50 protein-coding genes and 1 tRNA gene are annotated in these 55,927 nt (G+C 73.2%); 24 read left to right on the forward strand and 27 right to left on the reverse strand.

Annotation, left to right across the window (positions count from 1 at the left end):
* Positions 1–2,168, reverse strand: a 2,168-nt coding sequence (locus tag AC07FY_RS25840; RefSeq protein ID WP_479010399.1) for a homocysteine S-methyltransferase family protein, incomplete at its 3' end; no start/stop codon positions are given.
* A 266-nt stretch (positions 2,169–2,434) separates the two neighbouring features.
* Here AC07FY_RS25840 and AC07FY_RS25845 point away from each other — a divergent pair.
* The 5 genes from AC07FY_RS25845 to AC07FY_RS25865 all read left to right on the forward strand — a co-directional run bounded on the left by AC07FY_RS25845 (position 2,435) and on the right by AC07FY_RS25865 (position 8,635).
* Positions 2,435–3,202 (forward strand): IclR family transcriptional regulator, encoded by a 768-nt coding sequence (locus tag AC07FY_RS25845; protein WP_479010402.1) that lies wholly within the window; start codon positions 2,435–2,437, stop codon positions 3,200–3,202.
* A 317-nt stretch (positions 3,203–3,519) separates the two neighbouring features.
* Positions 3,520–4,308 carry an MIP/aquaporin family protein gene (locus AC07FY_RS25850; RefSeq protein ID WP_479010405.1) on the forward strand — a complete coding sequence of 263 codons (789 nt, stop codon included), beginning with the start codon at positions 3,520–3,522 and terminating at the stop codon, positions 4,306–4,308.
* A gap of 36 nt (positions 4,309–4,344) precedes the next feature.
* Positions 4,345–5,871: a glycerol kinase GlpK gene (gene glpK / locus AC07FY_RS25855; RefSeq protein WP_479010408.1), complete on the forward strand. Its 1,527-nt coding sequence runs from the start codon at positions 4,345–4,347 to the stop codon at positions 5,869–5,871.
* Positions 5,872–5,913: 42 nt separating this feature from the next.
* Positions 5,914–7,521 (forward strand): glycerol-3-phosphate dehydrogenase/oxidase, encoded by a 1,608-nt coding sequence (locus AC07FY_RS25860; protein WP_479010411.1) that lies wholly within the window; start codon positions 5,914–5,916, stop codon positions 7,519–7,521.
* Between the two features lie 127 nt (positions 7,522–7,648).
* Complete coding sequence (locus AC07FY_RS25865) at positions 7,649–8,635, forward strand: PAC2 family protein (protein WP_479010414.1); 987 nt, start codon at positions 7,649–7,651, stop codon at positions 8,633–8,635.
* A 217-nt stretch (positions 8,636–8,852) separates the two neighbouring features.
* Here the strand turns inward: AC07FY_RS25865 and mshC are convergent, their stop codons facing one another.
* The 4 genes from mshC to AC07FY_RS25885 all read right to left on the reverse strand — a co-directional run bounded on the left by mshC (position 8,853) and on the right by AC07FY_RS25885 (position 12,369).
* Positions 8,853–10,082, reverse strand: a complete 1,230-nt coding sequence (gene mshC, locus AC07FY_RS25870; protein WP_479010417.1) for a cysteine--1-D-myo-inosityl 2-amino-2-deoxy-alpha-D-glucopyranoside ligase — start codon at positions 10,080–10,082, stop codon at positions 8,853–8,855.
* A 110-nt stretch (positions 10,083–10,192) separates the two neighbouring features.
* On the reverse strand, positions 10,193–11,002 hold the full coding sequence (locus tag AC07FY_RS25875) for an SCO1664 family protein (protein WP_479010420.1): 810 nt from the start codon (positions 11,000–11,002) through the stop codon (positions 10,193–10,195).
* A 5-nt stretch (positions 11,003–11,007) separates the two neighbouring features.
* Positions 11,008–11,598: a DUF3090 domain-containing protein gene (locus AC07FY_RS25880; RefSeq protein WP_479010423.1), complete on the reverse strand. Its 591-nt coding sequence runs from the start codon at positions 11,596–11,598 to the stop codon at positions 11,008–11,010.
* 66 nt (positions 11,599–11,664) lie between these two features.
* On the reverse strand, positions 11,665–12,369 hold the full coding sequence (locus AC07FY_RS25885) for a histidine phosphatase family protein (RefSeq protein WP_479010425.1): 705 nt from the start codon (positions 12,367–12,369) through the stop codon (positions 11,665–11,667).
* A 54-nt stretch (positions 12,370–12,423) separates the two neighbouring features.
* Between AC07FY_RS25885 and AC07FY_RS25890 the strand changes: the two genes are divergently transcribed.
* On the forward strand, positions 12,424–13,416 hold the full coding sequence (locus tag AC07FY_RS25890) for a magnesium and cobalt transport protein CorA (RefSeq protein WP_479010428.1): 993 nt from the start codon (positions 12,424–12,426) through the stop codon (positions 13,414–13,416).
* Between the two features lie 481 nt (positions 13,417–13,897).
* Here the strand turns inward: AC07FY_RS25890 and AC07FY_RS25895 are convergent, their stop codons facing one another.
* Positions 13,898–14,947, reverse strand: a complete 1,050-nt coding sequence (locus AC07FY_RS25895; RefSeq protein WP_479010431.1) for an LLM class F420-dependent oxidoreductase — start codon at positions 14,945–14,947, stop codon at positions 13,898–13,900.
* Positions 14,948–15,049: 102 nt separating this feature from the next.
* Between AC07FY_RS25895 and AC07FY_RS25900 the strand changes: the two genes are divergently transcribed.
* Both AC07FY_RS25900 and AC07FY_RS25905 read left to right on the forward strand, forming a co-directional pair.
* Positions 15,050–16,033 (forward strand): aldo/keto reductase, encoded by a 984-nt coding sequence (locus AC07FY_RS25900; protein WP_479010433.1) that lies wholly within the window; start codon positions 15,050–15,052, stop codon positions 16,031–16,033.
* Positions 16,030–18,333 (forward strand): helix-hairpin-helix domain-containing protein, encoded by a 2,304-nt coding sequence (locus AC07FY_RS25905; RefSeq protein ID WP_479010434.1) that lies wholly within the window; start codon positions 16,030–16,032, stop codon positions 18,331–18,333. Before AC07FY_RS25900 ends, AC07FY_RS25905 begins: the two co-directional genes overlap by 4 nt.
* 65 nt (positions 18,334–18,398) lie before the next feature.
* On the opposite strand, the gene AC07FY_RS25910 is transcribed toward AC07FY_RS25905, so the two are convergent.
* A complete protein-coding gene (locus AC07FY_RS25910; protein ID WP_479010437.1) occupies positions 18,399–19,073 on the reverse strand; it encodes a hypothetical protein in 675 nt (224 codons plus the stop codon).
* Between the two features lie 47 nt (positions 19,074–19,120).
* Between AC07FY_RS25910 and AC07FY_RS25915 the strand changes: the two genes are divergently transcribed.
* The gene (locus tag AC07FY_RS25915) at positions 19,121–19,309 is read left to right on the forward strand and encodes a DUF5703 family protein (protein WP_031146791.1); all 189 of its coding nucleotides are present in this window, start codon (positions 19,121–19,123) and stop codon (positions 19,307–19,309) included.
* Between the two features lie 39 nt (positions 19,310–19,348).
* On the opposite strand, the gene AC07FY_RS25920 is transcribed toward AC07FY_RS25915, so the two are convergent.
* From AC07FY_RS25920 to AC07FY_RS25930, 3 genes are all read right to left on the reverse strand, one after another.
* The gene (locus AC07FY_RS25920) at positions 19,349–20,098 is read right to left on the reverse strand and encodes a chaplin (protein WP_479010440.1); all 750 of its coding nucleotides are present in this window, start codon (positions 20,096–20,098) and stop codon (positions 19,349–19,351) included.
* Between the two features lie 130 nt (positions 20,099–20,228).
* Entirely contained in the window at positions 20,229–20,462 is a 234-nt protein-coding gene (gene chpH, locus AC07FY_RS25925) for a chaplin ChpH (RefSeq protein WP_479010443.1), read from the reverse strand.
* Positions 20,463–20,592: 130 nt separating this feature from the next.
* Entirely contained in the window at positions 20,593–21,918 is a 1,326-nt protein-coding gene (locus AC07FY_RS25930; protein WP_479010446.1) for a M20/M25/M40 family metallo-hydrolase, read from the reverse strand.
* 168 nt (positions 21,919–22,086) lie between these two features.
* On the opposite strand from AC07FY_RS25930, the gene AC07FY_RS25935 reads away from it, so the two are divergent.
* Positions 22,087–22,171, forward strand: a tRNA-Leu gene (locus AC07FY_RS25935).
* Between the two features lie 128 nt (positions 22,172–22,299).
* On the opposite strand, the gene AC07FY_RS25940 is transcribed toward AC07FY_RS25935, so the two are convergent.
* The 3 genes from AC07FY_RS25940 to AC07FY_RS25950 form a co-directional block, all read right to left on the reverse strand.
* A complete protein-coding gene (locus AC07FY_RS25940; RefSeq protein ID WP_479010449.1) occupies positions 22,300–23,739 on the reverse strand; it encodes an amino acid permease in 1,440 nt (479 codons plus the stop codon).
* A 217-nt stretch (positions 23,740–23,956) separates the two neighbouring features.
* The gene (locus AC07FY_RS25945; protein WP_479010452.1) at positions 23,957–25,501 is read right to left on the reverse strand and encodes an APC family permease; all 1,545 of its coding nucleotides are present in this window, start codon (positions 25,499–25,501) and stop codon (positions 23,957–23,959) included.
* Positions 25,502–25,577: 76 nt separating this feature from the next.
* A complete protein-coding gene (locus AC07FY_RS25950) occupies positions 25,578–26,525 on the reverse strand; it encodes a hypothetical protein (RefSeq protein ID WP_479010455.1) in 948 nt (315 codons plus the stop codon).
* Between the two features lie 273 nt (positions 26,526–26,798).
* Between AC07FY_RS25950 and AC07FY_RS25955 the strand changes: the two genes are divergently transcribed.
* On the forward strand, positions 26,799–27,224 hold the full coding sequence (locus tag AC07FY_RS25955) for an ASCH domain-containing protein (RefSeq protein ID WP_479010458.1): 426 nt from the start codon (positions 26,799–26,801) through the stop codon (positions 27,222–27,224).
* Between the two features lie 176 nt (positions 27,225–27,400).
* Here AC07FY_RS25955 and AC07FY_RS25960 read toward each other — a convergent pair whose 3' ends face one another.
* Positions 27,401–29,056, reverse strand: coding sequence for an FAD-binding dehydrogenase (locus tag AC07FY_RS25960; protein ID WP_479010461.1), 1,656 nt, complete (start codon positions 29,054–29,056; stop codon positions 27,401–27,403).
* Between the two features lie 76 nt (positions 29,057–29,132).
* Here AC07FY_RS25960 and AC07FY_RS25965 point away from each other — a divergent pair, with 76 nt between their 5' ends.
* From AC07FY_RS25965 to AC07FY_RS25995, 7 genes are all read left to right on the forward strand, one after another.
* Complete coding sequence (locus tag AC07FY_RS25965; RefSeq protein ID WP_479010463.1) at positions 29,133–29,666, forward strand: NUDIX domain-containing protein; 534 nt, start codon at positions 29,133–29,135, stop codon at positions 29,664–29,666.
* Positions 29,663–30,061, forward strand: coding sequence for a YidH family protein (locus AC07FY_RS25970; protein WP_479010466.1), 399 nt, complete (start codon positions 29,663–29,665; stop codon positions 30,059–30,061). Before AC07FY_RS25965 ends, AC07FY_RS25970 begins: the two co-directional genes overlap by 4 nt.
* Positions 30,058–30,381, forward strand: coding sequence for a DUF202 domain-containing protein (locus AC07FY_RS25975; protein WP_479010469.1), 324 nt, complete (start codon positions 30,058–30,060; stop codon positions 30,379–30,381). Before AC07FY_RS25970 ends, AC07FY_RS25975 begins: the two co-directional genes overlap by 4 nt.
* A gap of 128 nt (positions 30,382–30,509) precedes the next feature.
* Entirely contained in the window at positions 30,510–30,806 is a 297-nt protein-coding gene (locus AC07FY_RS25980) for a hypothetical protein (RefSeq protein WP_479010472.1), read from the forward strand.
* Positions 30,807–30,898: 92 nt separating this feature from the next.
* Entirely contained in the window at positions 30,899–31,810 is a 912-nt protein-coding gene (locus AC07FY_RS25985) for an MBL fold metallo-hydrolase (protein WP_479010475.1), read from the forward strand.
* 135 nt (positions 31,811–31,945) lie between these two features.
* Positions 31,946–32,986, forward strand: coding sequence for a phosphotransferase family protein (locus tag AC07FY_RS25990; RefSeq protein WP_479010478.1), 1,041 nt, complete (start codon positions 31,946–31,948; stop codon positions 32,984–32,986).
* Between the two features lie 12 nt (positions 32,987–32,998).
* Positions 32,999–34,213 carry an acyl-CoA dehydrogenase family protein gene (locus AC07FY_RS25995; protein WP_479010481.1) on the forward strand — a complete coding sequence of 405 codons (1,215 nt, stop codon included), beginning with the start codon at positions 32,999–33,001 and terminating at the stop codon, positions 34,211–34,213.
* Positions 34,214–34,368: 155 nt separating this feature from the next.
* On the opposite strand, the gene AC07FY_RS26000 is transcribed toward AC07FY_RS25995, so the two are convergent.
* The 3 genes from AC07FY_RS26000 to AC07FY_RS26010 are packed head-to-tail and all read right to left on the reverse strand — an operon-like array spanning position 34,369 to position 37,583.
* On the reverse strand, positions 34,369–34,974 hold the full coding sequence (locus AC07FY_RS26000; protein WP_479010484.1) for a TetR/AcrR family transcriptional regulator: 606 nt from the start codon (positions 34,972–34,974) through the stop codon (positions 34,369–34,371).
* A gap of 48 nt (positions 34,975–35,022) precedes the next feature.
* Complete coding sequence (locus tag AC07FY_RS26005) at positions 35,023–36,816, reverse strand: class I adenylate-forming enzyme family protein (RefSeq protein ID WP_479010487.1); 1,794 nt, start codon at positions 36,814–36,816, stop codon at positions 35,023–35,025.
* Positions 36,813–37,583, reverse strand: coding sequence for an SDR family NAD(P)-dependent oxidoreductase (locus AC07FY_RS26010; protein WP_479010490.1), 771 nt, complete (start codon positions 37,581–37,583; stop codon positions 36,813–36,815). The genes AC07FY_RS26005 and AC07FY_RS26010 overlap by 4 nt, the downstream gene beginning before the upstream one ends.
* A 99-nt stretch (positions 37,584–37,682) precedes the next feature.
* Here AC07FY_RS26010 and AC07FY_RS26015 point away from each other — a divergent pair, with 99 nt between their 5' ends.
* The 4 genes from AC07FY_RS26015 to AC07FY_RS26030 all read left to right on the forward strand — a co-directional run bounded on the left by AC07FY_RS26015 (position 37,683) and on the right by AC07FY_RS26030 (position 42,016).
* Positions 37,683–39,023 carry an exo-beta-N-acetylmuramidase NamZ family protein gene (locus AC07FY_RS26015; RefSeq protein WP_479010493.1) on the forward strand — a complete coding sequence of 447 codons (1,341 nt, stop codon included), beginning with the start codon at positions 37,683–37,685 and terminating at the stop codon, positions 39,021–39,023.
* Positions 39,024–39,108: 85 nt separating this feature from the next.
* Positions 39,109–40,542, forward strand: coding sequence for a serine-threonine protein kinase (locus AC07FY_RS26020; RefSeq protein WP_479010496.1), 1,434 nt, complete (start codon positions 39,109–39,111; stop codon positions 40,540–40,542).
* Between the two features lie 101 nt (positions 40,543–40,643).
* Complete coding sequence (locus AC07FY_RS26025; protein WP_479010498.1) at positions 40,644–41,225, forward strand: hypothetical protein; 582 nt, start codon at positions 40,644–40,646, stop codon at positions 41,223–41,225.
* 113 nt (positions 41,226–41,338) lie between these two features.
* Entirely contained in the window at positions 41,339–42,016 is a 678-nt protein-coding gene (locus tag AC07FY_RS26030; protein WP_479010501.1) for a 3-keto-5-aminohexanoate cleavage protein, read from the forward strand.
* On the opposite strand, the gene soxR is transcribed toward AC07FY_RS26030, so the two are convergent.
* Entirely contained in the window at positions 41,997–42,440 is a 444-nt protein-coding gene (gene soxR, locus AC07FY_RS26035; protein WP_479010504.1) for a redox-sensitive transcriptional activator SoxR, read from the reverse strand. The genes AC07FY_RS26030 and soxR overlap by 20 nt on opposite strands.
* A 217-nt stretch (positions 42,441–42,657) precedes the next feature.
* Between soxR and AC07FY_RS26040 the strand changes: the two genes are divergently transcribed.
* Entirely contained in the window at positions 42,658–43,119 is a 462-nt protein-coding gene (locus AC07FY_RS26040; RefSeq protein WP_479010506.1) for a MaoC family dehydratase, read from the forward strand.
* Between the two features lies 1 nt (position 43,120).
* Here AC07FY_RS26040 and AC07FY_RS26045 read toward each other — a convergent pair whose 3' ends face one another.
* Together AC07FY_RS26045 and AC07FY_RS26050 are read right to left on the reverse strand one after the other, a co-directional pair.
* Positions 43,121–43,750 (reverse strand): TetR/AcrR family transcriptional regulator, encoded by a 630-nt coding sequence (locus AC07FY_RS26045; protein ID WP_479010509.1) that lies wholly within the window; start codon positions 43,748–43,750, stop codon positions 43,121–43,123.
* Positions 43,751–43,838: 88 nt separating this feature from the next.
* Positions 43,839–44,990 (reverse strand): acyl-CoA dehydrogenase family protein, encoded by a 1,152-nt coding sequence (locus AC07FY_RS26050; protein ID WP_479010512.1) that lies wholly within the window; start codon positions 44,988–44,990, stop codon positions 43,839–43,841.
* Positions 44,991–45,067: 77 nt separating this feature from the next.
* Between AC07FY_RS26050 and AC07FY_RS26055 the strand changes: the two genes are divergently transcribed.
* Positions 45,068–45,712 (forward strand): TetR/AcrR family transcriptional regulator, encoded by a 645-nt coding sequence (locus tag AC07FY_RS26055; protein WP_479010515.1) that lies wholly within the window; start codon positions 45,068–45,070, stop codon positions 45,710–45,712.
* Between the two features lie 167 nt (positions 45,713–45,879).
* On the opposite strand, the gene AC07FY_RS26060 is transcribed toward AC07FY_RS26055, so the two are convergent.
* The 7 genes from AC07FY_RS26060 to AC07FY_RS26090 all read right to left on the reverse strand — a co-directional run bounded on the left by AC07FY_RS26060 (position 45,880) and on the right by AC07FY_RS26090 (position 55,835).
* The gene (locus AC07FY_RS26060) at positions 45,880–46,959 is read right to left on the reverse strand and encodes a Zn-dependent alcohol dehydrogenase (protein ID WP_479010518.1); all 1,080 of its coding nucleotides are present in this window, start codon (positions 46,957–46,959) and stop codon (positions 45,880–45,882) included.
* 84 nt (positions 46,960–47,043) lie between these two features.
* On the reverse strand, positions 47,044–48,456 hold the full coding sequence (locus AC07FY_RS26065; RefSeq protein WP_479010520.1) for an aldehyde dehydrogenase family protein: 1,413 nt from the start codon (positions 48,454–48,456) through the stop codon (positions 47,044–47,046).
* A 99-nt stretch (positions 48,457–48,555) separates the two neighbouring features.
* Positions 48,556–50,070: a CitMHS family transporter gene (locus AC07FY_RS26070; RefSeq protein WP_479010523.1), complete on the reverse strand. Its 1,515-nt coding sequence runs from the start codon at positions 50,068–50,070 to the stop codon at positions 48,556–48,558.
* A gap of 73 nt (positions 50,071–50,143) precedes the next feature.
* Entirely contained in the window at positions 50,144–52,420 is a 2,277-nt protein-coding gene (locus AC07FY_RS26075; protein WP_479010526.1) for a molybdopterin oxidoreductase family protein, read from the reverse strand.
* A 125-nt stretch (positions 52,421–52,545) separates the two neighbouring features.
* Positions 52,546–53,166, reverse strand: coding sequence for a TetR/AcrR family transcriptional regulator (locus AC07FY_RS26080; RefSeq protein ID WP_479010699.1), 621 nt, complete (start codon positions 53,164–53,166; stop codon positions 52,546–52,548).
* A 34-nt stretch (positions 53,167–53,200) separates the two neighbouring features.
* Entirely contained in the window at positions 53,201–54,586 is a 1,386-nt protein-coding gene (locus AC07FY_RS26085) for a hypothetical protein (protein WP_479010702.1), read from the reverse strand.
* A gap of 415 nt (positions 54,587–55,001) precedes the next feature.
* Positions 55,002–55,835, reverse strand: coding sequence for a cupredoxin domain-containing protein (locus AC07FY_RS26090; RefSeq protein WP_479010529.1), 834 nt, complete (start codon positions 55,833–55,835; stop codon positions 55,002–55,004).
* Positions 55,836–55,927: the final 92 nt, after the last annotated feature.

A 55,927-nucleotide genomic window follows, 5' to 3' on the forward strand; every position in this document is an offset into this window, starting at 1 on the left:
TCCAGATACGCCACCGCCGTCTTCATCACCTCGGCCGACTGCAGCACGAACGGCAGCTGCATCTGACCGGACCCGAACAGCTCACCGACGACCTTCATCCCCTCCAGCAGGGTGTCGTTGACGATGTCCAGCGCGGGCCGAGCCGTCAGCGCCTCATCGAGGTCCGCCTCCAGCCCGTTCTTCTCCCCGTCGATGATCCGCCGCTGCAACCGCTCGTCCAACGGCAGCGCCAGCAACTCCTCCGCACGCCCCGCCTTCAACGACTTGGTGTTGACACCCTCGAACAGCGCCATCAGCTTCTGCAGCGGGTCATAGCCCTCCGCCCGCCGGTCGTAGATCAGATCCAGCGCCGTGGTGACCTGCTCCTCATCGAAACGGGCGATCGGCAGGATCTTCGAGGCGTGCACGATCGCCGAATCCAGGCCGGCCTTGACGCACTCGTCGAGGAACACCGAGTTCAGCAGCACCCGCGCCGCCGGGTTCAGACCGAAGGAGATGTTCGACAGCCCCAACGTCGTCTGCACCTGCGGACGGCGGCGCTTGAGCTCGCGGATCGCCTCGATCGTCGCGATCCCGTCCTTGCGGGACTCCTCCTGCCCCGTGCAGATCGTGAAGGTCAGGGTGTCGATGAGGATGTCGCACTCCTGGATCCCCCAATTCCCCGTCAGGTCCTCGATCAGCCGCTCGGCGATGGCGACCTTGTGCTCGACCGTCCGGGCCTGACCCTCCTCATCGATGGTCAACGCGATCAACGCAGCCCCGTGCTCCTGGGCCAGTCGGGTGACCTTCGCGAAACGGGACTCCGGCCCGTCACCGTCCTCGTAGTTCACCGAGTTGATGACGGCGCGACCGCCCAGCTTCTCCAGGCCGGCCTGGATGACGGGGACCTCGGTGGAGTCCAACACGATCGGCAGGGTGGAGGCGGTGGCGAAGCGGCCGGCGAGCTCCTGCATGTCCGCCACACCGTCACGGCCCACGTAGTCCACACACAGGTCCAGCATGTGCGCGCCCTCACGGATCTGATCGCGCGCCATCTCCACACAGTCGTCCCAGCGGGCCTCCAGCATCGCCTCACGGAACTTCTTCGACCCGTTGGCGTTCGTCCGCTCACCGATCGCCATGTAAGAGGTGTCCTGCCGGAACGGCACCGTCTGGTAGAGCGAGGCCGCGCCCGGCTCGGGCTGGGGGGTGCGCTCGGTGACAGCGGCGCCGCGCACCCGCTCCACGACCTGCCGCAGGTGCTCGGGGGTGGTGCCGCAGCAACCGCCCACCAGGGAGAGCCCGTACTCGCGGACGAAGGTCTCCTGCGCGTCGGCGAGCTCCGCCGCGCTGAGCGGGTAGTGCGCGCCGTCCTTGGTCAGGACGGGCAGGCCGGCGTTGGGCATGCAGGACAGCGGGATGCGGGCGTGGCGGGCGAGGTAGCGCAGGTGCTCGCTCATCTCGGCCGGGCCGGTGGCGCAGTTCAAGCCGATCATGTCGATGCCCAGCGGCTCCAGCGCCGTCAGCGCCGCACCGATCTCCGAACCCAGCAGCATCGTGCCGGTCGTCTCCACCGTCACCGAGCAGATCAGCGGAACCGAGACACCCAAAGCCTGCATCGCCCGCCGGGCACCGATGATCGAGGACTTCGTCTGCAGCAGGTCCTGCGTGGTCTCCACCAGCAGCGCGTCCGCGCCACCCGACAGCAGACCCTCCGCGTTCACCTGATAGGCGTCCCGGATCGTGGCATAGGCGATGTGGCCCAGCGTCGGCAGCTTCGTACCCGGACCCATCGAACCCAGCACCCAGCGCTGCTGCCCCGTGGAGGCGGTGAACTCATCCGCCACCTCACGCGCGATCCGGGCGCCCGCCTGCGACAATTCGAAGTTCCGCTCGGCGATGTCGTACTCCGCCAGCGCCGCGTAGTTCGCACCGAAGGTGTTCGTCTCGACGCAGTCCACACCCACCGAGAAGTACGCCTCGTGCACCGTGCGCACGATGTCCGGACGCGTCGCGTTCAGGACCTCGTTGCACCCCTCCAACTGCTGGAAGTCCTCCATCGAGGGATCCTGCGCCTGGAGCATCGTCCCCATCGCCCCGTCGGCCACGACCACACGGGACGCGAGCGCCTCACGCAGGGCATCGGCCCGGGTCTGGGTGTCTGCGGGCGGGTTCGGCAACGAGGCCATGGTTGAGCTCCCTGGGATGCGACGGCTGTCGGCTTTGCACCCCCTCTGTGTCAGGGGTGCACGCGGCCAGGGTAACCGCGTGGCACCTGACCCGGTGCGGGCGTCCCACGTGGCGGACTGCATTCTGTGCGCGGGACGTCCGGTCGGGTGTGTTCGCGTGGGAGTGGCGGTCCGAACGGGGGTACGCCGACCCCACACCATGCAGAAAGTCGGCATCGACCGATAGTGTTCAGCATTGTCGAACTACGTCAGCAGGAGGCTGCGCCATGGCACGGAACATCCAGTCGCTCGAGCGAGCCGCTGCGATGCTGCGACTCCTGGCGGGCGGTGAGCGCCGGCTGGGCCTGTCGGACGTGGCGTCCTCGCTGGGTCTGGCCAAGGGCACGGCGCACGGCATCCTGCGCACCCTCCAGGCGGAGGGCTTCGTGGAGCAGGACCCGGCCTCCGGCCGCTACCAGCTGGGCGCGGAGCTGCTGCGCCTGGGCAACAGCTACCTCGACGTGCACGAGCTGCGCGCCCGCGCCCTGGTGTGGACGGACGACCTGGCCAGGGCGAGCGGCGAGAGCGTCTACGTGGGCGTGCTACACAAGAGCGGCGTGCTGATCATGCACCACGTGTTCCGGCCCGACGACAGCCGCCAGGTGCTGGAGGTGGGGGCCATGCAGCCGCTGCACTCCACCGCCCTGGGCAAGGTGCTGTCCGCGTACGACCCGGTGGCGCACACCCAGGCCCTGGAGGTGGAGCGCGAGGCGTTCACCCCGCGGACGGTCACGGACCCGGCCGGGTTCGAGGAGGTCCTCGGGCTCACGCGGGCGCGCGGCTGGGCCGCGGACGTGGAGGAGACCTGGGAGGGCCTCGCCTCGGTGGCGGCGCCCATCCACGACCGGCGCAGGATGCCCGTCGGCGCGGTGGCCGTGGCAGGGGCGGTGGAGCGGGTGTGCGCGGAGTCCGGTGAGCCCCGGGCGGCTCTGGTGGCCTCCGTACGGGACTGCGCCCGGTCGGTTTCACGCGACCTCGGCGCAGGCCGGTTCTGAGCTTGACCTGACACATCCAGCCCACCCGAGGCGGCTTCCGGCTGCACTTGGGTGGGGTTTGTCATTTACTGATCATGGATTGGCCTGATTTGGGCGATCGTACCTACTGGTAACGATCCGGTTCTTTGACCTGGCCAGGCCTTGACGGGTTCTTCACACAGGCGGAAAACTGCCGTTCATCGGTCGGCAATGTCGAACACCTACCGGCAATACGCGTTAGGGTGGGCAAGGCCAAGGACCGGTGCAGCACTCACCGAGTGCGCGGAACCACCGGAGGGACCCGGTGTCCGCCCACCCCTGGACGTAAGGAGTCGCGGGTGTCCAGCTCCGACATCTTCATCGGCGAGACCATCGGTACCGCCGTCCTCATCCTGCTCGGCGCCGGCGTGGTCGCCGCCGTCGTACTCAAGCGCTCGAAGGCGCAGAACGCGGGCTGGCTGGCGATCACCTTCGGGTGGGGTTTCGCGGTCATGACGGCCGTCTACATGACCGGCACCCTGTCCGGCGCCCACCTCAACCCCGCCGTCACGGTCGGCATCGCGATCAAGGACGGCGACTGGGGCAACGTCCCGGTCTACTTCGCCGGCCAGCTGCTCGGCGCCATGATCGGTGCCGCGCTGGCCTGGGTCGCGTACTACGGCCAGTTCCGGGCCCACCTCACCGACCCCGAGATCGTCGCCGCCAAGTCCGAGCACGCCGGCATGGTCGACCAGAAGACGGAGCCCAACGCCGGCCCGGTGCTCGGCGTCTTCGCCACCGGCCCCGAGGTCCGCAACGTCTGGCAGAACCTCGCGACCGAGATCATCGGCACGCTCGTGCTCGTGCTCGCGGTGCTCGCTTTCGGCCTCAACGACGACGGCAAGGGCCTCGGCACCCTCGGCGGCCTCATCGTCGCCCTGACCGTCGTCAGCATCGGCCTCTCGCTCGGCGGCCCGACCGGCTACGCCATCAACCCGGCGCGCGACCTGGGTCCGCGCATCGTCCACGCACTGCTGCCGCTGCCGAACAAGGGCGGCTCCGACTGGGGGTACGCCTGGATCCCCGTCGTCGGCCCGCTGATCGGCGGCGCCCTCGCCGCGGGTATCTACAACCTCGCGTTCGTCTAAGCCGTTCGCCCACCGGACTTCCCAGGAGCAGCCATCATGACCACGAGCACCGGCCCCTTCATCGCCGCGATCGACCAGGGCACCACCTCCTCCCGCTGCATCGTCTTCGACCGCGACGGCCGCATCGTCGCCGTCGACCAGAAGGAGCACGAGCAGATCTTCCCCAAGCCGGGCTGGGTCGAGCACGACGCCACGGAGATCTGGACCAACGTCCAGGAAGTCGTCGCCGGGGCCATCGCCAAGGCGGAGATCACGGCCGCCGACGTCAAGGCCGTCGGCATCACCAACCAGCGCGAGACCACGCTGCTGTGGGACAGGCACACCGGCGAGCCGGTGCACAACGCGCTGGTCTGGCAGGACACCCGCACCGACGCCCTGTGCAAGGAGCTCGGCCGCAACGTCGGCCAGGACCGCTTCCGCCGGGAGACCGGCCTGCCCCTGGCGAGCTACTTCGCCGGGCCGAAGGTCCGCTGGCTGCTCGACAACGTCGAGGGCCTGCGCGAGCGCGCCGAGGCCGGGGACATCCTCTTCGGCACCATGGACTCGTGGGTCATCTGGAACCTCACGGGCGGCGCCCAGGGCGGCGTGCACGTCACCGACGTCACCAACGCCTCGCGCACCATGCTGATGAACCTGCACACCCTCGCCTGGGACGAGAGGATCGCCGAGTCCATGGGCGTCCCGCTCAACGTCCTGCCGGAGATCAGGTCCTCCGCCGAGGTCTACGGCCACGTCAAGGACGGCGTCCTCGCCGGTGTCCCGGTCGCCTCGGCGCTCGGTGACCAGCAGGCCGCCCTGTTCGGCCAGACGTGCTTCGCCGAGGGCGAGGCGAAGTCCACGTACGGCACCGGCACGTTCATGCTGATGAACACCAGCGACAAGATCATCAACTCCTACAGCGGCCTGCTGACCACGGTCGGCTACCAGATCGGCGACCAGAAGCCGGTCTACGCGCTGGAGGGCTCCATCGCCGTCACCGGCTCGCTCGTCCAGTGGATGCGCGACCAGATGGGCCTGATCAAGTCCGCGGCCGAGATCGAGACCCTGGCCTCCTCCGTCGAGGACAACGGCGGCGCCTACTTCGTACCGGCCTTCTCCGGCCTGTTCGCCCCGTACTGGCGCTCCGACGCCCGCGGTGTGATCGCCGGCCTGACCCGCTACGTCACCAAGGCGCACATCGCCCGTGCCGTCCTGGAGGCCACCGCCTGGCAGACCCGCGAGATCACCGACGCCATGACCAAGGACTCCGGCGTCGAGCTCACCGCACTCAAGGTCGACGGCGGCATGACCTCCAACAACCTGCTGATGCAGACGCTCTCGGACTTCCTGGACGCCCCCGTGGTCCGTCCGATGGTCGCCGAGACCACCTGCCTCGGCGCCGCCTACGCCGCCGGCCTGGCCGTCGGCTTCTGGCCCGACACCGACGCCCTGCGCGCCAACTGGCGCCGTGCGGCGGAGTGGACCCCGCGGATGCCCGCCGAGCAGCGGGAGCGCGAGTACAAGAGCTGGCTCAAGGCCGTGGAGCGGTCCATGGGCTGGGTCGACGACGAAGACGCCAGCTGACCGCACACCGGCTGAGTCAATCGACGAGGAGCTAAGAGAGATATGAGCAGCCTGCAGAGCGTTCCCGCACTGGGCACGCACCCGACCGCCGGCTCGAACCCGAGCCGCGCCGAGACCCGTGAGCAGCTGGCGAAGGCCACGTACGACCTGCTGGTCATCGGCGGTGGAATCCTGGGCACCTCGGTGGCCTGGCACGCCGCGCAGTCGGGGCTGCGGGTCGCCATGGTGGACGCCGGCGACTTCGCCGGCGCCACCTCCTCCGCCTCCTCCAAGCTCGTCCACGGCGGCCTGCGCTACCTGCAGACCGGCGCGGTCAAGCTGGTCGCCGAGAACCACCACGAGCGCCGGGTGCTGGCCAAGGACGTGGCCCCGCACCTGGTCAACCCGCTCACCTTCTACCTGCCCGTCTACAAGGGCGGGCCGGTCGGCGCGGCGAAGCTGGGCGCGGGCGTGTTCGCGTACTCGGCGCTCTCGGCCTTCGGCGACGGCATCGGCAAGGTCATCTCGCCGGCCCGCGCCGTCGCCGACAACCCGGGCCTGAAGACGGACAACCTCAAGGCCGTCGCCGTCTACTACGACCACCAGATGAACGACTCGCGCGTCGCGGTCATGACGGTCCGCGCGGCCGTCGACTCGGGCGCGGTCGTGCTGAACCACGCCGAGGTCACCGGGCTGCGCATGACGCGCGGCCGGGTCGCCGGGGCCGAGCTCAGGGACCGTCTGGACGGGACGGAGTTCGGGGTGGACGCACGGGTCGTGCTCAACGCCACCGGCCCGTGGGTGGACCACCTGCGGCGCATGGAGGACAAGCACGCGCTGCCCTCCATCCGCCTGTCCAAGGGCGCGCACATCGTGATGAAGCGCAAGTCGCCGTGGAAGGCCGCGATGGCCACCCCGATCGACAAGTACCGCATCACGTTCGCCCTGCCCTGGGAGGACCAGCTGCTGCTGGGCACCACCGACGAGGTGTACGAGGGCGACCCGGCGGACGTGCACGCCACCGAGGCCGACATCCAGCAGATCCTGGACGAGGCGGCCTTCTCGGTGAACGACGCGGATCTGGACCGCTCGCTGATGACCTACGCCTTCGCGGGCCTGCGGGTGCTGCCCGGCGGCCCCGGCGGTGTCGAGAAGGCCAAGCGCGAGACGGTGGTCTCCGAGGGCGCGGGCGGCATGCTGTCGGTGGCCGGCGGCAAGTGGACCACCTACCGCCACATCGGCCGCGTGGTGATGGACAAGCTGGCCAAGCTCCCGGGCAGCCCGCTGACCGAGGACATGGAGCCGGTGAAGTCCCTGGTGCGCCGGGTGCCGCTGCCCGGTGTCGCCAACCCCAACGCGGTCGCGCACCGACTGCTGGTGGACCGCGACCCCGGGACGCGGATGGACCCGCTCACCGCCCGGCACCTGGCCTCGCACTACGGCTCGCTGGCCTTCGACATCGCGCGCCTGGCTAACGAGGACCCGGCGCTGGCCGAGCGCATCCACCCGGACGGTCCGGAGATCTGGGCGCAGGTCGCCTACGCCCGGGACAACGAGTGGGCGCAGACGGTGGACGACGTGCTGCGCCGGCGTACGACGGTGACGGTCCGCGGCCTGGACGACGCCTCCGTGCGCGCCCGGGTCGAGGAGATGCTGAGCCGCAAGGCATAGCCGCGCCGCAGGTGGGGAAGAGGGGCGGTTCCGAGGGGAACCGCCCCTCTGTCGTGGGCTGTGGCCGGTGCCTCATCAAGGCTTAGGCTGACCCACGTACACAAGGGAACTTCGGAAGGAGACCTGGGTGATCGAGCTTGAGGGCGTGCCCGAGCTGATCGACCCGGTCATGGTGGCCGCGTTCGAGGGCTGGAACGACGCGGGTGACGCGGCCTCCGGTGCGGTCGCACACCTGGACCGGGAGTGGAAGGGCGAGGTGTTCGCGGCGCTCGACGCCGAGGACTACTACGACTTCCAGGTCAACCGCCCGACGGTGTGGCTGGACAACGGGGTACGGAAGATCACCTGGCCGACGACGCGGCTGTCGGTGGTCCGGATCGGCGGCGCCAAGCCGCGCGACCTGGTCCTGGTGCGCGGGATCGAACCGTCCATGCGGTGGCGGTCGTTCTGCAACGAGATCCTCGGCTTCGCACACGAGCTGGGCGTGGAGATGGTCGTCATCCTGGGTGCGCTCCTGGGGGACACCCCGCACACGCGGCCGGTCCCGGTCAGCGGGGTCACCTCCGACGCGGACCTGGCGCGGACGATGGACCTGGAGGAGACGAAGTACGAGGGCCCGACCGGCATCGTGGGGATCCTCCAGGAGGCTTGCACGCACGCGGGCGTTCCGGCGGTGTCGCTGTGGGCGGCCGTTCCGCACTACGTCTCCCAACCGCCCAACCCCAAGGCCACGCTGGCCCTGCTGAACCGGCTGGAGGACCTGATCGACATCAGGATCCCGCTGGGCGAACTCCCCGAGGACGCGCGGGCGTGGCAGCTGGGCGTGGACCAACTCGCGGCGGAGGACAGCGAGGTGGCGGAGTACGTCCAGACGCTGGAGGAGGCGCGGGACACGGCGGACCTGCCGGAGGCGTCGGGGGACGCCATCGCCCGGGAGTTCGAGCGGTACCTGCGCCGGCGCGACCCGTCCGCGGAGCCGGGCGACAGCTCCTACCTGCGGGACCCGTCCAGCGGGCTCCCGCGGGGTTCGAAGCGGCGCCCCGACACCTCCGGGGAGGATCCCCAGCCCCCCGTCGCGGGTCCGCCGGAGGACGACGCCCCGCCGGAGGCGTAGCCTGCCGGGGCGGCCCCGCTTTGGGGAGCGGGTGCGCCGCCGCCGCGCAAGCGTCCCCGGGCTTCGCGGGGCTCCGCCCCACACCCCGCTCCGCAAACGCCGGGGGCTGGAATCGCGCTTCGCGCGACCCGGCCCCGGGCGGGACGGAACGCAGCCCCGCCGGCGGGCGAGGCGCGGCGGGCCGGGGGCGGCGCCCCAGTGCACGGCCCCCAGACGACTACAGCGCCACGCCCAGGAGGGCGTCCACGGTGCGGGAGACCAGGCCCGGGGCCGACTCGTCGTCGCCGTCGGAGGCGTTCTGCGCGTCCACCCAGCGGTCCACGGCGGCCAGCGCCGCGGGAGCGTCCAGGTCGTTCGCCAGGGCCTCGCGTACCTCCTCGACCAGCGCGTCCGCCGGCAGCCCGTCCGGGCGGGACACGGCGGCGCGCCAGCGCCCCAGCCGGGCCTCGGCCTCGGCGAGCACCTCGTCCGTCCACTCCCAGTCGGCCCGGTAGTGGTGCGAGAGCAGCGCCAGGCGGATCGCCGCCGGGTCGACCCCGGCCCGCCGCAGCGCGGACACGAAGACGAGGTTGCCCTTGGACTTCGACATCTTCTCGCCGTTCAGGGCGACCATCCCGGCGTGGACGTACGCCTTGGCCATCGGGAAGTCGCCCGTCAGGGCTTGCGCGTGCGAGGCGCCCATCTCGTGGTGCGGGAAGACCAGGTCGGACCCGCCGCCCTGGATGTCGAAGCCCATGCCCAGGTGGTCCAGGGCGATGGCCACGCACTCGATGTGCCAGCCGGGCCGGCCGCGGCCCAGCGAGCCGCCGTCCCAGCTCGGCTCGCCCGGACGCGCGGCCATCCACAGCATCGGGTCGAGCGGGTTCTTCTTGCCGGGCCGGTCCGGGTCGCCGCCCCGCTCCGCCGAGAGCAGCCGCATCGCCTCGGCGTCGAGGTGGGAGACCTCGCCGAAGTGCGGGTCGGACTCGACCGAGAAGTAGGTGTCGCCGTCCAGCTCGTAGGCCGCGCCGGCGTCCCGCAGGCGCTCGACCAGCGGCACGATGCCGGGTATGGCCTCGACGGCCCCGATGTACTGCTGCGGCGGCAGCATGCGCAGGGCGGTCATGTCCTCGCGGAAGAGGGCCGTCTCGCGCTCGGCGAGTTCGGTCCAGTCGTGGCCGTCGCGCTGGGCCCGTTCCAGGAGGGGATCATCCACGTCCGTGACGTTCTGGACGTAGTGGACCTGCCGCTTGGTGTCGAGCCACACGCGCTGTACGAGGTCGAACGCGTTGTAGGTCGCCGCGTGACCGATGTGGGTCGCGTCGTACGGGGTGATGCCGCAGACGTAGATGCGGGCGACGGGACCGGGGGCGAGGGTGATCGTCCCCTGGGTCGCGGTGTCGTGGATCTCGAGGTCGCGGCCCTTGCCAGGAAGGGCGGGGACCTCGGAAGCGGGCCAGGCATGCATGCGTCGAGCCTAACCGGACGGATGTTCTTGATACGAACCGGACCTGCGGTGTTGTCCGGAAGGGCGTCCTTGCGATCTGGCCGGAACTGTGCCTGCCGCCCTTGGCCGGTTCACACCGGCGGCCACGGGATGGACGGCCACTGACCGGAGGGCTCCGGGTGCGTTCCCGTGCGCAGCAGCTGGGCCACCCGGCCCCGTACGGCGGCCAGCTCGGCCCCCGTGATCAGTTCGGCCAGCCGGGTGGCCAGCGGGGCACCGTCCGCCAGCCCGGCGGCCAGGGAGGCCAGCACCTCGCGCGCCTCGTCCGTCAGCGGCTCCCCCGCCCACCCCCACAGGAGGGTGCGCAGTTTGTCCTCCGCGTGGAAGGTGACGCCGTGGTCGATCCCGTAGAGCCGCCCGTCGGCGCCGGGCAGCAGGTGGCCGCCCTTGCGGTCGCCGTTGTTGATCACCGCGTCCAGGACGGCGAGCCGGCGCAGCCGGGCGTCGTCGGCGTGCACGAGCAGGGCGGTCCGGCCCTCGCCCACTTCGGCGAAGCCCACCGGCTTCCAGCCCTCACCCGGCTCCTCGCCCTCCACCAGCGCGAGCAGTCCGGTGCCGGGCGTCCCGTTCTCGGGGGATGCGATCCAGCGCTGGACCATGCCCTCGCCGTAGGGTCCCTCGCGCAGCACGGTGGCGGGCACCAGGCCCCAGCCGGTGGCCTCGGAGACCAGGTAGGAGGCGACCTCGCGCTGGGCCAGGTTGCCGTCGGGGAAGTCCCACAGCGGGCGCTCGCCCTTCACCGGCTTGTACACGCAGTCGGCGCTCACGCCCTGGTACGCGACGGTGCAGAGCAGCACGGCGTTGGACGCCTCGCGGATCCGGCCGACGACGGTCAGCTCACCCCTGGTGAGCAGTTCCTCGAACTCCTCCCGCTCCCCCATGGCGGTCACACCTGGCGCCGGTAGCCGTTCTGGCGGGGGCAGACGTGCCCCTCCGGGTCCAGCGGCAGGCTGCACAGCGGGCACGGCGGCCGGCCCGCGTTGACCACATCCAGGGCCCGCTTGGCGAAGGCCCGGGCCTGGGCGCCGGTCAGACGGACCCGCAGCATCGGCGGGCCGTTCTCCTCGTCCTGGAGCAGCCGTTCCTCCGCCTCGGCGAGGTCCTCGTCCGAATCGGCGTCGAGTTCGACCAGGGCCTGCGCCTCGACGATCATGCGCTGCTCCTCGCCGTCCCAGGCGAGGGCCATGGTGCCGACGCGGAACTCCTCGTCGACCGGCACGTCCAGCGGCGCGGTGTCGGCGGCCTCGGCCGGGGCCATGGCCGGGACGGGGGCGTTGCCGCCGGTGCGCCGCACGACCTCGTCCAGCAGCTCGTCCATGCGCTCGGCCAGCGCCGCGACCTGGGTCTTCTCCAGGGAGACACTGGTGACGCGGGGGCCGGACGAAGCCTGCAGGAAGAACGTACGGCGTCCCGGCAGACCGACCGTGCCGGCGACGAAGCGGTCCGGCGGGTCGTAGAGGAACACCTGACGGGGCACGTCCAGTCTCCAAGTCTCGGCGGCAGCCCTCATGCACGGGCCAGTCCACCCTACTGCGCCGTTCGATCACACCGCGCCCGCACCGCCTCCGACGACGGCGTTGCCCCCGTCTTCCACCGCTTTGTCCGGCGCCGCCGCGCGCGGGGCGAGCGAGCCGAGGTCCCCGGTGTCACCGAGCCGGAACACGAACGGCCGCGTGGGGGTGTACCGGACGGCGGTCACGGAGCAGGGGTCGACGTGGATGCGCTGGAAGAGGTCCAGGTGCATGCCCAGGGCGTCCGCCACGAGCGATTTGATGATGTCGCCGTGGGAGCACATCAGGAAGACGGCGTCACCGCCGTGTTCCTCCTCGACCCGCGCGTTCCAGTCCCGTACGGCTTCCACGGCGCGCGCCTGCATGGCGCGCATGGACTCGCCGCCGGGAAAGGCGGCGGCCGAGGGGTGCTGCTGGACGATCTTCATCAGGGGCTCGTCGGCCAGTTCGGCGAGTTTGCGGCCCGACCAGTCGCCGTAGTGGCATTCGCCGATCCGCTCGTCGGTGTGCACCGGGAGCTCCGGCCGGGCGGCCAGCAGCGGGGCCAGGGTCTCCCGGCAGCGTTGCAGCGGGCTGGTGACGACGGCGGCGAGCGGTACGCCGGCCAGCCTGCCGGGCAGCGCGGCGGCCTGCTCGGCGCCCCGCTCGTCCAGCGCCACTCCCGGGGTCCATCCGGCGAGCAGCCCGGCGGTGTTGGCGGTGGACCGCCCGTGTCGTACGAGGATCAGCGTGGCCATGCCGCCAGCCTAAGCCGTGCCGGCGACGTGCGGGGCGGGCGTGCGCGGGGGAGAATGCGCCGCGTGATCGTGGACTGCGCGCTTTACCGCAACGGCCGCCGCACCGAGGCCCCCGCGGACTTCCCGGACGCCCTCCGGGCGGCGCGGGCCTCGGAGGACGCCTTCCTCTGGGTGGGCGTGCACGAACCGACCGGCGGCGAGTTCGAACGCGTCCGCACCGAGCTCGGGCTGCACCCGCTGGCGGTCGAGGACGCCCTGACCGCGCACCAGCGCCCGAAGCTGGAGGTGTACGACGACTCGCTGTTCGTTGTCCTCAAGCCGGTGCTCTACGACGACCACACCGACATCGTCACCACCGGCGAGCTGATGGTCTTCATCGGCGACTCGTTCGTGGTCACCGTCCGGCACGGCGAGGGCGCGGCGCTGGCCGCCGTACGGCGCCGGCTGGAGCAGGAGCCGGACGTCCTGCGGCACGGCCCCACCGCCGTGCTGTACGCGGTCTCCGACGCGGTGGTGGACCACTACATCGACGTGGCGGCCGAACTCCAGGTGGACCTGGAGGAGCTGGAGGCCGACGTCTTCGCCCCGAACGCCTCGGACACCAAGAACACCGCCTCGCGGATTTACGGCTTCAAGCGGCAGGTGCTGGAGTTCCGGCGGGCGACGAGCCCGCTCGCGCAGCCGATGGACCGGCTCGCCTTCGGAACGGTGCCCTTCGTCCACGAGCAGGCACGGCCGTTCTTCCGTGACGTGGCCGACCACCTGTCCAAGGCCAACGAGTACGTCGAGGGCCTGGACCGGCTGCTGTCGGACGCCCTCGCCGCGCATCTGGCGCAGATGGGCGTGCGGCAGAACGACGACATGCGCAAGATCTCCGCCTGGGCGGCGATGGCGGCCGTGCCGACGATGGTCGCGGGCATCTACGGGATGAACTTCGAGCACATGCCCGAGCTGGCGTGGGGCCTGGGGTATCCGGCCGTGGTGCTGCTGATGGTCGGCGCGTGCGTGGGTTTGCACCGGCTGTTCAAGCGCCGGGGCTGGCTGTAGCCGGGTCGCTGCCGGTCCCGGCGGTGGCGCCGGGGCGGGGCGGGCGGGGGCAGGCGAACTCGGGCGCGGTGACCGGCGCGCCGCGCCCAGGGCGCCTGCGCCCGTCGGGCACGCGCAGGCGGACCCTCCGGTGCCAGCCGCTGAACCGCTCGTACGCGTAACACCGCCCGGAGCCCGGCGGCGAGCGCGGCCGCTTTGAAGGAGCCGTCGATGTCGGCGATCTCCCGGAACAGGCCGCGGGCGGAGAGCATGCACCGAGTCGAACTCCGGCCGCGGGGGGCGGCGACCGAGGGGCTGGGCCACTCGCCCGAATGAACGAAACCGGCGGTCGGGCGGTGGTGCGTAACCCGGCGGGCGCCCCGCGCGTTGAAGGCGGTGTCGGCCGTGGCGGGGAAGACCCCCGAGCCCCCACCACGGCCGCGGATTTCCCGGCGCCGCCCCGCACCACCCGCGGGCGCCGGGCGGACGGCGTCGGTGACGGTCAGGCGAGGCCCGCGCGCTCCATGGCCTCGGTGCCGGCCCGCAGGGCGGCGATCCGCTCGTCGAGCGTGAAGCCGGCCGGGGCCAGGGTGAGGGTAGTGACCCCGGCCTCGGCGTAGGCCCGCATCCCGTCCGCGATCCGCTCGACCGGGCCGAGCAGCGTGGTGGAGTCGATCAGGGAGTGCGGGACGGCCGCGGCGGCGCCCGCCTTGTCGCCGGCCAGGTACTTGTCCTGGATCTCGGCGGCTTCCTTCTCGTATCCCATGCGCTGGGCGAGCTGGTTGTAGAAGTTCTGCTTGCGGCTGCCCATGCCGCCCACGTACAGGGCGGTGTACGGGCGGAAGGTGTCGGCGAGCGCGGTCACGTCCTCGCCGAGGGCCAGCGGCACCGTCGGGCAGACGTCGAAGCCGTCCATGGTCAGCCCGGCCTTCTCGCGGCCCGCCCGGATGTGGGTGAGCGCGGTGGCCTCCAGGTGCTCGGCGGCCGGGAAGATCAGCAGCGCGCCGTCGGCGATCTCGCCGGTCTGCTGGAGGTTCTTGGGTCCGATCGCCGCGATGTAGAGCGGGATGTGCTCGCGCTCCGGGTGCACGGTCAGCTTGATCGGCTTGCCCGGGCCGCCGGGGAGGGGCAGCGTCCAGTGCTCCCCCTCGTAGGTCAGGCGCTCGCGGCTCATCGCCTTGCGGACGATCTCCACGTACTCCCGGGTCCGTGCGAGCGGCTTGTCGAACGTGACGCCGTACCAGCCTTCGGAGACCTGGGGGCCGGAGACGCCGAGGCCCAGCCGGAAGCGGCCCTTGGTGAGGGAGTCCAGGGTCGCGGCGGTCATGGCCGTCATGGCGGGCTGGCGGGCCGGGATCTGCAGGATCGCCGAGCCGACGTCGATCCGCTCGGTCTGGGCGGCGACCCAGGCGAGGACGGTCGGGGCGTCGGAGCCGTAGGCCTCGGCGGCCCAGCAGACGTCGTAGCCGAGGCGGTCGGCCTCCTGTGCGACGGCGAGGTTGTCGGCGTCCATGCCCGCACCCCAGTAGCCGAGATTGATGCCGAGCCGCATGTGTCGTCCCCTTACCGAATGTACCGATCAGTAACGTGCGTGTGCGCCGGACTCTAGCGCGCCCGGAGCCCCTGCGTCAGGGCCCCAGTAGTCTCAGCGCCCATGGAGCAGAGGCATCTCGGCCGCACCGGACTGCGCGTCTCCCGGATCGGCCTCGGCACCCTCACCTGGGGCCGCGACACCGGCGAGGAAGCCGCCGCCGAGCAGGTGAAGTCCTTCTGGCAGGCGGGCGGCACGCTCGTCGACACGGCCGACGTGTACGGCGGCGGGGAGGCGGAGTACCTCCTCGGCCGGCTGCTGGCGGGGCTCGTCCCGCGCCGGGACCTGGTGATCGCCACCAAGGCGGGCAGCGTGCCCGATCCGGACCGGCGGTTCGACGGCTCGCGCGGGCACCTGCTGGCCGCGCTGGACGCCTCGCTCGACCGGTTGGGCACCGACCACGTCGACCTCTGGCAGGTGCACGCCTTCGATCCGGTGACCCCGCTGGAGGAAACCATGCAGGCGCTGGACCTGGCCGTGGCCAGCGGCCGGGCCCGGTACGCGGGAGTGGCGGGATTCTGCGGCTGGCAGCTGGCGAAGGCGGCGACCTGGCAGCTCGCGGCGCCGGGAGCGCGGACCCGGCTGGCCTCGACCCAGATGGAGTACTCGCTGCTCCAGCGGGGGGTCGAGCGCGAGGTGCTGCCGGCCGCCCTGGACCTGGGTGTGGGCCTGCTGCCCTCATCCCCGCTGGGGCGCGGGGTCCTGACGGCCAAGTACCGGGACGGTACCCCGCCGGGCTCGCGGGGGGCTTCGCAGTCGCTGGCCGCTCTGGTGGACCCGTACCTGGACGAGGCGTCGGGCCGGATCGTGGAGGCGGTGGTGACGGCGGCCCAGGGCCTGGCGGTGACCCCGCTCCAGGTGGCGCTGGCCTGGATCCGGGACCGGCCGGGGGTGGTCGCGCCGATCGTGGGCGCGCGGACCTCGGCCCAGCTCGATGAGGCCCTGTCAGTGGAGGCCCTTAGTCTTCCCGAGGAGATCTGCCGGGCGCTGGACGATGTGTCGGCGCCGGTGCACCGCTATCCCGATCAGGACTGGAGCACGCTGTGAGTACGGACCGCTCGGCCGAGCCCGCTGCCGCGCAGGAACCGCAGGCGCCGCCCGTCCGGCCCGCTGCCGCGCAGGAGCCGGCCGTTCCGGTGCCCGACGGGGGCGACGCCCCGGACACGGCCACGGCCGACGACACGGATGAGGGAATCCGCGCCGAGGAGGCCGGGGAGGACGACGGAGCCGAGACGGACAAGGGAGCCGGGGCCGGGGAGGCCGACGGAGCCGGGGCCGAGGAGGCCGACGGAGCCGGGGCCGAGACGGACGACGGAGCCGGGGCCGGGGAGGACGACGGAGCCGAGGCCGGGGAGGCCGGGGCGCAGGACGTCGCGCCCGCTGAGCCCGCCGGGGGTGACGCGGCGGCGGCCGCGGCCGAGCTGAGCGAGGCCCAGGCCGAGCTGGCGGCGCAGCGGATCGAGCGGGAGCGGATCGCCCGGCGCAAGGCCGAGCGCGAGGGCCCCGTCGAGGCCGGGGCCAAGCTCAGCGGGCAGGCCGCCGACCTGCTCGCAGCCGTACGGGCCGTGGAGAGCGGTGCGAAGCCCCCTTCCGTGTACTTCGACGAGGCTCCGGCCGCGCCGCGCAGGGCCGCCCCCGCTCCCCCGGCGCCGGCCCGCACACCGGCTCCGGCTCCGGCCGCCGCCCCCACGGCGGACACCGTCGACGCCGTTCGGGCCGTCCTGGCCCGCGGCGGCGCCCCCGAGGCTCTGGCCGCCCCGGTCGCGGCGGCGCTCGGCGACGGCGCGGCCGAGCGCCTCGCCGGGAACCCCTGGCTGCTGCTCTCGGTCGCCGCCGTCCGCCCGGCCCAGGCGGACGGCTTCGCCCGGGCCCTGCTGGGCGCCGGAGCCGGACCGGGCGACGAGCGCCGCGGCTGCGCCCTGGTCGGCTGGTTGCTGGTGCAGGCCGGGCTGAAGGGGCACACCGCGCTGGAGGCCCCCGTGCTGCGGTCGGCGCTGGCCCAGTACGGCGTGCCGGATCCCGAGGGCGCCCTAGAAGCGGCCATCGCCGAAGGCTCGGTGCTCGTCTTCCACGAGCCGCTGGGCCCGCCGGCCGGGGAGGACGAGGAGCAGCCGGTCCGGGTGCTGGTGGGCTTGGAGGCGGCGGCCATGGCCGAGGAGTCCCTGGCCGACGGGCTGGCCCGGATCGCCGGGACCTTCGACGCCCCGGCGGACTGGGCCGAGGCCGCCACCGGGACCGGCGCCGAGCTGGTGCGGGCCGCCGCGGGCCACGGCCTGGTCACCCACACCGGTGGGGAGGCCGCCCGCGCCGAACCGCTCGCGCTGATCGCCGCCGCCCGGAAGTCCGGCCTGCGGGCCTGCCTGGCCGCGCACGCGCCGTCGGCGGAAGGGGTCACGGTCGCCGGGCTGCTCGCGGGGACGGAGGGGCCGGGGCGGGATGCCGACGGGCAGTTCGCGCTGGACCTGCTGGTGGTCCTGGACGCGCCCCAGCTGGACGTGGACACCGCGGCCGCCCTGGTGGAGTCCGTCCCCGACGGCGCCCGGCTGGTGCTCTCGGGAGATCCCGGAGTGCTCGGGTCCGCGGGGGCCGGGCGGGTCTTCGCCGACCTGCTCGCCGCCCGTACCTGCCCCCAGGTGGTCTCCCGCGTCCCCGACCCCGGTCCGCTGGGCGAGCTGGTCTCGGGGGTCGGCGCCGGGGAGCTGAACCAGGTCGACGCCCCCGGCAAGGAGGTCGTCATCGTCCCGGTGCGCGACGCCGGGGAGGCCGTGCACCGGACCGTGCAGCTGGTGGCCGAATCAGTGCCGCGGGCCTTCGGGATCGAGGCGGACGGCGTGCAGGTGATCACCCCGGGCCACGGCGGCCCGGCCGGCACCCGCGCGCTGAACGCCGCCCTCAAGGAGCGGCTGAATCCCGGCCCCGGCCGGTTCGGCGGCTTCGATCCGGGCGACCGGGTCGTCCACGTGCCCTCCCCCGGGCGGGCGCTGCCGGCCCGGGTGGTGTCGGCCGACGCGGCGGGGCTGCACCTGGAGCGTGCGGGCGGGCCGGTCGTCGTACCGCAGGAGCTGGTGGAGTCCCAGGTGCGGCACGGCTGGGCGGTGACGGCGCACCAGGCGGTGGGCGCCCGCTGGCCGGCGGCCGTCGTCGTCCTGCCGGGGGACGCGGCGCAGGCCCTCTCCCGGGACTGGGTCTACACGGCGTTCGGGCGGGCGGAGCGGCACCTGTCCGTGGTGCACGGCGTGGACCAGGCGCTGCCGCGCGCGGTGACGGAGGTGCTGCCCAAGCCGCGTACGACCCGGCTGACGGGCCTGCTGACCGCTTCGGCGGCGTCGGCCGAGCAGCCGGAGTGACACGGAGGCGGCCCCCGCGGTGCGGGGGCCGCCTCCGTCGCCTTCGGGCCGGGCGCCCGGTGCGGTCAGGCCGGGGTCAGCCCCGGCCGCACGGCCTCGCCCTCGTCCTCATCGGCTTCCACGTCCTCGCCGAACTCGTCGGTGTCGTCGTCGAAGACGGAGCTGACGTCGAACCGGTGCATGACGTCCTTGGGATCGGTGTGGCCGAAGGGCGAGTTGAGCCACTCCCCCGGCTCGGCCATCTCCTCCGAAGCCGCGATCCACAGCGTGGAGTCGCCTTCCTCCAGCCCGAACTCCTTGTAGCGGGAGGCGATCTCGTCGGGTTCGTACTCGCCGAAGAGCACGCCCAGGGCGCCCGCGGTACCGCCGTCCTGTGCCAGTTCCGCGTCCTGGTCGTGCGCGGCGACCCGCTCGGCCTGGGCGATCAGCCGCGGAGGTTCGACCACGGCGTAGTCGCGGCGGATGAGCACGCTGAACGCGGCGGGCTCGGTGGGGCCGGTGTAGGGGACGCCGTCCTCGGGGTTCGGGATCTCGAAGGGGGTCACCTCGTCGTAGCGGTCGTAGAGGAGCTCGTCGTACTCCTCGGCCGCGGCGGCGAGTTCGTTGAACGCGGCGTAGACGTCGGGATCCTCGTCCCCGGTCCTGCGCTCGACCGCGGCGAGGTGCCGGTCGAGCGCTTCCTTGACCGCCTCGGCGGCGGCGCGTACCTCGGCAGCAGTGGGCAGAGCGGCATCAGACATAGAGCAGACGCTATCCGTAGCAGGGCTCTGCCCGCACAATAGATGCGATGCCGGAATACGAATTCGTCGACGTGTACGTGCCCCGCGGTGTCCCCCGCAAGGAGGCGACCCGCCTGCTGACCGATCATGCCGAGTACGGGAACTGGGAACTCGACCGCCTGACCCTGCACCGGGACGGCAGCCGCCGCGTGCGGCTGCGCCGCCGGATCATCCGCCAGGTCCGCGCGACCTGGTGACGCGGGCTCCGCGTGCGGAGCCCGCGTCGGGCACGGCCGTCAGGCCGCGGAGCGGGCGCGCCGGTAGAGCAGGGCGCCGCCCAGCAGCAGGCCGCCTGCGAGCGGGAGGCCGGCGGTCAGGAGATCACCGGACCCCGTGGCGGCCAGACCGGCCGACGGGCCGGGGCCGCCGGTCTCCGGAGCGGGGTGGGTCACCGGGGTGACGGGCGTCACCGAACCGGTGGCCGGACCGACCCCCGTACCCGGCGCACCGGGCGTGCCGGGCGTCTGACCGCCGGGGGTGCCGTGCCCGGGGGTGCCGTTGCCGGGGTTCCCGTTCCCGGGGTTCCCGTTGCCGGGGTTCCCGTTCCCAGGACCGCCGTTGCCGGGGTTCCCGTTGCCCGGGTTGCCGTTGCCCGGGTTGCCGTTGCCCGGCGTGCCCGGGTGGTCGTCGCACGGTTCTTCGTCGTCGTGCCCCGGGTGGCCGGGGCTGCCCGGGTTCCCCGGGTGGGGCGTGCCGGGAACGTCCGGGTGGTCCGGTCCGCCGTGGCGGTGGGAACCGTTGAGGCAGTGGTTGCCGAAGGCCGGATTGAGGGCGGCCACCACGTTCACGGTGTTGCCGCAGGCGTTCACGGGCGCCTCCACGGGCACCTGCGCGGTGTTCCCGGACAGCAGTCCCGGAGAGTTCGCGGCTTGGCCCGAGGCGACGGAGTCCGCAGAGGCGTACCCGCCGCCGAGCGCGAGGACACCCCCCGCGGCGGCCATGGTGATCAGGGTCTTCCTGGTGGTGTGTGCCGGTCGTCGTCGCATGTGTACTCGTCCCCTGGTGTGTACGTCCAGGCTCCCCCGCCTGGTCCGCCGAAAGTGAGAATCGGGCCTGAAAAGCCCGGTGGCCCCGGAACGCTGGAATGCGTTCCGGGGCCGAAAGACTTCAGACGCGTCAGGCGTTGACGCAGGTGTTGCCGAAGGCCGGGTTCAGCAGGCCGATCACGTTGATCGTGTTGCCGCAGACGTTCACGGGGATGTGAACGGGGACCTGGACGACGTTGCCGGACAGGACACCCGGGGAGCCGATGGCCGCACCCTGGGCACCGGCGTCGGCGACGGCCAGACCCGCACCCGCGAGAACCAGGCCACCGGTGGCAGCCGCAGCGGCGACAACCTTCTTGATCATTGTTCCTCCTAGTAGGCAATTGCGGTCCCAGCCGCGGACCGCACCACCTGTAACGAGGAAGGATCACCAGGGCTACGAGCGTATGAGCGCATTCACTCTTCCCAGTGGTGTGCGCACACCTCTGCGATTCTCAGGCGTTGTCGATGAATCGGTCGAGGACCCGCACACCGAACTTCAGGCCGTCGACCGGCACGCGCTCGTCCACGCCGTGGAACATCCCGGCGAAGTCCAGCTCCGGCGGCAGCTGCAGCGGTGCGAAGCCGAAGCAGCGGATGCCGAGGTCGTCGAAGGACTTGGCGTCCGTACCGCCCGAGAGCATGTACGGGACGGCCCGTGCGATCGGGTCCTCGGCCTTGAGGGCGCCCTGCATCGCGTCGACCAGGCGGCCGTCGAAGTCGGTCTCCAGGGCCTTGTCCCCGTGCACGTCCTCCCGCTTGACCCGGGGGCCGAGGATGCGGTCCAGATCGGCGAAGAACTCGTCCTCGTACCCCGGCAGGAAGCGGCCGTCGACGTGGGCCGTGGCCTGGCCGGGAATGACGTTGACCTTGTAGCCGGCGCCGAGCATCGTCGGGGCGGCGGAGTTGCGCAGGGTCGCGCCGACCATCTTGGCGATGCCGCCGAGCCGGGCGAGCGTGGCGTCCATGTCGTCCGGGTCCAGAGGGGTCCCGAGCGCGTCCGAAAGCTCGTCCAGGAAGCTCCGTACGGTCTTGGTCACGCGCACCGGCCACTGGTGGCGCCCGAGCCGCCCCACCGCCTCGCACAGCTCGGTGATGGCGTTGTCCTTGTTGGTCATGGAGCCGTGGCCGGCGGTGCCCTCCACCGTGAGCCGCATCCAGTGCATGCCCTTCTGGGCGGTCTCCACCAGGTAGAGCCGCAGGTTCTCGTTCACGGTGAAGGAGAAGCCGCCCACCTCGCCGATCGCCTCGGTGACGCCCTCGAAGAGCCCCGGGTGCTTGTCCACCAGGTGCCGGGCCCCGTACACGCCGCCGGCCTCCTCGTCGGCGAGGAAGGCGAGCACGATGTCGCGCGGGGGCTTGCGGCCGCTGCGCATGCGGTCGCGGACGACGGCCAGCGTCATCGCGTCCATGTCCTTCATGTCGACGGCGCCGCGGCCCCACACGCAGCCGTCCGCGATCTCTCCCGCGAAGGGGTCGTACGTCCAGTCGGCCGCGTTCGCCGGAACCACGTCGGTGTGCCCGTGGATCAGCAGCGCGGGCCGCGAGGGGTCCTCGCCCTCGATGCGCGCCACGGTCGAGGCCCGCCCCTTGTGCGACTCGAAGACCTGCGGCTCCAGCCCGACCTCGGCGAGCTTCTCCGCGACCCACTCGGCGGCCTTGCGCTCGCCGGGGCCCGAGTGGTCGCCGTAGTTGCTGGTGTCGATCCGGATGAGGTCCCGGCAGAGGTCGACGACCTCGTCCTCGCCGGAGACGGTCCTGCCCGCGCTCGACTCGCTCACGCTGCTTCCTCCCACTGATCGGTACCGAACTGCCTCCATCCTCCCGCTCGGGAGCCCTCTCCCCAAGGGCACTCCCTGGCCACCGGGGGGTGTGATCGGGGCCCCCGGATTGTTTGGTAATGTTTTCCACGTCGGAACGGCCCGCGAGGGCCGCGAGACAGACACCTTGTCCGGGTGGCGGAATGGCAGACGCGCTAGCTTGAGGTGCTAGTGCCCTTTATCGGGCGTGGGGGTTCAAGTCCCCCCTCGGACACAGAAGAAGGACCCCGCTTCGGCGGGGTCCTTCGCGTTGTCCGGGGTCCTTCGCGTCGCCGGCGCTGCGGAAGCCGACGGGCCGCCCGCGGGGCCCCCGGCGGGGGCCCCGTGAGCGGCCGGGCCGCGTCAGCCGCGGTCCGCGGCCAGCTCCGCCACCCGGCGGCGGACCAGGAACCAGCCTCCGACCAGGGCCGCGCCGATCACGGGGACGAACAGGACCGTGGTGCGTCCCACGCCTCCGTCGCACCACATGAGGACCAGGACGGTGAGGAGGAAGGCCAGGGTCACGAGCTGGGTGTACGGGGCCCAGGGCAGCCGGTAGGCGGGGCGTTCGACGCGGCCCTGCCGAGCCCGGCGCCAGAAGTGGAGCGAGCAGATCATGACCATCGCCCACGTGCCGAGGATGCCCAGCGAGGCGAAGTTCAGGACGATCTCGAAGGCCTCCTCCTCCATGAAGTAGTTCAGGCCGACGCCCGCGATGCCGAAGGCCGCGGTGAAGAGGACCCCGCCGTAGGGGACCTTGCCCTTGTTCATGAGGCCGGTGAAGCGGGGGGCGGAGCCGGACAGGGCCATGGAGCGCAGGATGCGCCCGGTGGAGTAGAGCCCCGAGTTCAGGCTGGAGAGCGCCGCCGTCAGCACGACCAGGTTCATGATGCCCGCGGCGCCCGGGACGCCGAGCTCGTCGAAGACGGTGACGAAGGGGCTCTGGTCGGAGGAGTACGCCGTGTACGGGAGCAGCAGGGCGAGCAGGACCACGGAGCCGACGTAGAAGAGGCCGACGCGCCACATGATCGAGTTGATGGCCTTGGGCATGATCTTCTCGGGGTTCTCGGTCTCGCCGGCGGCGACGCCGCAGAGCTCGACCGACGCGTAGGCGAAGACGACGCCCTGGATCACCAGCAGCATCGGCAGGACTCCGGAGGGGAAGAGGCCGCCGTTGTCGGTGACGGTGGCCAGGCCCGGGGTGTGGCCGCCGATCTCGTGGCTGGTGGCCACGAGCCAGATGCCGACGATCAGGAAGACGACCAGGGCGGCGACCTTGACCAGGGAGAACCAGAACTCCATCTCGCCGAAGTACTTCACGGAGATCAGGTTCGCGGTGAGGACGACGGCGAGGGCGATGAAGGCGAGGACCCACTGGGGGACGTCGGTGAACAGCGACCAGAAGTGGGCGTACGTCGCGGCGGCCGTGATGTCGGCCACCGTGGTCGTGGACCAGTTGAGGAAGTAGAGCCAGCCCGCCGTGTAGGCGCCCTTCTCGCCCATGAACTCGCGGGCGTAACTGACGAAGGCACCGGAGGAGGGACGGTAGAGCACGAGCTCGCCGAGGGCCCGGACGACGAAGAAGGCGAAGACGCCGCACACCGCGTAGGCGATCGCCAGCGAGGGGCCGGCTCCGGCGAGGCGGCCTCCGGCGCCGAGGAACAGGCCGGTGCCTATCGCCCCGCCGATGGCGATCATGTTGATGTGGCGGGACTTGAGGTCCTTGCTGTAGCCCTCGTCACCGGCGTCGACATGGCGGGAAGACGCCGGGGCGGGAGCCTCGGTCAAGGTGCGGTCACTCATGGATGACTTCGCCTTCGTGGGGGTCGGACAGGCAGGCCGGACCGGCTCGGGGGCATGCGGGTGGTGTCCCCTGTGCTGCGGTTCGGTCGTTTTGATCGCCCCAGGAGACCATGGCGGTCCGCCCGCCGCCAAAATCGGCCCAGCGCATCGAAGCCCCCGACGACCTTGGAAAAGGGCGTCGAGGGCTTCGTAGGAGGCGGAAAGCGAGGCGTTCGGGTCAGTTCTTGGCTGTGGCCTCCGCCACCTGGTCGAGGCGGAACGCCTCGTTGCCGAGGCCGATGCGGGCGTGCACCTCGGGCCGGTTCCGGCGCAGGAGCGCTCCGTAGACCAGGCCGCCCGCGGCGGCGGCGCCGATGACGCCCGGCAGGAGCCAGCTCAGCGCGGAGCCCTTCTCGGCGCCGACCAGGACGCCGAAGTCCTTGACCGTGTAGACGGCGATGGCGAGCAGGGCGAGCCCGGCGGCGCCGGCCGCGACGAGCCGCCAGACCTGGGCGCCGGCGGTGCCGCGGCGGACGAAGAAGGCGATGACGGCGAAGGAGGCGGCTGCCATGAGGAGGGTCACACCGAGGGCGCCGACGCTGCCCATCCACGTGAACAGGTGCAGTACGGGGGCGGTCGGGTCGCCGGTGGGCTTGTCGTCGGTGACGGCGAAGGCGAGGACGACGAGGGTGGCGATGCCGGTCTGCAGGAGGGAGCCGGTCGCGGGGGCGCCGGTGCCGGCGTTCGTCCGGCCGAAGACGGCCGGGAGCAGGCCCTCGCGGCCCATCGCGAAGGCGTAGCGGGAGACCACGTTGTGGAAGCTGAGCATCGCCGCGAACATGCCGGTCACGAACAGCACGTGCAGGACGTCGGTGAAGGTGCCGCCGAGGCGGGCCTCGGTGAGCTGGAACAGCAGGCCGGGGCCGGCTTCGGCGGAGGTCTTGACGACCTCGGAGGGGCCGGTGGCCACGGTCAGGGCCCACGCGCTGAGGGCGAAGAAGAGGGCGACGAAGCCGACGGCGAGGAACATCACCCGGGAGACGACGATGTGGGGCTTGCTGGTCTCCTCGGCGTACACCGGGGACTGCTCGAAGCCGACGAACGCGGCGATGCAGAAGCACAGGGCGGTGCCGAGGCCGGGGCCGGCGAGGGTCTCGGGGTTGAAGGCGTGCAGCGACAGGCCCTCGGCGCCGGGCTTGCCGAGTGCGGCGAGGTCGAAGACGACGACGAGGGCGCACTCGATGAGGAGCAGGACGCCGAGGACCTTGGCGTTGAGGTCGATCTTCAGCCAGCCGAGGGCGCCGGTGGCGGCGACGGCGAGGAGGGCGGGGATCCACCAGGCGAGCTCGACGTCGAGGTAGGTGGCGAAGAGGCCGGATATCTCGAAGCCGAGGATGCCGAAGACGCCGACCTGCATCGCGCTGTAGGCGACGAGGGCCACCAGGGAGGCGCCGGCGCCGGCGGTGGGGCCGAGGCCGCGGGCGATGTAGGCGTAGAAGGCGCCGGCGTTGTGGACGTGCCGACTCATCTCGGCGTAGCCGACGCTGAAGAGCGCGAGGACGAGGCCGAGGATGACGAAGAGCAGCGGCTGGCCCACGATGCCCATGACGCCGAAGGTGGTGGGCATCACACCGGCGACCACCATCAGGGGGGCGCTGGCGGCGAGTACGGAGAGCAGCAGGCCGGCGGTGCCGAGCCGGTCGGCGCGCAGGGCCCGGTCCTGGCCCTTGTACGTACGGATCTCGGCCGGGTCCTGGAGCGTGGTGGATCTGCCCGTCGGCATGGCGGGTCCGTCCTTTCGTGTGTGCGGGGGCGGGGTCCCGGGTGGTCCGGGGCTGTCGGGCGCGGTCGGGCCGCGGTCAAGCGGTGCCGAGCGCGGCGCGGCGCGCGGCGAGGAACGCCTTGTGCGGGTCGAGGTCCGGGTAGGACCACGGGGCGGGGGTGGCGTGGCTGCCGATCCGCTGGAACAGGGCGGCGGCCTCGGCGGGGCGGCCCTCGCAGAGTTTGGCGTGGGCGAGGAAGTTGAGGTCGACGCGGTTGCGGGGGTGGTCCTCGCGCTCCCACTCCAGCCACCAGTCGAAGGCGGAGCGCAGCACCTGGCGGGCCCGGCGGCCGGACCAGTGCTGGGCGGCGTTGCCGAAGGTGTGGCCGTGCGTGGCGGCGAGCACCCGGTAGCGCTCGGCGTGCGCGATGACGGGGAGCACGGCGAGCGGGGAGTCGGCCGGGGACTCCTCGGCGGCCCAGGCCGCGAAGTCGTAGACCTCGTGGAGGGGGTCGTGGCCGGCGGCGGGGGTGCGCTCGGCCAGCCTGGCGACCATCAGGTGGTGGGCGTGGTGGTGCTCGCGGTGCCGGGCCCGGACCTGGTCGAAGTGGCGGCTGAACTCCTCCTCGGTGCCGAAGGCGCGGGAGAGCAGGAGCAGGCCGAGCCAGGGGGTGGGGTCGGCGGGCAGCAGGGCGGCGGCCCGGCGGCATGCCTCCTCGGCGGCGGTCGGGCTGCCCTTGCGGCGCAGGGCGGTGAACACGGCGGCGCAGGCGAGGAGGGTGGCGGCGTCGGCGCTCTCCGGCTCGGCGAGCAGCCATTCCTGGGCCCAGGCGGTGGCCGCGGGGGTCTCGGCGAGCACGACGACGCGGTGGCCGCGGCGGTCCCAGTCGTCACCGGTGGCGACGAGCAGGGACCGGGCCTTGGACCAGCGGCCTTGGGTGAACTGGCTGCGGACGTCGACGAGTTCGGCGTCGCAGAGGGCGGGGTCGAAGAGCTGGGCGTCCCGCTTGCGGGCGCGGCCGAGGGGCGGCGGAGGCGGGGACATCCGCGGGTCTTCCCTCCAGGGCGCGGGCGGACGAGAGGCGTGGTGGTGCGGTGGCCGGAAAACGTGCAGGGTGCACATGGGTGGTCCGACCGGGGTGGTGGGCGGATCGTGCCGGTGAGCGAACCGGTGATCACTGACAGCAAAGCGGTACGCACAGCTCCGAGTCAAGGTCCAGTCCACTGCGTGGCGGGTTTCAACTGCTGCGACGGGGGGCCTGAGTTGGGGCGGTTGTGCCGATTCCGGACGGACTCCGCCCCACGTTAGGCTCGGGCCATGACGACCTGGGACGATCTCCCCCCATACCTGCTGGGCTTTCCCGGACCCCTGCGCGACCGGTTGGTCGCGGCCGTGCTGAGCGGGGCGAAGACCACGACGACGGGGTTGCTCGCGGCGTACGCGGCGGAGGGCGAGCCGCTGCCGGTGGCCGGGCAGCGGACGGCGTTGCTGGATTCGGCCGGGTGTCCGGTGGCCGTCCTGGAGGTGACGGACGTACGCGTCCTGCGGCTCGGGGAGGTGGACCTCGAGCACGCCTCGGCCGAGGGCGAGGGGTACGCGTCCGTGGCCGAATGGCGCTCCTCGCACGAGGACTTCTGGCACGGGGCGGAGCTGCGCGGACTGCTGGGCGACCCGGGGTTCACCGTGGACGACGACACCCGGGTCGTGGCGGAGCGGTTCCGGGTGGTCGAGCGGCGGGGGTGAGCGGGCCCGGTCCGCGCGGGACCCGGACCTGGCCTGCGCCGGACCGGACCGGCGGCCGGACCGGCCCTGCCCGGCCTCGGACCGGCCCGCCTCGGTCCTGCCCGCCTCGGGTCGGCCCGGCCTCGGGCCGACCCCGCCTCGGGCCGACCCCGCCTCGGGCCGGCCCCGCCTCCGGGTCAGCCGACCGCCTTCGCCGCGGCCCGGCCCGCCGCCCGCCCCGAGAAGAGGCAGCCGCCCAGGAAGGTGCCCTCCAGGGCGCGGTAGCCGTGCACCCCGCCGCCGCCGAAGCCGGCCGCCTCGCCCGCCGCGTAGACCCCGGGCAGCGGCTCGCCGTCCGCCGCCAGGACGCGCGAGGACAGGTCGGTCTCCAGGCCGCCCAGCGACTTGCGGGTGAGGATCGACAGCCGTACGGCGATCAGCGGCCCGGCGGCCGGATCCAGCACGCGGTGCGGCGCGGCCGTGCGGATCAGCTTGTCGCCGAGGTACCTGCGGGCCCCGTGGATGGCCGTGACCTGGAGGTCCTTGCTGAACGGGTTGGCGATCTCGCGGTCCCGGGCGGTGATCACGCGGCGCAGTTCCGCCTCGTCGATCAGGTCCTCCTTGGTCACGGCGTTCATCCCGCGCACCAGCGCGGACAGATCCCGCTCGACGACGAAGTCGGCGCCCTTGTCCATGAACGCCCGCACCGGCGCGGGGACCGCCTGCCGGGCGCGGTTGACGACGCCGCGCACCGACTTGCCGGTGAGGTCGGGGTTCTGCTCGGAGCCGGAGAGGGCGAACTCCTTGCCGATGATCCGCTGGTTGAGGACGAACCAGGTGTGGTCGTGGCCGGTCTTCATGATGTGGTCGAGGGTGCCGAGGGTGTCGAAGCCGGGGAAGAGCGGTACGGGCAGCCGCCGGCCCGTCGCGTCCAGCCAGAGCGAGGAGGGGCCGGGCAGGATGCGGATGCCGTGCCGGGACCAGATCGGGTCCCAGTTCCCGATGCCCTCCGTGTAGTGCCACATCCGGTCCTTGTTGATGTGGCTGGCGCCCGCCGCCTCGGCGATCCCGAGCATCAGGCCGTCGACGTGCGCGGGTACCCCGGACAGCATCCGCTCGGGCGGGGTCCCGAGCCGGGCGGGCCACTGCGCGCGGACCAGGTCGTGGTTGCCGCCGATGCCGCCGCTGGTCACGATCACGGCCTGGGCGCGCAGGGAGAACGCCCCGGTGCTCTCGCGGCTGCTGGCGCTGCCCCGTACGGCGTCGGAGGGCTCCAGGACCTCACCGGTCACGGTGTCGAGCGCGCCCGCGGTGCGGGACAGGCCCGTCACCCGGTGCCGGAACCGCAGTTGGACCAGGCCCCGGGCCACTCCGGCGCGGACCCGGCGCTCGAAGGGTTCCACCAGGCCGGGGCCGGTGCCCCAGGTGATGTGGAAGCGCGGGACCGAGTTGCCGTGCCCCTCGGCGTCGTAGCCGCCGCGCTCGGCCCAGCCCACGACCGGGAAGAACCGGACGCCCTGCGCGTGCAGCCAGGGCCGCTTCTCACCCGCGGCGAAGTCCACGTACGCCTCGGCCCAGCGGCGCGGCCAGCCGTCCTCGGCGCGGTCGAAGCCGGCGGTGCCGAGCCAGTCCTGGAGGGCGAGGTCGCGGCTGTCCTTGATCCGCATCCGGCGCTGTTCGGCCGAGTCCACGAGGAACAGCCCGCCGAAGGACCAGTGGGCCTGGCCGCCGATGGACTGCTCGGGCTCCTGGTCGAGCAGGATGACCTTGCGGCCCGCGTCGACGAGTTCGGCGGTGGCCGCGAGTCCGGCCAGCCCGGCCCCGATCACGATCACGTCTGCGTCGTACGTCATGCGCATACCCGTCCTCCGTCGGTGGTGGGGCAGATCCTTGGCTACGGAGCGGTAACCAGTCAACAGCGGTGGTTGGATGGGCCGGGTGAGTGCCGCTGAGGAAGTACTGGACGTGGTGGACCGGGACGACCGGGTCGTCGGGCAGGCGCCGCGGGGCGAGGTGTACGCGCGCGGCCTGATCCACCGCTGCGTGTTCGTGCAGGCCGTGGACGCGCGGGGGCGGATCTTCGTGCACCGGCGGACGGCCGGGAAGCTGGTGTTCCCCTCGCACTACGACATGTTCGTGGGCGGAGTGCTGGGCACCGGGGAGGACTACGCCCCGGCCGCGCTGCGGGAGGCCGAGGAGGAGCTCGGGGTGAGCGGGCTGCCGCAGCCGGCGCCGTTGTTCAAGTTCCTGTACGAGGGGCCGGGCGGGGCCTGGTGGTCGTACGTGCACGAGGTGCGGTGCGACCTGCCGGTGGATCCGCAGGCGTCGGAGGTGGACTGGCACACCTACCTCACGCCGGAGGAACTGGACCGGCGGGTCGCCGGCGGCGAGTGGCCCTGGGTGCCGGACGGGCTGGAGGCCTACCGGCGGCTGCGCGCGTTCCGCCGTAGATTGCCCCTGTGATCGACTTCGGCAAGGACGTCCGCCTCTGGTTCGCTCCGCAGGCCCTGCAGGACGAGGGGGAGACCCCCGACTACCGGTTCTCGCTGGCCAACGAGCGGACGTTCCTCGCGTGGATCCGGACCGCCCTGGCCCTGGTGGGCGGCGGTTTCGCCGTCGACCAGTTCCTGCCGGATCTGCGGTGGGGCGTGCGGGTCGGGATGGCCTTCGCGCTGCTGGCCGTCGGCGCCGCGTGCGCCCTGCGGGCGGTGAACCACTGGGCGCGGTGCGAGCGGGCGATGCGGCGGGGCGAGGACCTGCCGATGTCGCGCTTCCCGGTGGTGCTGAGCCTGGGGGTCGGGCTGGTCGCGGTGGCGATGATGGTGGTGGTGGCGCTGGGCTGGACGTCGGGGCGGTGAGCGCCGGCCGGGACGGTGAGGCGCGTGACGCGGGGCTGCAGCCCGAACGGACGCGGCTCGCGTGGCGGCGTACGACGCTGGCCTCCTCGGTGGTGGCGGTGCTCGCGCTGCGGCAGGCGGTGCGCGGGTCCGGCCGGCCGCTGGAGGTGGTCGGGGCGGCGGTGACCGCGCTGGTCTGGCTGGCGTTCCTGTGGCTCGCGCACCGGCGGATCCGGGCCCTGGCGTCCGGTCGGCCGCCGGGGCTGGCGCCGCGTGCGGCCCTGGGCGTGGTGGCGTGCACGCTGGCGCTGGCGGTGTTCGCGATGGCGGTGGTCGTCTGAGCGGCGGCGGTCGTCCGAACGGGCAGCGGTCGGATGATCAGCCTTTCCGGTCTCACCACGGACCCCCGCCCGACCGACACTTCCCTACAAGACGGGCGATTGCCGGCGATCCGCACTAGCCTCGAACCATGACCACCCAGCACCTGGAACACCCCACGCACGCGCACACCCACGGCCCCGACTGCGGGCACCGGGCCGTCCCGCACGGCGACCACGTCGACTACGCGCACGACGGCCACCTGCACCGGGAGCACGGGGGTCACTGGGACGAGTGCGAGAGGGACGGACACGCCCCGCACGACGGCCACACGCACGTGCACGGCTCGGACTGCGGGCACCCCGCGGTGCCGCACGGGGACCACGTGGACTACGTGCACGACGGACACCGGCACGCCGAGCACGACGGGCACTACGACGACCACTGAGGCACTCGGCCGCTGAGACCCCGGCCCACCTCGGCGCGGCGACGGCCGGCAGGATGCCGACCGTCCGTCACAGCGGCCCGGGGAGAGCGCAGATGACCGTCGACAAGCCGTACCTCGTCCAGCCGGCGCCCGGGGTGTACGCCTACGTCCAGCCGGACGGCGGCTGGTGCCTGAACAACGCCGGCTTCGTCACCGACGGCGGCCGGACCCTGCTCGTCGACACCGCCGCCACCGAGCGGCGGGCCCGGGCCCTGCGGGAGGCGGTCACCGCCACCGGGGCACCGCTCCCCCGCACGGTCGTGAACACCCACCACCACGGTGACCACACCTACGGCAACGGCGTGTTCGCGCCCGAGGCGCTGATCCTCGGACACGACAACGCGCGGGCCGAGCAGCTCGCCGCCGGGCACCAGCTCGAGATGATCTGGCCCGCGACCGACTTCGGCGCGGTGGAGATCACCGCGCCCGACGTCACCTACAGCGAGCGGATGACCCTGCACGTCGGCGGGACGGAGGTGCGGGTGCTCCACCCGGGCGTCGCGCACACCACCGGGGACTCGATCGTGTGGCTGCCCCGGCAGGGCGTCGTGTTCACCGGCGACCTGGTGTTCGCCGGGGGCACGCCGTTCCTGGCGATGGGCTCTCTCGCCGGCTCGCTGCGGGCCCTGGAGCTGCTGCGCTCCCTGGACGCGCGGACCGTCGTACCGGGGCACGGGCCGCTGACCGACGCGTCGGCCTACGACGCCACCGAGCGCTACCTCCGGTACGTGGCCGAACTGGCCCGGGAGGGGCGCGCGAAGGGGCTGACCCCGCTGGAGACGGCCCGCCGGGCCGATCTCGGCGGGTTCGCGGCCTGGCGGGAGAGCGAGCGGCTGGTGGCGAACCTGCACCGGGCCTACGCGGAACTGGCCGGCGAGCCCGAGGGCGCACCCCTGGACCTCCTGGCGGTGCTGGAGGACATGACGGCGATGAACGGCGGAACACCGATCCTCTGCCACGCCTGAGCGCGCGGAGGTGACCGCTCGCGCCGCGGGCCGGGACAGCGCTTCCGACCGCGCTCTGGACTACATACCGACTGGTCGGCATGATGGACTCGCAGTGACCCGACACCGTCGACCCCCGCACGGAGGTGCCCACCCATGACCCCAGCCCCGGACGGTCCGCGCGGCCTCGATCTGGAACGGCTGCGCGGCCATCTCGACGCCGCCCGGCCCGGCCTCGCGGCCGGTCCGCTCAGCGCCCGGCTGATCGAGGGGGGCCGGTCGAACCTCACCTACGAGGTCACCGACGGCTCCGGCCGCTGGGTGGTGCGCCGTCCCCCGCTCGGCCACGTCCTGGACACGGCGCACGACATGCGGCGCGAGCACCGGGTCATCGCCGCCCTGCACGGGACGGCCGTGCCGGTGCCGGAGCCGGTGCTGCTGTGCGAGGACGAGACCGTGCTGGGAGCGCCGTTCTACGTCATGGAGTACGTGGAGGGCGTGCCCTACCGCACGGCGGACGAACTCGCCGCGATCGGCCCCGAGCGCACCCGGCGGGCGGTGCTCGGCCTGGTCGACACCCTGGTCGACCTGCACGCGGTGGACCCCGCGGCCGTGGGCCTCGGCGACTTCGGCCGCCCCGACGGCTTCCTGGACCGCCAGCTCCGCCGCTGGGGCAAGCAGCTCGCGGCCTCCCGGGGGCGGGAGCTCGCCGGGATCGACGAACTGCACGGCGCGCTCGGCCGGATGCTGCCCGCATCCCCCGCGCCGACCGTGGTCCACGGGGACTTCCGCCTGGACAACGTACTGATCGGCGGTCCGGACGACCGGATCCGGGCGGTGCTGGACTGGGAGATGTCCACGCTGGGAGATCCGCTCACGGACCTCGGGCTGCTCGTGATGTACAGCTCCGACCTGGGCCTGACCGACTCCCCGGTCAGCACCACCAGCGCGGCACCGGGCCACCCGGTCCCCGCCGAACTGGTCGAACGGTACGCGGCCCGCTCCGGCCGGGACACCGGGGAGATCGCCTGGTACACGGCGTTCGCCTGGTTCAAGCTCGCGGTGATCCTCGAGGGGATCCACTACCGCTACACGCTCGGCCAGACCGTCGGCGCGGGCTTCGACCGGATCGGTGAGCTGGTCCCGGTCTTCATCGAGCACGGTCTGACCACCCTCCACGAACTCCAGGAAGGCTGAGGCACACACCCGATGGACTTCGCATTCGACGCCCGGACCGAGGAACTCCGCAACCGACTGCTCGCGTTCATGGAGGACTACGTCCACCCGGCGGAAGCCCTCGCCGCCGAGCAGCGCGCACGGCTGGCCTCGCCCTGGGACACCCCGGCCGTCTTCGGTGAACTGAAGGCCGAGGCGCGCCGCCAGGGACTGTGGAACCTCTTCCTGCCGGATCCCGAGCACGGCGCGGGACTGACCAACCTCCAGTACGCCCCGCTCGCCGAGATCACCGGGCGCAGCCCCCACCTGGCCCCGACGGCGACCAACTGCGCCGCCCCGGACACCGGGAACATGGAGCTGCTCGCGCAGTTCGGCACCGAGGAGCACAAGAAGCAGTGGCTCGCGCCCCTGCTGGCCGGGGAGATCCGCTCGGCGTTCGCGATGACCGAGCCGGAGGTGGCGTCCTCGGACGCGACCAACATCGAGACGCGGATCGAGCGCGCGGGTGACGAATACCTGATCACCGGACGCAAGTGGTACATCTCGGGCGCGATGAACCCGGACTGCAAGGTCTTCATCGTGATGGGCAAGACCGACCCGCGGGGCCCCGATCCGCGCCGCCAGCAGTCGATGGTCCTGGTGCCGCGCGACACGCCGGGGGTCGAGGTCCGCCGGGCCATGACGGTGTACGGGTACGAGGACCACTCCCACGGCGGGCACGCCGAGGTGGTCTTCGACGGGGCACGGGTCCCGGCGGCGAACCTGATCGGCGAGGAGGGCGGCGGCTTCGCCATCGCCCAGGCACGGCTCGGGCCGGGCCGCATCCACCACTGCATGCGGCTGATCGGCATGGCGGAGCGGGCCATCGAGCTGATGTGCCGGCGCGCCGTGGACCGTACCGCCTTCGGCAAGCCGCTGGCCGCGCAGGGGGTCGTGCAGAACTGGATCGCGGACGCCCGGGTGACGGTGGAGCAACTGCGGCTGCTGGTGCTGAAGACGGCCTGGCTGATGGACACGGTCGGGAACCGGGGCGCGCACACCGAGATCCAGGCCATCAAGATCGCGACTCCGCGGGCGGTCGTCGGGATCCTCGACGACGCGGTGCAGTTGTACGGGGCGGGCGGGGTCAGCCAGGACTACCCGCTCGCGGAACTGTGGGCGGCGGCGCGGACCCTCCGGCTGGCCGACGGCCCGGACGAGGTCCACCAGCGCTCGCTGGCCCGGCGCGAGCTGAAGCGCTACATGTAGCGGACGGCCGGGCCGATCGGCCGGGGCGAACGGCCGGGCCGACGGAGCAGCCGGCGGGGGCGCCGCGCCCTGCGCCCTCGCCCCACCCCGGCCCGCGCGGGCGCCGTGCCGGCCCGGGAGATCCGGGGCCGCCCGCTTCTCCCGCCGGGCCGAGCTCAGGGGCGCAGCGCGCGCAGCAGCAGGTCGGCCAGGTGATCGGCGACCTGCTGCGGCGTGAGCGGCCCGTCCGCGCGGTACCACGTCGACAGGTGGTGCACGGACCCGAAGTGGTAGTCCACCACGAGGTCGGCGGGGGTGGCGGTGGAGAAGACGCCGGTGCGCTGCCCCTCCTCCACCAGCGCCCGGAAGCGCTCGTGGTAGCGCCGGCGCTCCGCCCGCACCTGCCCGAGCTTCTCCGGGCTGAGTTGGTGCATCGAGCGGAAGAAGATCATCGCGTCGTCGAGGTTCTCGATGGTGGTCACCACCACGTCCGCGGCGGCCGACCGCAGCCGGTCCTCGACCGGAGCGTCGGAATCGGCCACGGCGTCGAGCCGCTGCTGCTGGCGGCGCAGCATCCGCGCGTACACCTCGTGCAGCAGGTCGTCCTTGGACCCGAAGTAGTGGTAGAGGGCGCCCTTGGTGACCCCGGCCGCCTCGACGATCTCCTGTACGGAGGTGCGGTCGTAGCCGCGTTCGGCGAAGAGCCGGGTGGCGACGGCCAGCAGCCGCTGCGGTACCGGGGCCTCGTGCGTGCCTTCGGGTTCCGTGGTCCTGGCAGCCATGGCGCCGACCTTCCCTTCCCATTCAGCTGTACGGCCGTCCGACTGTTTTCAGCCGCGGTCGCGCAGTTCCCGTCGAAGGATCTTGCCACTGGTGGTCTTCGGCAGCACAGGCAGGATCTCCACGTGGCGGGGGTACTTGTAGGCGGCGATGCGCTCGGCGCAGTAGGCGGACAGCTCGGCCGGCTCCACGCGGGCGCCGGGGCGGAGGCTGACGTAGGCCTTCACGCTCTCCCCGCGGTAGGGGTCCGGAACGCCGACCACGGCCGCCTCGCGGACCGCGGGATGGGTGTAGAGCACGTCCTCGACCTCGCGCGGCCACACCTTGAAGCCGGAGGCGTTGATCATGTCCTTCTTGCGGTCGACGACGTAGAGCCAGCCCTCGGCGTCCATGAACCCGACGTCGCCGGTGCGCAGTTCGCCTCCCGGGAACGCCGTGGCGGTGTCCTCGGGCAGTCCCCAGTAGCCGGGCACGACCTGCGGGCCGCGGACGGCTATCTCGCCGGTCTCGCCCAAGGGCACCTCGGCGCCGCGCTCGTCGAGGATCCGCACGACGGTGTCGGCGCCGGGGAGCCCTACGGACAGCGTGCCGGAGGCCGGGTCGACGGGGGCTTCGAGGTGGGCGGGGACGCTGGCGCAGGGTGCGGTGCACTCGGTGAGGCCGTAGCCGTTGCGCAGGTAGAAGCCGAGGGTGTCGCGCAGCCGCTCGACGAGCGCGGGCGGCAGCGGGGCCCCGCCCGAGGAGATCACCCGGAACGAGGCGAAGTGGTCCGGGGTCGCCTCCGGGCGGGCGGCGAGGGCCATGAAGGCGGTGGCGGGGCCGACGGTGTAGGCGGGGCGGTGCTCCAGGAAGGCGTCGAGGACGACTCCGGCGTCGAAGCGGTGGGCGAGGACGAGGGTGCCGGCGTTGACGAAGCAGGCGGCGAGTTCGCAGACCATGCCGGTGATGTGGAAGAGCGGCGCGAGCGCGAAGTAGGCGGCGCCCTCGGGTATCGGTTGGCCGGTGACCTGGCGGACGGCGTTGTAGGTGAGCGCGCCGTGCGGGTTCATGGCGCCCTTGGGGGTGCCGCTGGTGCCTGAGGTGTAGCTGATGAGGGCGGTGTCGGCGGCGGTGAGGTGCGGGTCGGCCGGGGCGGGCTGTCCACCGCGGGCCGCGGCGAGCAGGTCGCGCACGTGGAGGGCGGCGGCGCCGTCCGGCGGCGGGGCGGCCTGAACCGGCGGGGTGGCCGTGCCCGGCCCGTGGGCGGCGGGCCCCGGCGGGGTGGCGGCGTCTGGTCCGTGGGCGGCGGGCCCCGGGGGCGGGGTGGCGGCGTCCGGCAGGTCGGGCGTTGCCGTCGCGGGGCCGAGGACGCGCGGGTCGTCGCGCGTCTGGAAGTCCCGGTCGGAGGCGGTCAGCACGGTCCGCACGGCCGTGTCCCCGGCGGCCTCGCGCAGGTACGCCGCCCACGCCCGGTCGCCGCAGACCAGCGCGGCGGCCCCCGAGTCGCGCAGGATGTGCCCGACTTCGCCCGCCTTGTACATGGGGTTCAGCGGGACCACCACGGCCCCGGCCTTCCAGGCCGCGAGGACGGCCAGGACGAAGTGCGGGGTGTTCTGCAGCATGACGGCGACCCGGTCCCCGCGGCGGATGCCCCGCTCCGCGAGGTGGCCGGCGATCGCGTCGGAGAGCGCGTCCACCTCGGCGTAGCCGGTGCGGCCGTCGAAGTAGGCGAGCGCGGTCCGTTCGGGGACCCTGGCCGCGGCCGCGCGGAAGGCGTGCAGGACGGTCGGTGGCGGGTCGACGGGCGCCCGCTGGGCCGCGCTGAGCAGACCGAGCCACGGCTGGGCGGCGTACGGCGAGGTCACGGGTTCTCCCACGTGCGCTGGAGGCGGTTCATGCCGCGCAGCCAGCGGTCCGGATCGGCGGCCCGGGCGGCGTGGAAGTCGGCGACCTCGGGGTGCGGGAGGATCAAGAACCGGCCCTTCTCCATGCCCTCGAACAATGCGTCGGCGACCGCTTCGGGCTCGATGGCGCCCGGCGCGAGGACGAGCTCACCCGCCGATCCCGCGGCCGTCAGCATGTCGGTGCGCACCCCCTGCGGGCAGATCGCGTGGACCTGGACCCCTCGGTGGCGGTAGGTCAGAGAGAGCCATTCCGCGAAGGCGAGCGCACCGTGCTTGGTGACACTGTACGGCGCCGCCCCGATCATGGTCAGCAGTCCGGCGGCGGAGACGGTGGACACGAAGCGGCCGCTCCCCCGCTCCAGCCAGTCCGGAAGGAGCAGCCGGGCCGCGCGGACGTGGGCCATGACGTTGGTGTCCCAGGCCGCCTCCCACACGGTCTCCTCGGCGAAGGCGTCGCCGCCGGAGGCCAGTCCGGCGTTGGCGCAGTAGACGTCGATGCCGCCGCCGAGGGCCTCCCGCGCGTCCGCCACGATGGCCGACGCGTCACCGGGGACGGAGAGCGCGCGGGCGCCGATCGCGGCCGCCACCGCCGCCGCTTTGGCCGCGTCGAGGTCGTTGACGACGACCCTGGCGCCCTCGGCGGCGAAGCGGTGGGCGAGGGCCGCGCCGATCCCGCCCCCCGCGCCGGTGACGACGACTCGCTGGTCCTGGTAGGCGTACGCGCTCACGGGAATCACCCTTCGGGCGGGGAAGCAGGCTGCGGATCGCCGACAGACTAACCAGTCGGTATGTCGGGGCGGAAGGGGGTCGCGGCCTAGCGTGGCCGGATGAATCTCTCGCGACGCGGGGTGCTGGGACTGGCGGGGGCCATGGGGACGGCGGGGGCGGTGTCGGCCGCGGGGGTGGCCGGCGCCGCGGGGACGCCGGGCGCTGCGGGGACGCCCGGAAGCGCGGCGGCGGCCGCGGGCGCGGCTCGGGCGGCGGCCGGGGCGGCCGCCGCGCGGGCCGGGCGGGTGCGGACCGGTTTCGAGTGCCTCGCCGCGGATGGCTACGCCCTGCTCGCCGGGCAGAGGGTCGGGGTGGTCACCAACCCCACCGGGATCACCGCCGACGCCCGCCACCTGGTCGACGTACTGCACGCGGACGAGAGGGTCGACCTGGTCGCGGTGTTCGGGCCGGAGCACGGGTTCCGGGGAACGGCGCAGGCCGGCGGCTCCGAGGGGGCCTCCCGGGATCCGGCGACCGGCCTGCCCGTGTACGACACGTACGCCGCGAGCGGGCAGCGGCTCGCGGACGTGTTCACGGCGGCCGGGATCGACACCGTCGTCTTCGACATCCAGGACGTCGGGGCGCGTTTCTACACCTATATCTGGACGCTCTACGACTGCATGCGCGCGGCCGCCCTGGCCGGCAAGGCGGTGGTCGTCCTGGACCGGCCCAACCCGGTGGGTGGCCGGCGCGCGGCGGGCCCGGTGCTGCAGGCCCCGTACGCCAGCTTCGTGGGCCGCGAGCCGATCGCACTCGCGCACGGCATGACGGCGGCCGAGCTGGCCCTGCTCTTCAACGGCGCGTTCCTCTCCCGGCTGCCGGAAGGACCGGCCAGGCTGCGGACGGTGGCGATGACGGGGTGGCGGCGGGAGTCCTTCTTCGGGGAGACCGGCCTGCCCTGGATCCCGCCCAGCCCGAACATGCCCACCCCGGACACGGCCCTCGCCTACGCCGGCACCTGCCTGTTCGAGGGCACGAACCTGTCCGAGGGGCGCGGTACGACGACCCCCTTCGAGGTCCTGGGCGCGGAGGGCCTGGACCGGCGGTGGGCGGAGGCGGCCAACGCACTGGAGCTGCCCGGGGTGTGGTTCCGGGAGGTCTACTTCACGCCGTCGTTCTCCAAGCACGCGGGGAAGGTGTGCGGCGGGGTGCGGCTGCTCGTGCACGACCGCGAGGGTTTTGATCCGGTCCGGGCGGGCATCGGCCTGCTGGTCACGGCACGGCGGTCATGGAGCGGCTTCGCCTGGCGCACGGACCACTGGATCGACAGGCTGACGGGCTCGGATCGGGTGCGGAAGCTGGTGGACGCGGGCGCCGGGGTGGAGGAGATCGCCGGCGACTGGGCGGCGGGGCTGGCCCGGTTCGCGGCCGTGCGCGAGGAGTACCTGCTCTACCGGTGATCCGGCGCCGGTCGGAGGTCTGGCCGGGCGGGCGGGGCGGCAGGATGCTTGGACCACCGGACGGGCGGCGTGGAGGGGACGGGGCATGACGGCAAGCGGAGCGGGGACCGGGGCCGGGAGCGCGCGCGGAATCGGGATCGAGCCGTACGCGGAGCTGACCTTCGACTCCGAAGGGGACGTGGACCGGAATTCGCTCGCGGCGGTGGCCCGGATCGAGGCCACCGACCTGCTGGTCTTCGCGCACGGCTGGAACAGCGACCGCTCCACGGCCACCCGGCTCTACGACCGGTTCTTCGCCCCGTTCCCGGGACTGGTGGGGCCGGAGGTACGGCTGGGATACGTGGGCGTCGTATGGCCTTCGATGCGCTTCTCCGATGAGCCGATACCGGACTTCGAGGTGCACGGCGCGCTCACGCAGCCCGGTTTCGGCGCGGCGCTGGACGCGGCGACCCGGCGGGCGCTCGGGGACTTCTGGCCGGGGCGGGAGGCGGAGTTGGACCGGGTGGCCGAACTGCTGGAGGAGCGGCCCGAGGCGGAGGCGGCGTTCATCGAGTTCGGAGCGCTCATACGGGAGCTCGCCGGTGTGGACGTGGTCGACGTGATCGACGGGGCGGACATGGTCGACGTGACGGACACCTCGCCCGCCTCGACCACCGCCGACCCGGCGAGCCCGGATACCGCCGTGTCGACCGCGCCCTCGGCAGCGCCCGTACCGGCCGTTTTCGCGGAGGACGTCCTGGAGGTCTGCCGGACGCTGACCGAGGCGCTGGCCGACGCGGGCGCGCCGGTCGGCGGCGTCGGATCCGGGGGCGACGTCGGTGCGGACGCCCGGAGCGCCGCGCTCGGGGGCGGCGGGCTGCGGCCGCTGTGGAGCGGGGCGAAGGAGCTGCTGCGGCAGGCCGCCTACTACCGGATGAAGAAGCGGGCGGGCGTGGTCGGCGAGCGCGGCCTCGGCCCGGTGCTGGCGGAACTGGCACGCCGGCGCCCTGCCTTGCGGATCCATCTGATCGGCCACAGCTTCGGCGCGCGGCTGGTGTCCTTCTCACTGCGTGCCGTGCCGGACGGCGCCCGCTCCGTCCGCTCCCTGACCCTGCTTCAGGGGGCGTTCTCCCACTACGCGTTCTCGGACCGGCTGCCGCACGACCGGCACCGGGGCGGCGCGCTGGCCGGTCTCCACGGCAGGGTCGACGGACCGGTGGTGGCCTGCCATTCCCCGCACGACACCTCCCTGCGCGTGTTCTACCCGCTGGCCTCCCGGATGGCGGGCGATTCGGCCGGAGTGCTGGGGCTCGACGAACGCTGGGGCGCGATCGGGCACGACGGGGTGCAGGCCGTGCCGGGCGCGCCCCGAACCACCCTGGAGGCGGCCCTGCGCCAGGGAGTGCCCGCGAGCGGCTGCGTCAGTGTGGACGCGGGTTCGGTGGTGCGGCGCGGCGGCGCTCCCGCGGGGGCGCACAGCGACATCTGCCATGAGGAACTGGCCCGGCTGGTGGTGGTCGCGGGGCGCATGGGGCGGTGAGTTCCGGCCATGTGCCACCCGCACGCCTCGACCGCCCCCGCATGCGCCCGGCACCAGCAGGGCATGTTGGGCACATCGGTGGAGGTGGAGGTGAAGGTGTGATGGCGGGTTTCCGAAGTCTGGCCTACCAGGTGCGTGACGCGCGGAACGACCGGGCCTTGCGGCGCCACTCCCTGCGCCGCTGCCTCGAACGGTTCGCTCCGTACGGGCACCGCGCCACGTGGTGGCACCTGTGCGACCGGCACGGGATCGCCCCCGAGGACCGCGGCGCCGACCCCCTGCGGCTGGTGGCGGCGCTGGAAGAGCTGGAGGAGGCGCGGGCCGTCTGGCTGGAGTACGAGCGGCAGTTCGCGGAGCGGCGCCGGCGGGAGAAGCACGACGGGCTGCGCCGGCCGGAGTGGGCGTGGGGCGGGAGCGGGGACGCGGTGGTGCGGTGCGCGGATCCGGGGGTGCGGCCTGAGGGCGCCCTGGGCGAGGTGCTGCGCCGGCTGGTGAAGGCGCTGGAATCGGAGCCGGGGACGGCGTGCCCGGTCTGCGGCGAGGAGGAGTTGCGCTGGCCGGCGGTGCCCTCGGTCGGCGCCTGGCAGCAGGCGTGGGCGTGGGACGGCCCGGTCTGCGGGGGCTGCGGGATCGTGGTGCCCAGACCGGCCCTGGCGGACATCCCGACGGCGGGGGCCGCGTGAGACCTTCGGCGGTGCGGCGGGAATCCGCGGCGGTGCGGCGGGAATCCGCGGCAGCGGCGCCGGGGGTGTCGCTGAACGGTTCCCGGAGCGCCGGCGACGGGGCGGCCGTCCCGATGTCGCCCGAGGATCTCGCGGAGGCGGCGGTGGCCGCGGTCGCGGCGGGGGCCGGGGAGGTCCTGGTGAGCCCGCGGACTCCGTGCGGGCGCCGGAGCCTGTCGCCGCGGGTGGTGGGGCCGGTGCTGGAGGCGCTGCGGGGCGCGGGGGTGTCCGTACCGCTGTCCGTGCCGGTGAGCGGGGAGGGCGAGCCCGGTGCGGCGGGCCGGTTGACGCGGATCCGGTCCTGGACGGTGCTGCCCGACCGGGCGGAGGTCGACTTCGCGGAGTCGGGGGCGGCGGAGGTGGCTCAGGCGCTGCTGGAGCGCGGCATCGCGGTGGACGCGGCGGTTCCGTCGGGCGGGCCGGCCGGACCCGGACCGATGGCGCGGTTCCTCGCCTGGCCGGTGCGCGCGCCGGAGCGGGTACGGCTGGTGGTGGAGCTCGCCGCGGCCGATGCCTCGCTGCTGGCCGGCTTGCGCGGGCTGCCGCCGGTGGCGGTGGTGCTGTACGGGCGGGAGGCGGCGGCCTGGCCGGTGCTCCGGGTGGCGGCGCGGTGCGGCATGGGGACGCGGACCGGTGCGGGCGAGGTGCTGCACCTGCCGGACGGGCGGCCGGCACGGTCGAACGCCGAACTGGTGGCCGCGGCCCGGGCGGAGCTGGCGCGGTACGCGCCGGTCACAGCCGCGAGCCGGTGATCCGCTCGCCGAAGACGTCGTCCGGATTGGACAGCGCGCAGGTGCGCAGGGAAAGGCAGCCGCAGCCGATGCAGTCCGTCAGGTGGTCGCGCAGCCGGGCGAGTTGGCTGATCCGCTGGTCGAGCTCGGCGCGCCAGGCCTCGGAGAGGCGGGCCCAGTCCTCGCGGGTGGGGGTGCGCTCCTCGGGGAGCTCGGCCAGGGCGTCGCGGATGCTGGCCAGCGGGATGCCCACGCGCTGGGCGGCGCGCACGAAGGCCACCCGGCGCAGCGCGTCGCGGGTGTAGCGGCGCTGGTTGCCGGCTGTGCGGCGGCTGCTGATCAGGCCCTTGGCCTCGTAGAAGTGGAGCGCTGAGACGGCGGCCCCGCTGCGGGCGGACAGCTGGCCGACCGTGAGTTCGTGGACTTTCTCGGGAATCTGCGGCACGCGGTCGAGGGTAGTCGGCGGTCCGCCGCCATCCGCAGGACGGTCCACCGGCATCCGCAGGACGGTCCGCCGGCATCCGCAGGACGGTCCATGGGCCTCTGAGGGCCGGTCCATCGACAACCCCAGGCAGTCCGTTGACATACCCATACCGTCCCAGCATGCTGAGCAAGCGCTTGTTCGCCCCGGCGCATCCGTGAGTGAGAGGCAGGAGCAGGGCATGGCCGAGCCGAGGATCTTCACGTCCGCCGAGGAGCTGCGCGCCGGGACGGGCGAACCGCTCGGGCCCAGCGGGTGGCTGGAGGTTGACCAGAAGCGGATCGACCTGTTCGCGGACGCCACGGGCGACCACCAGTGGATCCACGTGGACCCGGAGCGGGCCGCGTCCGGACCCTTCGGCTCCACGATCGCGCACGGCTACCTGACCCTCTCCCTGCTACCGAGCCTGGTGCCGCAGATCATGCGGGTCGAGGGCATGAAGATGGGCATCAACTACGGGGCGAACAAGGTCCGCTTCCCGGCGCCGGTGCCCGTCGGCTCACGGCTGCGCGCGACCGCCGTGATCACCGAGGTGACGGAGGCCGGGGGCGGCGTACAGGTCGCGGCGACGGTCACGGTGGAGCGGGAGGGCGGCGACAAGCCGGTGTGCGTGGCGGAGTCGGTGTCGCGCTACTACTTCTGACTCACGCTGTCGGGCGCGCGCCCACCATGCGGAGCACGAGGTCGGCGTAGAGCGCGCCGACCTCGTCGGGAGTGCGCGGCCCGGACGCGCTGAACCAGCGGGCCACGTCGATGCAGAGCGAGAGCACGGCGAGGGTGGTCCCGGGCACGTCCGGAACGGCGAACTCCCCCGCCTCGACGCCGTCGGCGAGGATGCGGCGTACGGCGGCGTCGCTCTGCCGGCGCAGTGCCACGATGTCGGAGCGGTGCTCCGGAGCGAGGGCGTCGAGCTCGTACTGGACCACGCGCGCCGTGGTGTGGTGTGCGGCGTGCCAGCGCACGAAGGAGCGGACGGCGGCGGCGAGCCGCTCGGCGGCGCTGCCTGGGCCGTCGGCGGCGGTGGTGAGGATCTCCAGCGCCTTGTCGTGGCCGATCCGGCTGATCCGGTGGAGCAGCTCTTCCTTGGTCTTGTAGTGGATGTAGAGCGCTGCCGGGCTCATCCCGGCGCGGCCCGCGATGTCACGGGTGGTGGTCGCGTGGTATCCGCGCTCCGCGAAGGCCTCGACGGCCGCGATGAGCAGCCGCCGCGCCGCGTCGGGGGTGACCTCGGACCACGGCTGGTAGCCGCCGGCCGTCTCCGCCGCGCTGTCCATCGCTCACTCACCCTCTTCGCCGTATGGGAAGTGACACCTTACCGGAGGGTGAGCAAGCGCTTAGCGCGTCCGCGCGACGCGGCCGCGGTCAGAAGGCGGAGACCCCCGTACGCGCGCGGCCGATGAGCAGCTTCTGGATCTGGCTGGTGCCCTCGTAGAGGGTCATCACGCGGGCGTCGCGCAGCAGCTTGCCGGCCGGATACTCGTCGATGTACCCGTAACCGCCGTGCACCTGGAGGGCGTTACTCGCGGCGCGGACGGCGGCCTCGGAGGCGAAGAGCTTCGCGGTGGAGGCTTCGGTGGCGAAGGGCCGCCCGCGGTCGATGAGGTCCGCGACCCGCCAGGTCAGCAGCCGGGCGGCGTCCACGTCGACCGAGATGTCGGCGATCAGCTCCTGGACCAGCTGGTGGTGGGCGATCGGCTTGCCGAACTGCTCGCGCACACCGGCGTAGGCGACGGCCGCGTCCAGGGCCGCCTGGGCGATCCCCACGCAGCCGGCGGCGACCGACATCCGCCCCTTGGCCAGCGCGGACATGGCGACCGAGAAGCCCTTGCCCTCGGGGCCGAGCAGGGCGGAGGCGGGCACCCGGACCCCGTCGAGGGCGAGCTCGGCGGTGGCCTGGCCACGCAGCCCGAGCTTGCCGTGAATCTCGCGCCGGGTGAGGCCGGGTGCGTCGGCGGGGACGAGGAAGGCGGAGATCCCGCGGTGTCCGGGTTCGTCGCCGGTGCGGGCGAACAGCAGCACCACGTCGGCCCAGGTGCCGTTGGTGATGAACATCTTGCTGCCGCTGAGGACGTAGGCGTCCCCTTCACGCACGGCTCGGGTGGTGAGGTTCGCGGCGTCCGAACCGGTTCCGGGCTCGGTCAGGCCGAAGCAGCCGAGCGCGTCCCCCGAGCACAGCCGGGGCAGCCAGGTGCGCTTCTGCTCCTCCGTGCCCCAACCGGCGATGGTCTTGGCGACCAGGCCGAGGGAGACGGAGACGATGCCGCGCACGGCGGAGTCGCCGCGGCCGAGTTCCTCGGTGACGAGCGCGTACGCGAGGTGGTCACCGCCGGAGCCGCCGTACTCCTCGGGGACCGTCAGGCCGAGGAAGCCCAGTGCGCCGAGCTTCTTCACGATGCCCCGGTCCACGCTCTCGGCGCGGTCCCACGCGGCGGCGTGCGGGGCCACCTCGCGCTCGGTGAACTCGCGGGCGAGCCGTCGTACGGCGCTCTGCTCCTCGCTCAGCTCCAGGTTCACCGGGGACCTCCGGGCGGCTCGTCCGGGCTTTAACTAGCACCGGTAGTTTATGGCGGGCAGGCCCTACTATGTGGCGCATGGCCAGACCGCGCAAGCCCCTTCTCAGCAGAGCCCGCATCGTCGAGGCGGCGGGTGAGCTCGTGGACGCGGAGGGGCTGGAGGCCGTGTCGACGCGGCGGTTGGCGGCCGCGCTCGGGGTCAGCGGGCCCTCCCTGTACAACCACTTCCGCACGAAGGACGAGATCCTGGACGCGGTGGCCGACGCGGTGAGCGCACGGGTCGACTTGTCGATGTTCGAGACGGGCCGCCTGGACTGGCGGGACGCCCTGCACGCCTGGGCCCACTCCTACCGCGACGCTCTGTCGGACCACCCGAACATCGTCCCGGTGCTGGCGCGGGGGCCGGGGCGCCGCCCGGCGGGCCTGCGGCTGGCGGACGCGGTCTTCGGTGCGATGACGGCGGCCGGCTGGCCCCCGGCTCAGGCGACGCGGATCGGGGCGCTGATGCGCTACTTCATCCTCGGTTCGGCGATGGCCTCGTTCGCCCGGGGCTTCGTGGACGACGAGGCCGCCTACGATCCGGCTGACTACCCCCACCTGGGCCAGGCCCACCTGCTGGCCGAGCACCAGCGCGAGGTGGACGAGGGCGCCTTCGAAACCGGCCTGGCGGCCCTGCTGGACGGCTTGGCCCTCCAGTACCAAGCCCTGCACGAGAGTGCATGAGGGGCGCACCCCCCGGAGCCGGACGGCGCATAGCGGGGCGGCGCGGAGCCGGACGGCGCGGAGCGGGGCGGCGCGGAGCCGGACGGCGCGGAGCCGGACGGCGCGGGTGGCCGTTCCTGTGTGTGCTCTGCCAGCAGCCCGCGCCGTCCCCGGTCCGCCGCCGGGGGCTAGAAGACGACGAGTGAGCGGCCGCCCTTGCCCGCCACCATGGCGTCGAAGGCCGCCGGGATGCCGTCGAGGGTGATGCGGTCGGTGACGAGCGATCCCAGATCGAGGCGGCCCCGGCGGACGTGCTCGGCGATGACCGGAAGGTCGCGGGCCGGGTCGCTGTTGCCGTAGACGCAGCCGCTGAGGGTGCGGGCGAAGTGGAAGATCTCCAGCGCGTGGAAGGTGACCTGCTGGTCCTTCCCGCCGATCCCGACCACCGTGGTCCGGCCGCCCCGGCGGGTCGACTCCCAGGCGGTGCGGATGGTCTGGGCCCGGCCGACGCACTCGACGGCCACATCCGCGCCCTGGCCGCCGGTCAGGGCGCGGATCTGCTTGGCGGTGGTGTCGGAGGCGAGCACGAAATCCGTGGCTCCCGCCGCACGCGCCAGCTCTTCCTTGGCCGGGGAGACGTCGACGGCCACGACGGGGCCCGCCTGCGCGATGCGGGCGGCCTGCAGCGCGGCCAGGCCGACGCCGCCGACGCCGAACACGGCCACCGACTCGCCCGGGCGGACCTGTGCACTGTGGTGGACGGCGCCGTAACCGGTCAGGACGGCGCAGCCGAGCAGCGCGGCTTCGGCCAACGGAATCCCGGCGGGCGCGGGCAGCACGCAGTTGGCCGCGACGACGGTCTCCTCGGCGAACGCGGCCACGTTCAGCCCCGGGTGCAGCTCGACGCCCTGCGCGTCGTGCGCGTGGACCGCCCCCACGCCCGCGAGGGCCTGCGCGCAGAGCCAGACCTCGCCCAGGGAGCAGTGGTGGCACTGCCCGCAGGACGGAGCCCAGTTGAGCACCACCCCGTCCCCGGGGGCCACATGGGTCACGCCCTCCCCGACCGCGAGGACCGTACCGGCGCCCTCGTGGCCGAGGACGGCGGGGACGGGCACGCGCATGGTGCCGTTGGTGAGGGAGAGGTCGGAGTGGCAGACCCCGGCTGCGGTGAGCCGGACCCGGACCTGCCCGGGCCCGGGGTCGGGCAGGACGATCTCCCGTATCTCGAGCGGGGCTCCGACGGCGGGCAGGATGGCGGCGCGGACCATGGTCGTCTTCTCCGGATCAGGGCGGGGCGGGCGCGACAGGGAGGGCGGGGCGGGGCGCAACGGGCCGGAAGCGGTCGGGACGGTTCAGAACTGCAGGGATTTGGTCTGCAGGTACTCGGTCAGACCGTGCGGGCCCAGTTCGCGGCCGACACCCGACTGCTTGTAGCCGCCGAAGGGCGCGAGCACGTTGAAGCGACCGCCGTTGATGTCCACCTGTCCGGTGTCCATGCGGCGGGCGAAGGCCGCGGCCGTCTCCGCGTCCGCGGCCCACACCGCGCCGCCCAGGCCGTAGACCGTGCCGTTCGCTATGCGCAGGGCGTCCTCCTCGTCCTCGTAGGCCAGGATCGACAGCACGGGGCCGAAGATCTCCTCCTGGGCGATGGTCATGTCGGGGGTGACGTCGGCGAACACGGTGGGCGCGACGAAGTAACCCCGCTCGTGGGGTGCGTCGGTGCCGCCGGCGACGAGGCGGGCGCCTTCCTCGATGCCCTTGGCGATGTAGCCGCGGACGCGCTCGTGCTGCTTGGCATTGATCACCGGGCCCAGGCGGGTGGCCGGGTCGGTGGGGTCGCCGGTGGGGTACGTGGCGACGGCGGCGGCCGCGAGGGAGACGGCCTCCTCGTACTGGTCCCGGTGGACGAGCATGCGGGTGAGGGCGTTGCAGCTCTGGCCGGTGTTGTTCATGACGTGACCCACGCCGGCGGCGACGGCCTTGGCCAGATCGGCCCCGGGCAGGATGACGTTGGCCGACTTGCCGCCCAGCTCGAGGGCGACCCGCTTGACGGCGGCGCCGGCGGTGGCGCCGATCTGCTTGCCGACAGCGGTCGAGCCGGTGAAGGAGACGAGGTCGACTCCCTCGTGCTCGGCCAGGGCCTGCCCGGCGACGGGGCCGGTTCCGGTCACCAGGTTGAATACTCCGGCCGGGATGCCCGCCTCGTGCACGGCTTCGGCGAAGAGCTGTGCGGTCAGCGGGGTGTCCTCGGCCGGCTTGAGGACGAGGGTGCAGCCGGCGGCGAGAGCGGGCGCCACCTTGGCAACGACTTGGTGCAGGGGATAGTTCCAGGGGGTGATGGCGCCGACCACACCGACCGGTTCGAGCAGCACGGTCGAGTTCCCCAGCCGCTCCTCGAAGGCGTAGGAGGCCGCCAGCTCGGCGTACGAGGAGGCCACCGCGAGCGGCGCCCCGACGTGGACCATCTCCGCGAAGCCGAGCGGGGAGCCGAGCTCGGCGGTGACGGTCTCGGCGATCTCGCCCTTGCGGGCGGCCAGCACGTCGCGGAGGGCGCCGATCAGCGCGGCCCGCTCGGCCGGAGGCGTGGCCGCCCAGCCCGGGAAAGCCGCGCGGGCCGCCCGTACGGCGGCGTCCACGTCCTCCGCGGTGCCGGCCGGAACCGTGGCGATGACCGTTTCGTCGGCCGGGTTGACGACCTCGATGCGGTCGCTTCCGACGGCGGGCCGCCACGCGCCGCCGATGTACATCCCGTCGTGGGCCTTCATCGCAATTCCTCCCGAGCACGCACGAGCGCGTAGACCTGACCTCGCCAACACCCTACAAACTAGCGCCGGTAGTTTTCTGTGCGCCAGGGGTGTCCGGGATCAGATGATGCCGAAAAGCATCCCCGCCGCCAGGACCACCAGGGAGGTCAGGGCCGCCCATTTCACGGTGAAGCGGGTGTGGTCGCCGAACTCCACCTTCGCCATGCCGACCAGGACGTAGACGGCCGGAACCAGCGGGCTCGACATGTGCAGCGCCTGCCCCACCAGGGAGGCCCGGGCGATCTCGAGCGGGGACACCCCGTGGGCGGCGCCCGCTTCGGCGAGGACGGGCAGGACGCCGAAGTAGAAGCCGTCGTTCGACATGAAGTAGGTGAGCGGCAGGCTCAGCAGGCCGGTGACCAGCGCCATGTGCGGGCCCATGCCCTCGGGGATGGCACCGACGAGCCAGTCGGCCATGTGCTTGACCATGCCGGTGCCGGAGAGGACGCCGGTGAAGACGGCGGCGGCGAAGACCATGCCGGCGACGTTCAGGACGTTCTCGGCGTGGGCGGCGATCCGCGCCCTCTGGTCGGGCATGTGCGGGAAGTTGACGGTGAGGGCGAGCGCGGCGCCGAGCAGGAACAGCACCGGGATGGGGAGCAACTCCATGATCATCGCGGTGAGCAGGGCGACGGTGAGGCCGGCGTTGAACCAGTACAGGTGCGGACGCAGGGTGGCGCGGTGCGGGTCGAGGCCCTGGAACCCCTCCCCCGCGGCCTCGGCCGCGCCGCCGTCGGCCGGAGGCGCCGGTTCCAGGTCGCGGGCCTCGGTCGACGCCGTACCGCCGGGGCCCGTCGGACCGGCCGGGCCCTCGCCGGAGCCGGTCCCGCCGGCGGCGACCAGCGCGGGGACGGCCTTCGGTGCACCCTCGCCGGGGCCGACGGGAGCGGAGGAAGAGGTGGTGGCGACCAGGGAGGGGGCGGCCCGGTCGGCGGCGGCTTCGCCGTCGGGCATGACCAGCAGGCCGACCCGGCGGCGCTCCTTCACCCCGAGGACGTAGGCCAGGAGGAACACGAAGACCAGACCGGCGGCGAGGGCCGGGATCATGGGGACGAAGACGTCGGCGGCGTCGAGCTTGAGGGCGGTCGCGGCGCGGGCCGTGGGGCCGCCCCAGGGCAGGGTGTTCATGACGCCGTTGGCGGTCGCCGCGACACCGGTCATGACCACCAGACTCAGGCCGAGCCGCTTGTACAGCGGGTACATCGCCGAGACGGTGATCATGAAGGTGGTCGATCCGTCGCCGTCGAGCGAGACGATCGCCGCCAGGACGGCGGTACCGACGACCACCCGCATCGGGTCGGCCTTGCAGAAGCGCAGGATGCCGCGCACGATCGGGTCGAAGAGGCCGACGTCGATCATCACGCCGAAGTAGACGATGGCGAACATCAGCATGGCGGCGGTCGGAGCCAGTTTGCCGACGCCTTCGATGACGTAGTCGCCGAGGTGGGCGCCCTTTCCTGCGAACACGCAGAAGAGCGCGGGGATGAGGACGAGCGCCGCGATGGGCGACATTTTCTTCAGCATGATCAAGGCCAGGAAGGTCGCGATCATGCCGAAGCCGAGGATGGTCAGCATGGTGGGAACGTAGGTGCCCCCGCCTTGCGCCAACAAGACGTCAACGCGTGAGCAATACGAGCAAAACCCCAGCTCAGGACAGGGGTGCCAGAGCGACGGGGAAGCCGTTGAGCACGGCCGTGCCCGAGAGCGGGTCGAGCCGGCTGCCGTCGAGCAGCTGGTTGACGTTGACCCCGGGCGCGGCGGCGGCCACCGCGAGCCGGGTCCCGGCCCGGTCATGGCCCCAGCCGTGCGGGAGGCTCACCACTCCGGGGCGCACGGTGTCCGTGATCTCCACGGGAACGTCCAGGCTGCCGCCTTCGGCGGTGATCCTGGCCCGGCCTCCGTCGGTGAGCCCCAGCCGCTCGGCGTCCCCCGGGTGGACCTGGAGGGTGCACCGGTTGGAACCTCCCATGAGGGCCGGGACGTTGTGCAACCAGCTGTTGTTGGACCGCAGATGGCGGCGGCCCACGAGCACCAGGCCGGCGGGGCGGTCGGCGAGCGCCGTACGCAGCCTGGGGAGCTCGGCCGCGATCGGGTCCGGGAGCAGCTCGATCCTGCCGCTGCGCGTCTTCAGCACGCCCGGAAGCCGGGGCCCCAGCGGCCCCAGGTCGATCCCGTGGGGGTGCGCGAGCAGCTTCTCCAGACTGAGGCCGTGCGCGGAGGCGTGGACAGGCAGAACGTCCGGGTCCGGGCCGGTAAAGTCGGCGGCGACGCCGAACCGGTCTCCGTACGGCCCGAGCCTGAGCATCAGGTCGAGCCGTCGCTCGGCGCCGCTGTCGCCCGTGAGCAGGGCTGCGAGGCGTGCCGGATCCTGCCCGTGCAGCGGGGAGTGCGCGGCGGCCGTCTCCCTGGCCAGGGCCGACTGGATGGCCGGCTCGTCGACGCCCGCCGGGTCCACGACTCCGTGCATCCCCGAGACGGCCAGGATCAGCCGGGCGTGGATCTCGCATTCGTCCATCCGCCCGTCCTCCAGCGGGACGGCGGCGGGCGAGTAGCGGACCTGGTTGCGTACGGCGAACCCGTTGAACGCGAAGTCGAAGTGCGCGCTCTGCGAGGGCGGCGGCGGGGGCAGCACGACATGGGCGTGGCGCGAGGTCTCGTTCAGGTAGGGGTCGACGGACACCATGAAGTCGAGCCCGGCCAGCGCCCGATCGAGCCGGTCGCCGTCGGGGGCGGACAGGACGGGGTTGGCGGCGATGGCGAGCAGGACCCGGATCCGCCCGTCCCCCGGCGTCTCGATCTCCTCGGCCAGCGCGGCGGTGGGCAGTTCGCCCTTGGCTTCGGGGTGACCGCTGACGCGGCTCGCCCAGCGGCCGAGTTCGAATCCCCTGCCGGGACCGGCGGGCCTCGGCGCCGGGCCCGTCGCGGAGAGCGGGAACAGGGCTCCGCCCGGCCGGTCGAGGTTGCCGGTGAGGACGTTCAGTACGTCGACCAGCCAGCTGGCGAGCGTGCCGAACTCGACGGTGCAGCTGCCGATCCGTGCGTAGACGGCAGCGGTGGGCGCGGCCGCGAGGTCCCGGGCGAGGGTGCGGATCTCGGCGGCCGTGAGGTCGCAGGCGGGTGCTACGGCCTCAGGGGTGAAACTCCCGAGCGCGGCCGCGAGTTCCCCGATCCCCTCGGTGTGTTCCTCCAGCGCGCCGGGAGCGGCGAGCTTCTCCTCGATCAGCGTGTGCGCGAGTGCGGCGAGCAGCAGCGCGTCGGTGCCGGGGCGGGGTGCCAGGTGGCGGTCGGCGAGCCCGGCCGTGCGGGTCCTGCGCGGGTCGACGACCACGAGGGTGCCGCCGCGGGCGCGCAGGGCCTTGAGCCGGCCGGGGAAGTCGGGGGCGGTGCACAGCGATCCGTTGGACTCGACCGGGTTGGCGCCGATGAGCAGCAGGAAGTCGGTGCGGTCGAGGTCGGGGACGGGGATGGCGAAGGGGTCCCCGAACAGCAGACCGCTGGAGACGTGCTTGGGCATCTGGTCGAGCGTGCTGGCGGTGAAGAGGTTGCGGGTCCCGAGGACCTTGAGGAGGAGGGGCGGGTAGAGGGCGCCGGCCATGGTGTGGACGTTCGGATTGCCGAGGACGACGCCGACCGACGGGGCGCCGTGGTCCCGCACGAGCGCCGGCACGGCGGCGGCGATGGCGTCGAAGGCCTCGTCCCAGGTGGCCTCCTGGAGCCGTCCGTCGCGCCGGACGAGCGGGGTGCGCAGCCGGTCGGGGTCGGAATCGAGCGCTCCGAAGGCGGCGCCCTTCGGACAGATGAAGCCACGGCTGAAGACGTCCTCGCGGTCACCGCGGGCGCCGGTGACGGCGGTTCCGGCGATGGTCAGGGTGAGTCCGCAGGTGGCTTCACACAGGGGGCAGATGCGCAGGGCGGTGCGGGGCATGGGCCCTCCAGGGACGGCAGGCTGCGGCTCGGGCACGTGGGGCGCACCGAGCATACCGACCGGTTGGGACGGAGGGGAGGGGGCAGCGGCGGCCGTGTGGCGAGGCGCAGCCGCGGGGCCCGCGGTCAGTCCAGTACGCGGGCCAGGTAGGCGTGCATCATCGCGCGGGTTTCGGCGACGATGCCGGGATCGCCGGCCGGGTCGGTCCGGAAGGCCAGTTGGACCAGCGCGTCCGTGGCTTCGACGGCGACGAGCACGGCCCGGCGCAGCGTGGCGTCCGGGGTCAGCCCGAGGTGGTCGCAGAGCAGTTCGGTGAGGCGGGCGGCCACCTGGTGGTTGGGGTGGTCTTCCGGGCCCTCGGGCGGCGGAGCGGGCACGCCGAAGTCGACCAGGGCGAAGCCGGGCACGCTCCGCTTCATGACCAGGTACTCGTCCAGGACGGCGTCGACCACGGGCCGCCAGTGGGTGGCGGGGAGGCCGGCGAGCCGATCCGCGATGCCGTCGGCGTACCGGTCGAGGTTGCGGTGGGCGAGGGCGATGGCCAAGGCCCGCTTGTTGCCGAAGAAGCGGTAGACCGAACCGATGGGCACGCCGGCGCGCTGGGCGACGGCGCGGGTGCTGAGGTTCTCGTACCCGGTCTCGTCCAGGAGTTCGGCGCAGGCGTCGAGGATCCGGGCGAGCCGGTCGGCGCTGCGCTGCTGGATCGGGGTGCGGCGCAGGGAGGGGGCGGGAGGCACGGGGTCCATCATGCCGGTCCTCGCTTCCGTGTCGAGCGCGGGCTCAGTTCAGCAGGAGGCTCAGCCCTCCGAGGGTGTAAGTGATCATCAGCGCGAGCAGCGGCAGCTGACCGGCCACCGCCCTCGCCGGCGGGAAGAGGCGCACGGACCGGTCGTGAGCTGCGACGACGCCCAGCACGTGGCCGGTGACGACGGCGATGACCTGGAGGGCCGCGAGGCCGCCGGGACCCAGCGGTGGAGCCGGTGCGGGGGCGTTGTCAGTGCCGAGTGCAATGGTTACTGTGCGTGGTCCTTCGGTGACGAGAAGGGAGAAGTAATGAGCGACGAGATAGCCGAGTGCGATCGGCACGAGTGAGTGCGCGAAGGCGGTGAGCGGCTTTGGGTGCGGGCCGCTGACCAGGCGGGTGGCCGCCGCGCAGAGGCAGTACAGGGTGGCGACGAGGGCGATGGAAGCGAGCAGTCCGAGCGTGGCCGTGGAGGTGCGGCCCAGGGGGGAGGTCTGGAGGACGTCGATCCAGGAGGGGTTGTCGGAGAAGCCGTCGTAGGCGGTGGAGCCGAGCAGGACGCAGACGGTGGCGACGAGCCCGGGCCGCTCGGGTGTCGCGTCGAGTCCGTGGAAGGGGTTGCGGAGCACCAGCAGGCCGTCGCTTCGGCGGCCGAGGGGGGAGAGGCGGGCGAGGAGGGCGGAGTACACCTCGAAGGCGTCCGCGTCGTCGAACCAGCGCTCGCCGAAGCGGGCGGCGAAGAGCAGGTGGGCGGTGGTGTAGGCGGCGAGCGCGATGAGGAGGGTGGTGGTGGATGCGGGATCGGGAGCGACGAGCTCGAGCCAGGTGAAGGCGAACAGCCCGGCGGCGGCCGGCCATTGACCGAGCCGGGCGGGAAGGGAGTGGGGAACGGGGAGGGGCGGGGGAACGGGGAGTGGCGGGGGAACCGGGGCGGGGCGGTCCGGGTCCGTGGGGTGGTGGCGAAGGCGGTAACGGTGGCGGTCGCGGGCCCGGGTGAGCAGGCGGTGCAGGGTCCGGAGCGGGTTGAACAGGCGCCAGACGGGGCCGAGGAGGAGGGAGGCGGGGACGAGTCCGACCCAGAAGAGGACGTAGACGGCGCCGGGGGCGGGGTTGCGCCCGGGGTCGTTCGGACCGAGCAGGAGGTGGAGGAGAACGGCGAGCGTGGCGGCCAGGCCGAGTCCGCGCAGGGCGATGCGGGTGGCCGGTGCGTCTGCGGCCCGCTGGAGGGCGGCGGGCAGTGGGCGGCCGGAGCGGTCTCCACGGAATCGGGAGGTGGACCAGAGCAGGCCCAGCGCGAGGAAGGAGACGAAGAGTGCGGTGAAGGCACCGGCGAAGGCGTAGAAGGGGGAGATCGGCAGATCGTGCTGGGACCCGATCCCGTGCGCGAGGGTGGTGAGCGGTTCGTCGGCCCGGTACGGGACCATGCCCGGGCCGACCCCGCCACCACCGGCGCTCGGAAGGGAACCCAGCCCCAGCACCGGCGGCGTTACGGGCTGGCCCGGGGTCACCATCGCCCAGCCCTGAGGTCCACCGTGCCGTGACCCCTGCGGGGCGCGGGACACTCGCAGCCGGGCGGCCGGCGGCCGTCCGGGGACCCGGTCCCAGCACCCCGGGCCGGTTCCCCGCCGCGCGCGGCTCGAGCTGCCATGGAGACCACGGGCTGCTTTGTCGGTGCCGACACCGGCGCTGCCTGCGGGTGCGGGGCCGGAAGCAGGCGCGGCATACGGACCGCACCCGGTCTCCGCACGCCCACCGGGTGCGGGCGCGGGCGCGGGGTCGGGTGCGGGGTCGGATGCGGGGTCGGCATCGGCTTGGGCATCGGTGTCGGCGTGGGCGCGGTCATCGGACCAGGAGCTGGGTCAGGACGAGACCGGACGCGTGGGTCTCGACCTCGAAGAGGCCCGTGCGGTCGACCGTCAGGATCAGGGTGGCCTCCTGGCCTGCCGGGAGGGCGAGTTCCTTGTCGTAGCCGTGTACGTGGAGGGTGTCCGCGCGGTCGCTGGTGACGCGCAGGGCGACCCGTTCGCCGCGCCGCAGCTCGGTGCGGGCGGGAGCGGGGCTGACCTTGCCGTCGCGCACGGTGACGGTGACCGTGCGGTCGAGCTGCTCCGACGGCGTGCTGCCGGGGTCGTGGCCGTGGCCGCCGGCGTCGGGTGCGGTGGCCTCGGCGGTGAGCGGGGCCGTGCCCTCGACCGGCTTGCCGGACACCGCCCAGGCAGTGTGGTCGTCGGCGTACAGGCGGACGGTCAGGGTGTGCGTGCCCGCGGGGACCTGGGTGGCGGACAGGTGGAACCAAGGGCCGTACAGCCGGGCCAGTTTGCGGCCGTCGAGCTCCAGGTGGGCGTGGCCCGCACCCGGGAGGGCTGCGCCGCCGGCGCTGTCGGGGGTGAAGCGGAAGTTCTTCACCGCCAGGTGGAGGTTCCAGCCGTCCTCCGAGTCCGGGCGGGCGGTGAGCCGCACCTCCGGCGCGCCCTCCGCCGGCACCTCGCGGAGCCGGTGGCCGGTGCCGCCCTCGGCGGGGAGCAGGGTTCCCGCGTTCCCGGAAGCCTGCTCGTGGGTGGTGCCGGGCTTGTGGTGGGTGGTGGCCCGCCCCCCGCAACCCGTCGCCGCCCCGCAGACGAGCAGCAGGAGCAGGACGAGCAGCGCGGGGGCGGGGCTGCGGCGAGCAGTCACGGCTGGCCTCCCGGGGGCCTCACGAGGAAGCCCGGTCGGACTCCCGAGGGTCAGGTGTCGGACCGCCCTGGCCGAGCGGTGGCTTCCGGGTC

The organism is Streptomyces sp. NPDC045967, assembly GCF_056430495.1.

Bases quoted from the DNA above. Each gene is read 5' to 3' on its own strand.
- mshC (WP_479010417.1), bottom strand. From the start codon at position 10,082: ATGCATGCCTGGCCCGCTTCCGAGGTCCCCGCCCTTCCTGGCAAGGGC.
- AC07FY_RS26055 (WP_479010515.1), top strand. From the start codon at position 45,068: ATGGCCAGACCGCGCAAGCCCCTTCTCAGCAGAGCCCGCATCGTCGAG.
- AC07FY_RS26040 (WP_479010506.1), top strand. From the start codon at position 42,658: ATGGCCGAGCCGAGGATCTTCACGTCCGCCGAGGAGCTGCGCGCCGGG.
- AC07FY_RS25985 (WP_479010475.1), top strand. From the start codon at position 30,899: ATGACCGTCGACAAGCCGTACCTCGTCCAGCCGGCGCCCGGGGTGTAC.
- AC07FY_RS25845 (WP_479010402.1), top strand. From the start codon at position 2,435: ATGGCACGGAACATCCAGTCGCTCGAGCGAGCCGCTGCGATGCTGCGA.
- chpH (WP_479010443.1), bottom strand. From the start codon at position 20,462: ATGATCAAGAAGGTTGTCGCCGCTGCGGCTGCCACCGGTGGCCTGGTT.
- AC07FY_RS25960 (WP_479010461.1), bottom strand. From the start codon at position 29,056: ATGACGTACGACGCAGACGTGATCGTGATCGGGGCCGGGCTGGCCGGA.
- AC07FY_RS26075 (WP_479010526.1), bottom strand. From the start codon at position 52,420: ATGCCCCGCACCGCCCTGCGCATCTGCCCCCTGTGTGAAGCCACCTGC.
- AC07FY_RS26060 (WP_479010518.1), bottom strand. From the start codon at position 46,959: ATGGTCCGCGCCGCCATCCTGCCCGCCGTCGGAGCCCCGCTCGAGATA.
- AC07FY_RS25980 (WP_479010472.1), top strand. From the start codon at position 30,510: ATGACCACCCAGCACCTGGAACACCCCACGCACGCGCACACCCACGGC.
- AC07FY_RS25950 (WP_479010455.1), bottom strand. From the start codon at position 26,525: ATGTCCCCGCCTCCGCCGCCCCTCGGCCGCGCCCGCAAGCGGGACGCC.
- AC07FY_RS25995 (WP_479010481.1), top strand. From the start codon at position 32,999: ATGGACTTCGCATTCGACGCCCGGACCGAGGAACTCCGCAACCGACTG.
- AC07FY_RS25940 (WP_479010449.1), bottom strand. From the start codon at position 23,739: ATGAGTGACCGCACCTTGACCGAGGCTCCCGCCCCGGCGTCTTCCCGC.
- AC07FY_RS26015 (WP_479010493.1), top strand. From the start codon at position 37,683: ATGAATCTCTCGCGACGCGGGGTGCTGGGACTGGCGGGGGCCATGGGG.
- AC07FY_RS26065 (WP_479010520.1), bottom strand. From the start codon at position 48,456: ATGAAGGCCCACGACGGGATGTACATCGGCGGCGCGTGGCGGCCCGCC.
- AC07FY_RS25860 (WP_479010411.1), top strand. From the start codon at position 5,914: ATGAGCAGCCTGCAGAGCGTTCCCGCACTGGGCACGCACCCGACCGCC.
- AC07FY_RS26080 (WP_479010699.1), bottom strand. From the start codon at position 53,166: ATGGACCCCGTGCCTCCCGCCCCCTCCCTGCGCCGCACCCCGATCCAG.
- AC07FY_RS26045 (WP_479010509.1), bottom strand. From the start codon at position 43,750: ATGGACAGCGCGGCGGAGACGGCCGGCGGCTACCAGCCGTGGTCCGAG.
- AC07FY_RS26020 (WP_479010496.1), top strand. From the start codon at position 39,109: ATGACGGCAAGCGGAGCGGGGACCGGGGCCGGGAGCGCGCGCGGAATC.
- AC07FY_RS26000 (WP_479010484.1), bottom strand. From the start codon at position 34,974: ATGGCTGCCAGGACCACGGAACCCGAAGGCACGCACGAGGCCCCGGTA.
- AC07FY_RS26085 (WP_479010702.1), bottom strand. From the start codon at position 54,586: ATGGTCCCGTACCGGGCCGACGAACCGCTCACCACCCTCGCGCACGGG.
- AC07FY_RS25910 (WP_479010437.1), bottom strand. From the start codon at position 19,073: ATGTCTGATGCCGCTCTGCCCACTGCTGCCGAGGTACGCGCCGCCGCC.
- AC07FY_RS25890 (WP_479010428.1), top strand. From the start codon at position 12,424: ATGCGCCGCGTGATCGTGGACTGCGCGCTTTACCGCAACGGCCGCCGC.
- AC07FY_RS25915 (WP_031146791.1), top strand. From the start codon at position 19,121: ATGCCGGAATACGAATTCGTCGACGTGTACGTGCCCCGCGGTGTCCCC.
- AC07FY_RS25990 (WP_479010478.1), top strand. From the start codon at position 31,946: ATGACCCCAGCCCCGGACGGTCCGCGCGGCCTCGATCTGGAACGGCTG.
- AC07FY_RS25965 (WP_479010463.1), top strand. From the start codon at position 29,133: ATGGGCCGGGTGAGTGCCGCTGAGGAAGTACTGGACGTGGTGGACCGG.
- AC07FY_RS25900 (WP_479010433.1), top strand. From the start codon at position 15,050: ATGGAGCAGAGGCATCTCGGCCGCACCGGACTGCGCGTCTCCCGGATC.
- AC07FY_RS25885 (WP_479010425.1), bottom strand. From the start codon at position 12,369: ATGGCCACGCTGATCCTCGTACGACACGGGCGGTCCACCGCCAACACC.
- AC07FY_RS26025 (WP_479010498.1), top strand. From the start codon at position 40,644: ATGGCGGGTTTCCGAAGTCTGGCCTACCAGGTGCGTGACGCGCGGAAC.
- glpK (WP_479010408.1), top strand. From the start codon at position 4,345: ATGACCACGAGCACCGGCCCCTTCATCGCCGCGATCGACCAGGGCACC.
- AC07FY_RS25920 (WP_479010440.1), bottom strand. From the start codon at position 20,098: ATGCGACGACGACCGGCACACACCACCAGGAAGACCCTGATCACCATG.
- AC07FY_RS25875 (WP_479010420.1), bottom strand. From the start codon at position 11,002: ATGGGGGAGCGGGAGGAGTTCGAGGAACTGCTCACCAGGGGTGAGCTG.
- AC07FY_RS26030 (WP_479010501.1), top strand. From the start codon at position 41,339: ATGTCGCCCGAGGATCTCGCGGAGGCGGCGGTGGCCGCGGTCGCGGCG.
- AC07FY_RS25945 (WP_479010452.1), bottom strand. From the start codon at position 25,501: ATGCCGACGGGCAGATCCACCACGCTCCAGGACCCGGCCGAGATCCGT.
- AC07FY_RS25955 (WP_479010458.1), top strand. From the start codon at position 26,799: ATGACGACCTGGGACGATCTCCCCCCATACCTGCTGGGCTTTCCCGGA.
- AC07FY_RS26070 (WP_479010523.1), bottom strand. From the start codon at position 50,070: ATGCTGACCATCCTCGGCTTCGGCATGATCGCGACCTTCCTGGCCTTG.
- AC07FY_RS25895 (WP_479010431.1), bottom strand. From the start codon at position 14,947: ATGCGGCTCGGCATCAATCTCGGCTACTGGGGTGCGGGCATGGACGCC.